Genomic DNA, 57,671 nt, shown 5'->3' on the forward strand with positions numbered 1-57,671 from the left:
CAATGGCACTGCCCGGTAGCTAAATGCGGAAGAGATAAGTGCTGAAAGCATCTAAGCACGAAACTTGCCCCGAGATGAGTTCTCCCTGAGACTTTAAGTCTCCTGAAGGAACGTTAAAGACTATGACGTTGATAGGTCGGGTGTGTAAGCGCAGCGATGCGTTGAGCTAACCGATACTAATGAACCGTGAGGCTTAACCTTACAACGCCGAAGGTGTTTTGGCGAAGAGACAGACAATCAAATTTCAGATTTGATACAGATTAACAGAATTTGCCTGGCGGCTGTAGCGCGGTGGTCCCACCTGACCCCATGCCGAACTCAGAAGTGAAACGCCGTAGCGCCGATGGTAGTGTGGGGTCTCCCCATGTGAGAGTAGGGAACTGCCAGGCATCAATTAAGAAGAACCCCGTACCGTAAGGTGCGGGGTTTTTTGCTTTGCACGTTCTGAAAAGTCGGGTGGTGGCCCAGCCTTACCCGCCCTACATGCTTTTCCTCCTTGAAACTTTCTCACCTTTCGCTTGCAGACTCGACATTAACCCCGTTTCTGGGTATCGTTAGCTGTCTGGATGTCTAAACGTTTATACGTATGCTGTGAGGATTTAAGGTTATGCCGATTCGGGTGCAGGACGAGCTACCAGCCGTCAATTTCTTGCGTGAAGAGAATGTCTTCGTAATGACAACTTCGCGTGCTTCTGGTCAGGAAATTCGCCCGCTGAAGGTGCTGATCCTTAATCTGATGCCAAAGAAGATAGAAACGGAGAACCAGTTCCTGCGTTTGCTCTCCAACTCTCCGCTTCAGGTTGATATCCAGCTGCTGCGCATTGACGCGCGTGAGTCACGCAACACGCCTGCTGAGCATCTGAATAACTTCTACTGTAATTTTGAAGATATTCGCGATGAGAATTTCGATGGACTGATCGTCACCGGCGCACCGCTGGGTCTGGTGGAATTTAATGACGTTGCCTACTGGCCACAGATTAGGCAGGTGCTGGAGTGGGCAAAAGATCACGTCACGTCCACCTTGTTTGTCTGTTGGGCGGTACAGGCCGCACTGAATATCCTCTATGGCATTCCCAAGCAAACCCGCAGCGACAAACTTTCTGGCGTATACGAACACCACATTCTTCACCCGCATGCGCTGCTGACGCGTGGTTTCGATGACACTTTCCTGGCCCCGCATTCTCGCTACGCCGATTTTCCGGCACAGCTGATCCGCGATTACACCGACCTGGAAATCCTGGCCGAAACGGAAGACGGCGATGCCTACCTGTTCGCCAGTAAAGACAAACGCATCGCGTTCGTTACCGGCCATCCTGAGTACGATCCGCATACCCTCGCGTCAGAGTATTTTCGTGACGTTGAAGCGGGTCTGAATCCGGATGTCCCGTACAACTATTTCCCGAAAAATGATCCGCAAAACACGCCTCGGGCAACCTGGCGTAGCCACGGAAATTTGCTGTTTACCAACTGGCTCAACTATTACGTCTACCAGATTACACCGTACGATCTGCGCCACATGAATCCGACGCTGGAGTAATCGTCTGCATTAAACGATCCTAAAGCGTTTCAGCTATTCAGATCAGGCACCTTCGGGTGCCTTTTTTATTTCCGAAATCCAACTCAACATCGAAGAAGACTTTAATTCCATATTAATCATGCAGTTGTGATTATATATAAATTAAAATGGAAATTGTTTTTGATTTTGGAAAAATTATAGATAGTCTTAATTCTGCTGAGCGAAAACTACACAACGATCTTTCGCTCGAGTCGGGGGCGTGATTTGGATCTTTGATGAGGAGCAGAACGATGACTCAACAGGCAACAACGGTCGATGAACTGACCTTTACCCAGCCGAATGGTGAACAAGAACAGCAAGTTTTGACGGCAGAAGCGGTAGAGTTTCTGACTGAACTGGTGACTCGCTTTACGCCACAGCGTAATAAACTGCTGGCGGCGCGCATTCATCAACAGCAGGAGATCGATAACGGCAAGTTGCCAGGGTTTATTTCGGAAACCGCTTCCATTCGTCATGGTGAATGGAAAATTCGCGGAATCCCTGAAGATTTACAGGATCGTCGCGTAGAGATCACCGGTCCGGTAGAGCGCAAAATGGTGATCAACGCCATGAATGCCAACGTCAAAGTATTTATGGCGGACTTCGAAGATTCCCTCGCGCCGGACTGGCAGAAAGTTATCGACGGGCAGATCAACCTGCGCGACGCCGTCAACGGCACCATCAGCTATACCAACGAAGCCGGTAAAATTTACCAGCTCAAACCGAATCCGGCGGTGCTGATCTGTCGCGTACGCGGTCTGCATTTGCCAGAAAAACACGTTACCTGGCGCGGAGAAGCGATTCCTGGCAGCCTGTTCGACTTTGCGCTGTACTTCTTCCACAACCATAAAAACCTGCTGGCGAAAGGCAGCGGCCCCTATTTCTATCTGCCGAAAACCCAGTCCTGGCAGGAAGCGGCGTGGTGGAGTGAAGTTTTCAGCTACGCAGAAGACCGCTTTGGCCTGCCGCGCGGCACCATTAAGGCCACGCTGCTGATTGAAACCCTGCCTGCCGTATTCCAGATGCATGAGATCCTCCATGCGCTGCGTGACCATATTGTGGGCCTGAACTGCGGACGCTGGGATTACATCTTCAGCTATATCAAGACGCTGAAAAACCATGCCGACAGGGTATTGCCGGATCGTCAGGTTGTCACCATGGATAAACCGTTCCTCAGCGCCTACTCGCGCCTGCTGATTAAGACCTGCCACAAACGCGGCGCCTTTGCGATGGGCGGTATGGCGGCGTTTATCCCGAGCAAAGATGCAGAGCGTAACAATCAGGTGCTCAACAAGGTGAAAGCCGATAAAGAGCTGGAAGCCCGTAATGGCCACGACGGGACGTGGATTGCCCATCCTGGTCTGGCCGATACGGCGATGGAAGTCTTTAACCGCGTACTCGCCGACAACAAAAACCAGCTGTTTGTCACCCGTGAAGACGATGCGCCAATCGCAGAAGAACAGTTGCTGGCGCCGTGTGCGGGCGAACGCACGGAAGAGGGGATGCGCGCCAACATTCGCGTCGCCGTGCAGTACATCGAGGCATGGATCTCAGGCAACGGCTGCGTGCCGATCTACGGCCTGATGGAAGATGCCGCCACGGCGGAAATTTCACGTACCTCCATCTGGCAGTGGATCCATCATCAAAAAACGCTCAGCAACGGCAAACCGGTAACCAAAGCCCTGTTCCGTCAGATGCTGGCCGAAGAGATGCGGGTCATCCAGGACGAACTGGGCGAGCACCGCTTCAGCAGTGGGCGTTTTGACGATGCCGCACGTCTGATGGAGCAAATCACCACCTCTGATGACTTAATCGACTTCCTGACCCTGCCGGGCTACCGCTTCCTGGCGTAATTCACCACATAACAATATGGAGCATCTGCACATGAAAACCCGTACCCAACAGATCGAAGAGTTACAAAAAGAGTGGACCCAACCGCGCTGGGAAGGCATTCGCCGTCCGTACAGCGCAGAGGAAGTGGTGAAGTTACGCGGCTCGGTTAACCCGGAATGTACGCTGGCGCAGAACGGCGCGGCGAAAATGTGGGATCTGCTGCATGGAGGAGCTAAAAAAGGCTATATCAACAGCCTCGGCGCACTGACTGGCGGTCAGGCATTGCAGCAGGCGAAGGCCGGCATTGAAGCTATCTATCTTTCCGGCTGGCAGGTCGCGGCGGATGCTAACCTGGCCGCCAGCATGTATCCGGATCAATCTCTTTATCCGGCGAACTCGGTGCCGTCAGTGGTGGATCGGATCAACAATACCTTCCGCCGTGCGGATCAGATCCAGTGGGCTGCGGGTATCGAACCTCACGATCCGCGCTTTATCGACTATTTCCTGCCGATCGTCGCCGATGCGGAAGCCGGTTTCGGCGGCGTGCTGAACGCCTTTGAGCTGATGAAATCCATGATTGAGGCCGGTGCAGCGGCCGTTCACTTTGAAGATCAGCTGGCGTCGGTCAAGAAGTGCGGGCATATGGGCGGGAAAGTGCTGGTGCCAACCCAGGAAGCGATCCAGAAGCTGGTTGCCGCGCGTCTGGCTGCTGACGTGCTCGGCGTGCCGACGCTGGTGATTGCCCGTACCGATGCAGACGCGGCTGACCTGATCACCTCTGACTGCGACCCGTACGACAGCGAATTCATTACCGGCGAACGTACCAGCGAAGGGTTCTATCGCACGCATGCCGGTATTGAACAGGCGATCAGCCGCGGCCTGGCGTATGCCCCTTACGCCGACCTGGTCTGGTGTGAAACCTCCACGCCGGATCTGGCGCTGGCGAAGCGCTTTGCCGATGCGATTCATGCGAAGTATCCGGGCAAGCTGCTGGCCTATAACTGTTCGCCGTCCTTCAACTGGCAAAAGAATCTGGACGATACGACCATCGCCAGCTTCCAGCAGCAATTGTCAGATATGGGCTACAAGTACCAGTTCATCACCCTGGCGGGTATCCACAGCATGTGGTTCAACATGTTCGACCTGGCGCACGCCTACGCGCAGGGCGAAGGCATGAAACACTATGTTGAGAAGGTGCAGCAGCCAGAATTTGCGGCGGGCAAAGAAGGATATACCTTCGTTTCGCACCAGCAGGAAGTGGGAACCGGCTACTTCGATAATGTGACCACGATTATTCAGGGCGGGGCCTCCTCCGTCACGGCATTAACGGGCTCGACGGAAGAAGCACAGTTCTAATCTTTTCCCCCTCTCCCCCCTCGGGGAGAGGGTTGGGGTGAGGGGGAATATATGTCGCGTGGTCTGGAATTACTGATTGCCCAAACTATTTTGCAGGGCTTCGATGCCCAGTATGGCCGCTTTCTGGAAGTCACCTCCGGCGCGCAACAGCGTTTTGAGCACGCCGACTGGCATGCGGTTCAGCAGGCCATGAAGCAGCGTATCCATCTTTATGATCACCACGTAGGTCTGGTGGTGGAGCAACTGCGCTGTATCACCGACGGTAAAAGCCCGGATGCGGAATTTTTACTGCGCGTGAAAGAGCATTACACCCATCTGTTACCCGACTACCCGCGCTTCGAGATTGCGGAGAGCTTTTTCAACTCCGTCTATTGCCGGTTATTTGACCACCGCTCATTATCTCCTGAGCGGTTATTTATCTTCAGCTCCCAGCCGGAGCGCCGCTTCCGTACCATTCCGCGTCCGCTGGCGAAAGATTTCTTTCCCGATCGCGGCTGGGAAAAGCTCCTGCACCGCGTCTTAACGGATTTGCCGCTGCGCCTGCCGTGGGAGAATAAACCCCGGGATATCGGCTATATCCACGCATATCTCAGTGAAACCTTCGGCGAGGAGGTGCTCAGCCGCAGCCATTTGCAGGTTGCCAACGAGCTTTTCTACCGGAATAAGGCCGCCTGGCTGGTGGGCAAACTGGTTACGCCGACAGCTATCGTGCCGTTTCTGCTACCCATTCACCGTACCGACGACGGCGAACTGTTTGTCGATACCTGCCTGACCACCGGCGCTGAGGCCAGTATCGTATTTGGCTTCGCCCGTTCCTATTTCATGGTCTATGCCCCACTGCCTGCCGCCCTGGTGGAGTGGCTGCGCGAGATCCTGCCGGGCAAAACCACCGCCGAGCTGTATATGGCGATTGGCTGTCAGAAGCATGCCAAAACGGAAAGTTATCGGGAATACCTGCGTTATGTCACCACGGCTGATGAGCAGTTTATCGAAGCGCCGGGGATCCGCGGCATGGTGATGCTGGTTTTCACACTGCCGGGCTTCGACCGCGTGTTTAAGGTGATTAAGGATAAATTCGCCCCGCAGAAAGAGATGACCGCCGCTCACGTCCGCGCCTGCTATCAGCTGGTTAAAGAGCACGATCGCGTCGGGCGAATGGCGGATACCCAGGAGTTTGAAAACTTTGTGCTGGATAAGCAGCAGATCGATCCGTCGCTGATGTCGCTGCTAATGCAGGAAGCGCCGACGAAAATTACCGATCTTGGCGATAAGATTGCGATTAGCCATCTCTACATCGAACGCCGGATGGTGCCGCTAAATATCTGGCTGGAGCAATCCGAAGGCCAGGCTTTACGAGACGCCATTGAAGAGTACGGCAATGCGATTCGCCAGCTCGCCGCCGCCAATATTTTCCCCGGCGACATGCTGTTTAAAAACTTCGGCGTCACCCGTCACGGGCGGGTGGTGTTCTACGATTACGATGAAATTTGCTACATGACCGAGGTGAAATTCCGCGATATCCCGCCGCCGCGCTACCCGGAAGATGAACTGTCCAGCGAGCCGTGGTACAGCGTATCGCCGGACGATGTGTTTCCGGAGGAGTTTCGCCACTGGCTGTGTGCCGACCCGCGCATCGGGCCGCTATTCGAAGAGATGCATGCCGATCTGTTCCGCGCCAGCTACTGGCGCGGGCTGCAAACGCGGATCAAAAATGGGCACGTGGAAGATGTCTACGCTTACCGCCGTAAGCAGCGGTTTTGCATCCGCTTTTCTCCCTCTCCCTGTGGGAGAGGGCCGGGGTGAGGGCATCAGGCGGCAATGCACGTTTAACGAATCCCACCATACGCCAGCGTCACCTCTTTCGCGGCCTTAATCACCATCGCGCCCAGCTCGGTGACGCGGTCGTCGGTCATGCGTGAAATCGGCCCGGAGATGGAGATAGCGGCAAACGGCTCGCGGTGCTCGTCAAAAATGCAGGACGCGAGGCAGCGCAGCCCGAGGGCATGTTCTTCGTCATCAAACGAATAGCCGCGCTTGCGGGTCAGAGCCAGATCTTCTTTCAGATGCACGGGCGACACCAGCGTGGCGTGGGTATAGGCGTGCAGTCCTTTACGGTGCAGCAGCCCCGTCACCTGCTCTTCGCTCAGTTGCGAGAGAAACGCTTTCCCTGCGCCAGAGGCGTGCATCGGCAGCTTGCCGCCAATCGGCGCGGACATACGCATCAGCTGCGTACACTGCACCTGGTCGATAATAATCGCCTGGTGGTCGCTCTGATCCAGCACGGCCAGGTTTACCGTCTCGCCGGACTCCTCCATCAGCTTGCGCAGAATCGGGTGGACAATCGCCAGCAGGTTGCGGCTTTGCAGGAAGCTGCTGCCGACAATAAATGCATGCGCCCCCACCGCCCAGTGTCCCAGCTCGCCCACCTGACGCACGAAGCCCAGCTGCTGCATGGTGGTCAGCAGACGGTGCGTGGTGGAGTTCGGCAGGCCAGCCTGCTGCGCCAGCTCCGTCAGGGCCACGCTACCATGCGATTCGGCTATCCATTCCAGCAGCTTCAGGCCGCGCGTCAGGGATTGAACCTGTCCGCCAGGTTGTGCAGCGGTGGTTGCAGCAGGTTTTCTGCCGCGTTTAGCGGGAACGGTCGTAACCATGACGAACTCCTTTTTCTGTATCGTGGAAATCATTTTCGTTTTATTTGGTGGTTTTGCAACCGCTTTCCTGACTGATCGGAGGAGTGATAGTGAACATGTCTCATGTTACCGCTGTGTGACTTTTCGACCCTGCGAGATTATGCCAGTATGGAACGCAGCCTTTTGGCCATGTTGAGCGTTGTCGGGAGCAAGTGTGAGCAGCAAAGTAGAGCAACTGCGTGCGCAGTTAAATGAACGAATTCTGGTGCTGGACGGCGGCATGGGCACCATGATCCAGGGCTATCGTCTGAGTGAAGACGATTTCCGCGGCGAGCGCTTTGCCGACTGGCCTTGTGACCTGAAAGGGAACAATGACCTGCTGGTGTTAAGCAAACCGTCTGTTATCAGGGATATCCACAACGCTTACTTCGAAGCGGGTGCGGATATTGTTGAAACCAACACCTTCAACTCGACAACCATCGCCATGGCGGATTACCAGATGGAATCCCTGTCGGCGGAGATCAACTTTGAAGCGGCGAAGCTGGCGCGCGCCTGCGCCGACGAATGGACGGCCCGTACGCCGGACAAGCCGCGCTACGTAGCCGGGGTGCTGGGTCCAACCAACCGCACCGCGTCGATTTCTCCGGACGTCAACGACCCGGCGTTTCGGAACATCACCTTTGACCAGCTGGTGGCCGCGTATCGTGAGTCCACTAAAGCGCTGGTGGAAGGCGGCTCCGACCTGATCCTGATTGAAACCGTATTCGACACCCTCAACGCTAAAGCCGCGATTTACGCGGTGAAAGAGGAGTTCGAGGCGCTGGGCGTCGACCTGCCGATCATGATTTCCGGCACCATCACCGACGCCTCGGGGCGCACACTTTCCGGCCAGACAACCGAAGCGTTTTATAACTCCCTGCGCCACGCCGAAGCGCTCTCCTTCGGCCTGAACTGCGCGCTGGGGCCGGACGAACTGCGCCAGTACGTGCAGGAGCTTTCGCGCATCGCAGAGTGCTACGTCACCGCCCACCCGAACGCCGGTCTGCCGAACGCGTTCGGTGAGTACGATCTGGATGCCGACACCATGGCGGCGCAAATCCGCGAATGGGCCGAATCTGGCTTCCTCAACATCGTCGGCGGCTGCTGCGGCACCACGCCGGAGCATATCGCCGCCATGAGCCGCGCCGTCGCCGGGCTTCCACCGCGCAAGCTACCCGAGCTTCCGGTAGCCTGTCGTCTGTCCGGCCTGGAGCCGTTGACCATCGGCGACGACAGCCTGTTTGTGAACGTGGGTGAACGTACTAACGTTACCGGTTCTGCGAAGTTCAAGCGCCTGATCAAAGAAGAGAAGTACAGCGAAGCGCTGGACGTTGCTCGCCAGCAGGTGGAAAGCGGCGCGCAGATTATCGATATCAACATGGACGAGGGGATGCTTGATGCCGAAGCGGCAATGGTGCGTTTCCTCAACCTGATTGCCGGTGAGCCGGATATCGCCCGCGTGCCGATCATGATTGACTCTTCCAAATGGGAAGTCATCGAAAAAGGGCTGAAGTGCATTCAGGGCAAAGGCATCGTTAACTCCATCTCGATGAAAGAGGGCGTCGATACCTTTATCCACCACGCGAAGCTGGTCCGTCGCTACGGAGCCGCCGTGGTGGTGATGGCCTTCGATGAAGTAGGCCAGGCCGATACCCGCGAGCGCAAGATTGAGATTTGCCGCCGCGCGTACAAAATTTTGACCGAAGAGGTGGGCTTCCCGCCGGAAGACATCATCTTCGACCCGAACATCTTCGCCGTCGCGACCGGCATCGAAGAGCACAACAACTACGCCCAGGACTTTATCGGCGCGTGTGAAGACATTAAACGCGAGCTACCGCATGCGCTGATCTCCGGCGGCGTGTCAAACGTGTCGTTCTCGTTCCGCGGCAACGACCCGGTGCGTGAGGCGATCCACGCCGTATTCCTCTACTACGCCATCCGCAACGGGATGGACATGGGGATCGTCAACGCCGGCCAGCTGGCAATTTACGACGATCTGCCAGCCGAGCTGCGCGACGCCGTAGAAGACGTGATCCTCAATCGTCGTGACGACGCCACCGAACGCATGCTGGATCTGGCGGAAAAATACCGCGGCAGTAAATCTGACGAATCAGCCAACGTTCAACAGGCCGAATGGCGCTCCTGGGATGTGAATAAGCGTCTGGAATACTCGCTGGTAAAAGGCATTACCGAGTTTATCGAGCAGGATACCGAGGAAGCGCGTCAGCAGGCCGCCCGTCCGATTGAAGTGATCGAAGGGCCGCTGATGGACGGTATGAACGTGGTCGGCGATCTGTTCGGCGAGGGCAAAATGTTCCTGCCGCAGGTGGTGAAATCCGCCCGCGTCATGAAGCAGGCGGTGGCGTATCTGGAACCCTTTATCGAAGCCAGCAAAGAGAAGGGCTCCAGTAACGGTAAGATGGTCATCGCCACCGTGAAGGGCGACGTACACGACATCGGCAAAAACATCGTTGGCGTGGTGTTGCAGTGTAATAACTACGAAATTATCGATCTTGGCGTGATGGTCCCGGCGGATAAAATCCTCAGGACCGCGCGCGAAGTGAATGCGGATCTGATTGGTCTTTCCGGGCTGATTACGCCTTCGCTTGACGAAATGGTCAACGTGGCAAAAGAGATGGAGCGCCAGGGCTTCACCATTCCACTGCTGATTGGCGGGGCAACCACCTCCAAAGCCCACACGGCGGTGAAAATCGAGCAGAACTACAGTGGGCCAACGGTGTATGTCCAAAACGCCTCGCGCACCGTGGGCGTGGTCTCCGCGCTGCTGTCCGACACCCAGCGCGATGACTTTGTCGCCCGCACCCGCAAAGAGTATGAAACCGTCCGCATTCAGCATGGACGTAAGAAACCGCGCACGCCGCCGGTTTCGCTTCAGGCGGCGCGCGATAACGATCTGGCGTTCGACTGGTCCAGCTATACGCCGCCGGTCGCACACCGTCTGGGCGTGCAGGACGTGACGGCCAGCATCGAAACGCTGCGTAACTACATCGACTGGACGCCGTTCTTCATGACCTGGTCGCTGGCGGGCAAATATCCGCGCATTCTTGAAGATGAGGTGGTGGGCGAAGAGGCGAAGCGCCTGTTTAAAGATGCTAACGACATGCTCGACAGGCTGAGCGCAGAGAAAGCCCTCAACCCGCGCGGCGTGGTGGGGCTGTTCCCGGCGAACCGCGTGGGCGACGACGTGGAAATCTACCGCGATGAAACCCGCACCCACGTGCTGGCCGTGAGCCACCACCTGCGCCAGCAAACCGAGAAAGTGGGCTTTGCCAACTACTGCCTGGCGGATTTCGTCGCACCGAAACTCTCCGGTAAAGCCGACTATATCGGCGCCTTTGCCGTAACCGGTGGTCTGGAAGAAGACGCGCTGGCGGATGCGTACGACGCGCAGCACGATGATTACAACAAAATCATGGTGAAAGCGATCGCCGACCGTCTGGCGGAAGCCTTCGCTGAATATCTGCATGAACGCGTACGTAAGGTGCACTGGGGCTACGCGGCGAATGAGAATCTCAGCAACGAGGAGCTGATCCGCGAAAATTACCGGGGCATTCGTCCGGCGCCGGGGTATCCGGCCTGCCCGGAACACACCGAGAAGGGCACTATCTGGAAGTTGCTGGACGTCGAAGCGCATACCGGCATGAAGCTCACCGAGTCGTTCGCCATGTGGCCGGGCGCGTCCGTTTCCGGCTGGTACTTCAGCCATCCGGACAGCAAGTACTTCGCCGTGGCACAGCTTCAGCGCGATCAGATTGAGGATTACGCCCTGCGTAAAGGCATGAGCGTGTCAGAGGTGGAACGCTGGCTGGCGCCGAATTTGGGCTACGACGCAGACTAACGTCACTTTTCCTTACAACAAACAGGGCACCGCTATGGTGCCTTGTCTCTTTCTTACGTTTAAACCCTTATACTGAACCTCAGGAAAACGAATAACGATAAGGAGGAATGCCTACCGTGTTGACGTTGTTACACCTGCTCTCCGCAGTCGCACTGCTGGTATGGGGCACCCATATCGTTCGTACCGGCGTGATGCGTGTGTTTGGCGCACGTTTACGTACCGTTCTCAGCGGCAGCGTTGAGAAGAAGCCGCTCGCCTTCTGCGCGGGTATTGGCGTCACGGCGCTGGTGCAAAGCAGCAACGCCACCACCATGCTCGTCACCTCGTTCGTGGCGCAGGATCTGGTGGCGCTCGCCCCGGCGCTGGTGATTGTCCTTGGCGCCGACGTCGGTACCGCGCTGATGGCGCGTATCCTGACATTCGATCTCTCCTGGCTGTCGCCACTACTGATTTTTATCGGCGTCATTTTTTTCCTCGGCCGTAAGCAAAGCCGTGCCGGGCAGCTTGGCCGCGTCGGTATTGGCCTCGGGCTGATCCTGCTGGCACTGGAGCTGATTGTGCAGGCTGTCACGCCGATCACCCAGGCCAACGGTGTGCAGGTTATCTTCGCCTCGTTAACCGGCGACATTATGCTGGATGCGCTGATCGGCGCGGTATTTGCCATCGTCAGCTACTCCAGCCTGGCAGCGGTCCTCCTGACGGCGACCTTAACCGCCGCAGGGGTAATTTCCTTCCCGGTGGCGCTGTGCCTGGTGATCGGTGCCAACCTCGGCTCTGGCCTGCTGGCGATGCTCAACAACAGCGCCGCCAACGCTGCCGCCCGCCGGGTGGCGCTGGGGAGTTTACTGTTTAAGCTGGTGGGTAGCCTGATCATTCTGCCGTTTGTGCACCCGCTGGCGAACCTGATGGATAATCTCTCTCTGCCGAAAGCGGAGCTGGTGATCTACTTCCACGTCTTCTACAACCTGGTGCGCTGTCTGGCGATGGTGCCGTTTGCCGCGCCGATGGCCCGCTTCTGCGAGCGGCTTATTCGTGATGAACCGGAGCTGGACGCGCGCCTTAAACCGAAGCATCTGGACACCTCGGTGCTGGATACTCCTGCGCTGGCAATCGCCAATGCCGCCCGCGAAACGCTGCGCATGGGCGACGCGATGGAAACCATGCTGGAAGGGCTGCAAAAGGTGATGCACGGCGAGCCGCGCGAAGAAAAAGAGCTGCGCAGGCTGGCGGACGATATCAACGTGCTGTATACCGCCATCAAGCTCTATCTGGCGCGGATCCCCCAGGACGAGCTGGCGGAAGAGGAGTCGCGCCGCTGGGCGGAAATCATCGAGATGTCGCTTAACCTGGAGCAGGCTTCGGATATTGTCGAGCGTATGGGCAGTGAAATCGCAGACAAATCCCTGGCCGCACGCCGGGCGTTTTCTGTTGAAGGGCTGAAAGAGCTGGAAGCGCTGCACGAACAGCTGGTCAGCAACCTGAAGCTGGCGATGTCGGTCTTCTTCTCCAGCGACGTGCCGAGCGCGCGCCGCCTGCGCCGCAATAAGCATCGTTTCCGCATCCTTAATCGCCGCTACTCACACGCCCACGTTGAGCGTCTGCACCAGCAGAACGTGCAGAGTATCGAGACCAGCTCCCTGCACCTGGGGCTGCTGGGGGATATGAAGCGTCTCAACTCGTTGTTCTGTGCGGTGGCCTATAGCGTGATGGAGCAGCCGGATGAAGACGACGAGCGGGATGAGTATTAATCCCCAGAGGGTTTGATTGTTAACCCAAGGCCCAATGCTTTCATGACCGCCAGCGTGGTTTTGAGCGTTGGGTTCCCCTTATCACTGAATGATCGATACAGTTGTTCTCGTGACAGGCCCGTTTGCTGGGAAATGGTCGACATCCCTTTCGCTCGGGCGATGACGCCCAGCGCTTCAGCAATGTACGCTGAGTCACCCGTCTCTAATGCATCAGCCATAAACACAGCGATTTCCTCGTCATCCACCAGTGCGTTGGCTGGATCGTAGGGTGTTAATTTATGCATGCTCATTCACTCCTGCCATTGGGATACATTGCTCAGCATTTTTGCCATAAGTATGTCTCTGGCCTGGCTGCTTTTGTCACCACCACATAACAGCACGATGATGCAATTGCCCTGGTCCTTAAAATAGACTCTGTAGCCCGGGCCAAAGTGGATCCTCAGTTCACTGATACCTTCCCCCACGGGTCTAATGTCGCCCGCTAAGCCATTTGCCAGCCTAAAGAGGCGGGAAGCGATAATCGTCTTTGCCCGCCTGTCCTTTAAATTTTGCTCCCAGCGTCGGAAGGATTCTGTCTGAACGATCTCCTTCATATTACTCCCTGTGATTTATAAACTACAAGCAATTGTCTCTGGAGAGTAAAGCTAAAAGGAGTTAGCTCAAGGATAAATAGCCTGACGCTAAATCCTGAAAGCGTCTCGCAAACTAAAAAAACCGTCTCAGTAACCGTCGGCTAATCTTTTTTTCCAGCCCAAACCTAAGGTATATTTCGCCCTTCACAGGAGAAACTATGCTGCCAACTCAATCAACCCGATTAAACAAATACATTAGCGAGAGCGGGATCTGCTCACGTCGCGAGGCTGACCGTTACATTGAACAGGGTAACGTGTTTCTTAACGGCAAACGCGCCACCATTGGCGATCAGGTAGTGCCTGGCGATGTGGTGAAAGTGAATGGTCAGGTCATCGAACCGCGTGATGCTGAAGACCTGGTGTTTATCGCGTTGAATAAACCGGTTGGGATTGTCAGCACCACGGAAGACGGTGAACGGGACAACATCGTTGATTTCGTGAACCACAGCAGCCGTATTTTCCCGATTGGTCGCCTGGATAAGGACTCTCAGGGGTTAATTTTCCTGACTAATCACGGCGATCTGGTGAATAAAATTCTGCGTGCCGGTAACGACCACGAGAAAGAGTACATTGTTACGGTGAACAAGCCGGTCACGGACGAGTTCATCCGGGGAATGGGCGCAGGCGTGCCGATTCTGGGCACCGTGACGAAGAAGTGTAAAGTCAGAAAAGAGGCGCCGTTTGCGTTTCGTATCACGCTGGTGCAGGGCCTGAACCGCCAGATCCGCCGCATGTGCGAGTACTTCGGTTATGAAGTGACGAAGCTGGAACGCACGCGCATCATGAACGTCAGCCTGTCCGGGATCCCGCTGGGCGAGTGGCGTGACTTAACGGATGACGAGCTGATCGAGCTGTTCAAACTTATCGAGAACTCCTCGTCCGAAGCGAAGCCGAAAGCTAAAGCCAAACCGAAAACGCAGGCGATTAAGCGTCCGGTGGTGAAGGCGCCGCAGGCGGAAGAGAAAGGGCGAGGCAAGCCGGGCAACGGAAAACGCTTTACCCAGCCGGGGCGCAAAAAGAAAGGGCGCTGATTAGCGCCTTCCACGGGTTGATGTGCTGGCGGACCAAGAGAAGGTTGCCTCTGCATCAGGTTTATAAGCCTGCTCTTTTTTCAGCTTGCGGGCTTTTTTCGCCGCAGCATCACGTTGCGCCATCAGTTTATCGATGTACTCTTTTTTAACCTGATTGGTTTCGGCGTTCGTCAGCGTGCGGCCATGCGTGATGCGGGCGCGGTCGAGAAGCGTTTTCAGTTCGCGCTGCTCGGCTTCGGTCATGTCTTTCTGGGTCAAACGTGGTGTAGCCATTGCTGAAGCCTCCTGATGGGGAGGCTTCAGTGTAAAGCAAGCCGGGTCAATTAACCCTGTTTCACCGCATCTTTTTTCGGTTGGTCATCAATCGGCTTACCGGACCAGTATCCAGCTAACAGCGAACCGGACAGGTTGTGCCAGACAGAGAACAGCGCCCCCGGTAGCGCTGCCAGCGGTGAGAAGTAAATTTTACCCAGCGCCGCTGCCAGGCCGGAGTTCTGCATCCCCACTTCGATCGCCAGCGTGCGGCAGGTGGATTCGTCAAAGCCAAACAGCTTTCCGCCCCAGTAACCGCCCAGCAGACCAATAGTGTTATGCAGCACAACCGCGACGATCACCACAAAGCCCACCGAAGCAATGTGCGATGCGGAACCGGCTACCACGGCGCTGATAATGGCCAGAATGCAGACCATCGAAAACGCGGGCAGATACGGCTCAACCGCTTTCACCACCCGCGGGAAGAGATGGTGGATCACCAGCCCCAGCGCAATCGGGATCACCACGATTTGCAGGATGCTGAGCAGCATGCCCATCACGTCCACCTGGATATGCGCGTCCACATACAGGCGGGTTAACAGCGGCGTGGCAATCACGCCCACCAGCGTGGAAACCGACGAGATGGTGACGGAGAGCGCCACGTCGCCTTTCGCCAGATAGATCATGACGTTAGATGCCGTACCGCTGGCGACGCTCCCCACCAGCACCATCCCGGCGGAAAGGTCGGGCGGCATCTTAAAGGCCATCGCCAGCAGCCATGCCGCGAGCGGCATCACCAGGTAGTGCAGGAAAATCCCTGCGGCAACCGGTGCCGGGCGAGACAGCACGCGTTTGAAATCGTCAATTTTCAGATGCACGCCCATGCCGAACATAATCAGCATCAGCAGCGTGGTGACCCACGGACCAATGCCCGTGAACGTGGCAGGAGTGTAATACGCGAGTACAGAGAGCAGCAGCGCCCATAACGGGAACAGCCGGGTGATAGCGGAGAGCATAGTGAATTCCTTGCAGTATTGTCGTGTTGTTTTGTTATAAAAAAGCCGGGTCTGTGCCCGGCTTATTGATATTGTTTATCGTGCTAACGAATTTTATTCAAACAAATTCTGATGAAGTTTCTGCACGACCTGCTCGGCCTGATCGGCAGGGACCAGGAAGCAGAGGTTGTAGCTGGACGCGCCGTAGCAAATCATGCGGATATTGAACGGGTCGAGCACGCCGAACACCTCTTTGCCCACGCCGCACGCGCGCGACAGCTTATTACCGATGATGGCCACCAGCGCCAGATCTTCTTCCACCTCCACGCGGCACAACTCGGAAAGCTCAATCAGCAGCGACTGCGTCAGCAGGGTGTCGCCGGTAGAGGTGGAGCCGGTGGTGTCGAGCGTCAGCGCGATGCTGACTTCTGACGTGGTGATCAGGTCCACGGAGATATTGTGGCGCGCCAGGATGCCAAACACTTCCGCCAGAAATCCACGGGAGTGCAGCATATTATGGCTGTGCAGGGTAACCAGCGTCTGCTTACGACGCAGGGCCAGCGCGCGGAACAGCGGTGGGTTCTCGGTTTTCTTGCAGACCAGCGTCCCGCCCGCCTTTGGATCTTTACTGGAGCCAACGAAGACCGGAATGTCGCTGCGCACGGCGGGCAGCAGGGTGGCCGGGTGCAGCACTTTCGCGCCGAAAGTCGCCATTTCAGCCGCTTCTTCAAAGGCGATCACGTCAATACGTTTTGCCGCAGAGACCACGCGCGGGTCGGTGGTGTAGATACCCGGCACGTCCGTCCAGATATCCACGCGGGTGGCGTGCAGGGCTTCACCCAGCAGGGCGGCGGTGTAGTCGCTACCGCCACGGCCCAGCGTGGTTGTGCGCCCTTTGGCTTCGCTGCCGATAAAGCCCTGGGTGATCACTATGCCTTCATCCAGGCGCGGGACAAGCTGCTGGTTAGTCAGCTCAGCCAGGGCTTCCACGTCCGGCTCGGCGCGGCCAAAGCGGTCGCTGGTGCGCATCACTTTACGCACGTCGAACCACTGCGCCTGAATATTGCGCTCGCGCATGATCTCAACGAACAGCAGTGTGGACATCAGTTCGCCGTGGCTGACCAGTTCATCGGTCAGTGCGCTGGAGGTGGCCAGCGACGCGGCTTCTGCCAGGGTGGTGATATTTTCCAGCAGGCGTTCCACTTCCTCACGAATGACGTTCGGGTTTTGCAGACGCTCGAGAATGTCGAACTGAATTTTGCGCAGTGCATCCAGCTTCACGAAACGCTCGGTCGCTTCCAGTCCTTCAGACAGGGAAACCAGCAGGTTCGTTACGCCGGCTGAGGCGGAAAGCACCACCAGGCGGGTATTCGGATCGGCCAGCACCACATCGGCGCTGCGGTTCATGGCATCGTAGTCTGCCACACTGGTGCCGCCAAACTTGGCGACCACAAAACTCGTCATAACAACCTCGTGTCAGGGAATGAATAGAGCGACCTTGGCACAAGAATGAAGCGAGAACAGGTGCAGGCGCAAAATACGGCCCTATAAATAAAATGCGGGGGAGGTCCTGTCAATGCTGGGATTATGCGGATTTTTCATGGGGGGGTACCCCTCAGAAACAGGACTTATAACAGGCCCATATTTTATGCTCCTTTTTCCCTCTTTTTGACCAACATTTCGCCACGCCGGAAGGGCGCGACAGCAGCTATACTTTTCGGGTCTTTTCACCTGCGTTTGATGCAGACCAGGGCAATGGCATAAAAACCATCACAATTTTTATTTGCAGGCGCTACAATCGACCGCAGTCACAATTCTCAAATCAGAAGAGTATTGCTATGAAAAACATCAACCCAACGCAGACCGCTGCATGGCAGGCACTACAGAAACATTTTGATGAAATGAAAGACGTCACCATCGCGGAACTGTTCGCGAAAGATGCCGATCGTTTCAGCAAGTTTTCCGCCACCTTCGATGACCTGATGCTGGTGGATTTCTCCAAGAACCGTATCACCGAAGAGACGCTGGCGAAGCTGCAAGATCTGGCGAAAGAGACTGAGCTGGCAGATGCCATCAAAGCCATGTTCTCTGGTGAGAAAATCAACCGCACCGAAGACCGTGCCGTCCTGCACGTGGCCCTGCGTAACCGTAGCAATACGCCAATTATCGTTGACGGCAAAGATGTGATGCCGGAAGTGAACGCGGTGCTGGAAAAGATGAAAACCTTCTCTGAAGCGATCATCTCAGGTAGCTGGAAAGGCTACACCGGCAAAGCGATCACCGACGTCGTAAACATCGGTATCGGCGGCTCTGACCTCGGCCCGTTCATGGTGACCGAGGCGCTGCGCCCGTACAAAAACCACCTCAACATGCACTTCGTGTCCAACGTCGATGGGACTCACATCGCTGAAGTGCTGAAAAAGGTGAACCCGGAAACCACGCTGTTCCTGGTGGCGTCTAAAACCTTCACCACTCAGGAAACCATGACCAACGCCCACAGCGCGCGCGACTGGTTCCTGAAAACCGCGGGCGACGAAAAGCACGTGGCGAAACACTTTGCGGCGCTGTCCACCAACGGTAAAGCGGTGGGTGAGTTCGGTATTGATACCGCGAACATGTTTGAGTTCTGGGACTGGGTTGGCGGCCGCTACTCACTGTGGTCTGCGATCGGTCTGTCCATCATCCTGTCCGTGGGCTTCGACAACTTCGTTGAACTGCTCTCCGGCGCGCACGCGATGGACAAACACTTCTCCACCACCGCGCCTGAGAAAAACCTGCCGGTACTGCTGGCGCTGATCGGGATCTGGTACAACAACTTCTTCGGCGCTGAAACCGAAGCGATTCTGCCGTACGACCAGTACATGCACCGCTTTGCGGCCTACTTCCAGCAGGGCAACATGGAATCCAACGGCAAGTACGTTGACCGTAACGGCAACGCGGTGGATTACCAGACTGGCCCAATCATCTGGGGCGAGCCGGGCACCAACGGCCAGCACGCGTTCTACCAGCTGATCCACCAGGGCACCAAAATGGTACCGTGCGATTTCATCGCCCCGGCGATTACGCACAACCCACTGTCCGACCACCATCCGAAGCTGCTGTCTAACTTCTTCGCCCAGACCGAAGCGCTGGCGTTCGGTAAATCCCGCGAGGTGGTTGAGCAGGAATACCGTGACCAGGGTAAAGATCCGGCTACGCTGGAGCACGTTGTGCCGTTTAAAGTGTTCGAAGGCAACCGTCCAACTAACTCCATTCTGCTGCGCGAAATCACGCCGTTCAGCCTGGGTGCGCTGATTGCCCTCTACGAGCACAAAATCTTCACTCAGGGCGCTATTCTGAACATCTTTACCTTTGACCAGTGGGGCGTTGAGCTGGGCAAACAGCTGGCAAACCGCATTCTGCCAGAGCTGGGTGACGATAAAGCGATCGACAGCCACGACAGCTCCACCAATGGTCTGATTAACCGTTATAAAGCCTGGCGTGCGTAATAAATATGTCATGAACAATGCCGGCGATATGCCGGCATTTTTTTATCGGATAATTCCTGATGTCTGTTAGTTATCTCAAATTCTGAATCTGAGTTTAATCCGAAAAAGACGGTAACCCCGTTAATTGCTGAGGTTTATTTTAAGAAAATACGGAGTGATATTTTAATGTTCTTATATTATAAATTGTTGATTTATAGTGATTATATATTTCCTTGATTCTTTTTTCCTTCCATTTTTAACCATTAGTCTGAAAACCTCATCCCTATTTACCCCCACGGTAAACCCACTGCTTTAGTTGTGTATACTCGAATCCGCCTGAATTTCTTTTCGGGCAAATCTCCATTCATTCATTGAAGGGAAATTGTTATGAAGAAAGTACTGTATGGCATTTTTGCCATATCTGCGCTTGCGGCGACGTCTGTCTATGCAGCTCCGGTCCAGGTCGGGGAAGCAGCAGGGTCGGCAGCGACGTCTGCGTCTGCGGGGAGTTCTACCGCAGCCAGCACCAGCGCCGTAAGTTCAGCCGTGGGTGTCGCGCTGGCGGCAACCGGTGGCGGTGATGGCTCCAATACCGGAACCACGACCACTACGACGACCAGCACCCAGTAATAACGGGTGTTTTAATCATAACCACACTTCGGTGTGGTTATTTCGCCCCTTCGGAGAAGAGTCGTGAAGCGACCTGCAATCATCCTGATTTGCCTGCTGTTGCAGGCGTGCTCAGCTACCACCAAAGGGCTGGGCCACTCACTGTGGGACAGCATGTTCGGCACGCCGGGCGTGCATCTGACCGATGACGAACTTCAGAACATGCCGTATGCCAGCCAGTACATGCAGCTAAACGATGGTCCGCAACTGTTTGTGGTGCTCGCTTTCGATGAAAACGGGCAGCAGAAATGGGTGACGCAGGATCAGGCCACCATCGTGACGCAGCATTCCCGCATCGTGAAAACGTTGCTCGGCGGCGACAACCTGCTTGAGGTGAACAACCTGGCTGAAGATCCGCTCATCAAGCCGAATCAGATCGTCGATGGCGCAAGCTGGACGCGCACGATGGGCTGGACCGAGCATAAACAGGTGCGCTACGCCACGGCCCGCTCCACCTTCCGCTGGGACGGTACGGACAGTGTCAAAGTGGGCAGCGACGAAACGCAGGTGCGCGTGCTGGATGAAGAAGTGACAACCGATCAGGCCACCTGGCATAACCGCTTCTGGGTGGACGAAGAGGGGCAAATCCGCCAGTCCTTACAGTATCTCGGTGCCGGTTTCTTCCCGGTGAAGGCCACCCTGATCAAGGCGGCGAAATCATGAAAATGTTCATCCACATTGCGCTTCTCGCCAGCCTGACCTCGCCGCTGGCGTGGTCTGCGGGAACGGTACAGGTCTACACCCCGGACAGCGAAAAACCTAAAACCTTAACCAATGCCGGGCATCTGCTCGATCTGGTGGGGCAGCCGAGGCTGGCGAAAAGCTGGTGGACCGGGGCGGTGATCAGCGAGCGTCAGGCGACGATCGTAGCGGAACAAAAACATCAGGCGCTGCTCGCCCGACTGAGCGGGCTGGCACAACAGGAAGATACCGACGATGCCGCGGCCATTACTAGCCTGCGTCAACAGCTTCAGGCGGTTAAGGTGACGGGGCGCCAGAAGGTGAATTTGGATCCGGATGAGGTGCGCGTTGCGGAAAACGGCAATCCGTCGCTGGAAGGGGACTATACCCTGTGGCTTCCGGCTCAACCTTCCACCGTCACCGTGATGGGGCTTCTCAGCAGCCCTGGCAAAAAGCCGTTTACGCCGGGCCGGGACGTGGCGAGCTATCTCGACGAGCAAAGTCTGCTCAGCGGAGCGGATAACAGCTATGCCTGGGTGGTCTATCCGGACGGGCATACGCAGAAAACGCCGGTGGCTTACTGGAATAAACGCCATATCGAACCTATGCCAGGCAGCATCATTTTTGTCGGTTTTGCCGACCATTTCTGGACTAAAGCGTATGACGGGCTTAATGCCGATATCCTTCGCTCCCTGATACAGCGGATACCGGAATAATGAAAAAAACCTATCTCTACAGCATGCTTGCACTGTGCGTGAGTGCCGCCTGTCATGCAGAAACGTATCCGGCACCCATCGGCCCGTCGCAGTCCGATTTTGGCGGCGTGGGCTTACTGCAAACCCCAACCGCGCGTATGGCCCGCGAGGGGGAAATCAGCCTTAACTATCGCGATAACGATCAGTACCGTTACTACTCTGCGTCCGTGCAGCTGTTCCCCTGGCTGGAGACCACGCTGCGCTACACCGACGTGCGTACAAAACAGTACAGCAGCGTGGATGCCTTCTCCGGCGACCAGACTTATAAAGACAAAGCTTTCGACGTGAAGCTGCGCCTGTGGGAAGAGAGCTACTGGATGCCGCAGGTCTCCGTTGGCGCGAAGGATATCGGCGGGACCGGCCTGTTTGACGCGGAATACATCGTGGCCAGCAAAGCCTGGGGACCGTTTGATTTCTCACTCGGTCTGGGATGGGGCTATCTCGGCACCAGCGGCAACGTCAAAAATCCGTTCTGTACCTACAGCGATAAATACTGCTACCGCGATAACAGCTACCAGAAAGCGGGCTCCATCAACGGGGACCAGATGTTCCACGGCCCGGCCTCGCTGTTTGGCGGCGTGGAGTATCAAACACCGTGGCAGCCGTTACGTCTGAAGCTGGAGTACGAAGGAAACGACTACTCGCAGGACTTCGCCGGGAAAATTGAGCAAAAGAGCAAGTTTAACGTCGGCGCCATTTACCGCGTCACCGACTGGGCCGACGTTAACCTCAGCTATGAGCGCGGTAATACCCTGATGTTTGGCTTTACCCTGCGCACTAACTTTAACGACATGCGGCCGCACTACAATGACAACCCGCGGCCAAAATATCAGCCGGAGCCGCAGGATGCGATCATTCAGCACTCCGTGGTAGCGAATCAGCTGACGCTGCTGAAATATAACGCGGGCCTGGCGGATCCAAAGATCCAGACCAAAGGCGATACGCTGTACGTCACCGGCGAGCAGGTAAAATACCGCGACTCCCGCGAAGGGATCGAGCGCGCCAACCGGATCGTCATGAACGATCTGCCGGAGGGGATCCGCACGATCCGCGTGACGGAGAACCGCCTCAACCTGCCGCAGGTCACAACCGAAACCGATGTTGCCAGCCTTAAGTGTCATCTTGAAGGCGAACCGCTGGGACATGAAACCGAGCTGGTACAAAAACGCGTTGAGCCGGTGGTGCCAGAGAGCACCGAGCAGGGCTGGTATATCGATAAATCCCGCTTCGATTTCCATATCGATCCGGTGCTGAACCAGTCCGTGGGTGGGCCGGAAAACTTCTACATGTATCAGCTGGGGGCGATGGCGACGGCGGATCTGTGGGTGACCGACCACCTGTTGACCACCGGTAGTCTGTTCGGCAACATTGCTAACAACTACGACAAATTTAACTACACCAACCCGCCGAACGATTCAAAACTGCCGCGCGTGCGTACCCGCGTTCGCGAATATGTGCAGAACGATATCTACGTGAATAACCTCCAGGCCAACTACTTCCAGTACTTCGGCAATGGCTTCTACGGCCAGGTTTACGGTGGCTATCTGGAAACCATGTTCGGCGGCGCCGGGGCAGAAGTGCTTTATCGTCCTGTCGACAGCAACTGGGCGTTTGGGGTTGATGCCAACTACGTGAAACAGCGTGACTGGCGCAGCGCGCAGGACATGATGAAGTTCACCGACTACAGCGTCAAAACCGGCCACCTGACCGCCTACTGGACGCCGTCGTTCGCGCAGGACGTGCTGGTGAAAGCCAGCGTCGGCCAGTATCTGGCGGGTGATAAGGGCGGCACGCTGGATATCTCCAAACACTTCGACAGCGGCGTGGTGGTGGGCGGCTATGCCACCATCACCAACGTTTCGCCAGACGAGTACGGGGAAGGGGACTTCACCAAAGGGGTGTACGTGTCGATTCCGCTGGATCTGTTCTCATCAGGCCCAACCCGCAGCCGTGCGGCAGTGGGCTGGACGCCGCTGACGCGCGACGGCGGTCAGCAGCTTGGACGTAAATTCCAGCTGTATGATATGACCAGCGATAAGAACATTAACTTCCGCTGATGCTTATTTGCCCGGTGGCGCTGCGCTTACCGGGCCTACGAGAGTGTTTTTGTAGGCCGGGCAAATGCAGTGCCGCCCGGCAAGAATGTTCATCTGGACAAAACATAAACAAAAAATATAGATCCCCGTCACATTTTTGCGTTATACAGGAACCTCGCCCTGGAGAATGAGGTGCTGTATGACATCCCTGACGCGTCCGCGCGTTGAGTTTATCTCAACGATACTCCAGACCGTGCTGAACCTCGGTCTGCTGAGCCTTGGCCTGATCCTGGTCGTTTTTCTGGGTAAAGAGACGGTGCATCTGGCGGATGTGCTGTTCGCCCCTGAGCAAACCAGCAAATACGCGCTGGTGGAAGGCCTGGTGGTCTACTTTCTCTACTTTGAATTTATCGCCCTGATTGTGAAGTACTTTCAGTCCGGCTTTCACTTCCCGCTGCGCTATTTTGTCTACATTGGCATCACCGCCATTGTGCGGCTGATCATCGTCGATCATAAATCCCCGCTCGACGTGCTGATCTACTCGGCGGCGATCCTGCTGCTGGTGATCACCCTCTGGCTGTGCAACTCGAAGCGGCTGAAACGCGAATAAAAAAAAATGGCGGCCCGGAGGCCGCCGAATAACAGTCACAAGTTGGTTCAATACAATACGTCTAAAGTTGAGGGTTGCAGTGGCATAACAAATGAAACTTAACCTTTCACACCGCCCGCCGTCAGGCCGTTGACCAGCCAGCGCTGGGCCAGCAGGAACACCACGGTAATCGGGATGGCAGAGAGGACGGCCGCCGCGGCAAAGTCGCCCCACAGGTAGTTTTGCGGGTTGAGGTACTGCTGCATACCGACGGCAAGGGTGTAGCTGTTCACATCGCGCAGTAGCAGTGAGGCGACCGGGACTTCGGTGATGGCGGCGATAAACGACAGGATAAACACCACCGCCAGAATCGGCACCGACAGCGGCAGCAGCACCAGACGGAACGCCTGCCACGGTGTCGCCCCATCCAGCGCCGCCGCTTCTTCCAGCGAACCGTCGATGGTTTCGAAATAGCCTTTGATGGTCCACACGTGCAGGGCGATGCCGCCAAGATAGGCGAAGATCACGCCGCCGTGAGTGTTCAGGCCGATGAACGGCACGTACTGGCCCAGGCGGTCAAACAGGGCATACAACGCCACCAGCGACAGTACGGCCGGGAACATCTGGAAAATCAGCATCCCTTTCAGCAGCGTCGCTTTGCCCGGGAAGCGCATGCGGGCGAATGCGTAAGCGCAGGTGGTGGAGAGCGTCACGATGCCGATCGCAGTGATGGTCGCCACCTTCACCGAGTTCCACAGCCAGAGCAGCACCGGGAACGGCGGCGGCGTGACGCGGCCATCCGCATGTTCCACGCTGAAGCCCAGCGCGAGCTTCCAGTGCTCCCAGGAGATTTCGTCCGGGATCAGGCTCCCGGTGGCGAAGTTCCCCGAACGCAGGGAGATGGCGATAACCATCAGCAGCGGGAACATGATCGCCGCGATGAAAATCAGCAGGCCTAAGTGCGTCGCGAGGAGGCGCAGTTTCTGAGATTTGGGTTGTACCATTGCCATGTTCAGTGCCCTCCTTAGTCAAATTTCATACGTGTGGCTTTCAGGTTCACAATCGCCAGGGCGCCCACCAGCAGGAAGATCAGGGTGGCAATCGCCGCCGCCAGGCCGAAGTCCTGACCGCCGCCGCCCTCGAAGGCGATGCGGTAGGTGTAGCTCACGAGCAGGTCGGTATAGCCTGCCGGCGTGGTGGTGCCGAGACGGTCCGGGCCACCGTTGGTCAACAGCTGAATCAGCACAAAGTTGTTAAAGTTAAAGGCGAAGCTGGCGATCATCAGCGGCGTCAGCGGCTTAATGAGCAGCGGCAGGGTAATTTTGAAGAAGTTCTGGAACGGACCCGCGCCGTCCATCGCCGAGGCTTCGTACAGATCGTCCGGGATAGCCTTCAGCAGCCCCATGCACAGGATCATCATGTACGGATAACCGAGCCAGGTGTTCACGATGATAATCATCGAGCGAGCGGTGGTTGGGTCGCTGAACCAGGCCGGTTTGATACCGAACAGCGCGCTCAGCATCATGTTGATTTCACCGAAGCTCTGGTTAAATAGCCCTTTGAAAATCAGAATCGAGATAAACGACGGCACGGCGTAGGGCAGAATCAGCAGCACGCGGTAAATCGCTTTGCCTTTCAGGGACTCCCACTGCACGAGGCAGGCCAGCACCATGCCCACGGCCACGGTCAGGATCACGGTTAGCACCGAGAAGACCACCGTCCAGACGAAGATGGCGAAGAACGGTTTCTGGATGCCTTCGTCGGTAAATACGCGGGTGAAGTTGTCCCAGCCGATGGTGACGGTATAGCCCGGGCTGAGTTTGTCGTCGCCCCAGCTGCCGTCGGCATTCACCGACTGATAGAAACCGATATCGTTGTTCGGACGGTACTTCACGCCGCTCTGGTTGTTGGTCAGCGTGCCGTCATCCGCCAGAGTATAAAGCGGCTGCGTGCCGGAGAACTGGCGCAGCGAGCTCATGGTTACTTTGCTGTCATCGGGCAGCACGGCGGTGAGCTGGGTCAGCGCCTGACGATTCTGGGTAATGATACGCAGGTTCGCACGTTCACCTTCCGGCAGGGCCGCAGCCTCTTTTAAGGCCAGCTTCTGCTCGCCGCCAAATTTGAACGCGTCGGAAAGATAGGTTTTGCCGCTCTCACCGTCAGTGAGCGCTAACTTCCACTCGTCACCCGTGGGATACAGGCCGAAGTTAAAGGTTTTACCCGCCTGGTAAGAACGATCCAGAAGCACCTGGGTGGCACGCTCCTGCGCGAGCTGGTTGGTGCTGCTGTAGTTGGTAAAGGCAATCGCGATGGTGCAGATCAGCGGAAAGAGGACAAACAGCCCCATCCCGGCAACGCCCGGGTAGACATAGCGCCAGGCGTACGCTTTACGGTTGGCGAAAATATACAGGCCAACCGAGCTTAAAATCAGCGTCATGATGGCAAACAGGTATTCCCCTTGCACGTACATTAAAACAACAAGGTAACCCACCAGCAGACACAGCAGACCTATCACTGACCACTTCAGTGCGTCGCTTTGCCACCAGTGTTTCTTTTTAATGACATCCATGGGGTTCTTCCTCTACAACGGTGGAAACTTATCGTCAGGTGGCGCTGCGCTTACCTGACCTACGGATCGTGCCGTAGTCGTAGGGCGGGTAAGCGCACGCGCCACCCGCCGTTTTTCAGACTTACTTAGTAATACGGCCCTGAGCATCTTTCAGTGCGGCATCGACAGTCTGGCGACCGCTTGCAGCGTTGATGACCGCGGTACGGGTGGCGTACCAGAACGCAGCCATCTGTGGGATGTTCGGCATGATTTCGCCTTTCTGGGCGTTATCCATGGTGGCCGCAATACGCGGATCTTTCGCCAGCTGATCCTGGAAGGATTTCAGCGCAACGGCGCCCAGCGGCTTGTCCTTGTTCACTTCATCCAGACCCTGATCGGTCAGCAGGTAGTTTTCGAGGAACTCTTTCGCCAGCTCTTTGTTCGGGCTGGCGGCGTTGATGCCTGCGCTCAGCACGCCCACGAACGGTTTAGACGGCTTGCCGTTGAAGGTTGGCAGCAGGGTCACGCCGTAGTTGATTTTGCTCTTGTCGATGTTGGTCCAGGCCCACGGACCATTGATGGTCATCGCGGTTTCGCCTTTGTTGAACGCCGCTTCCGCGATGGAGTAGTCGGTATCCGCATTCATGTGTTTGTTCTTGATGAGGTCAACCAGGAAGGTCAGACCCGCTTTCGCACCTGCGTTGTCCACGCCCACGTCTTTCACGTCATATTTGCCGTTTTCAAACTTGAACGCGTAACCGCCGTCGGCAGCAATCAGCGGCCAGGTGAAGTACGGCTCTTGCAGGTTGAACATCAGGGCGGATTTACCTTTCGCCTTCAGCTCTTTATCCAGAGCAGGGATCTCTTCCCAGGTCTTCGGCGGGTTTGGCACCAGGTCTTTGTTGTAAATCAGAGACAGCGCTTCAACCGCGATTGGGTAAGCGATCAGCTTGCCGTTATAGCGAACGGCGTCCCAGGTGAACGGGAACAGTTTGTCCTGGAAGGCTTTGTCTGGCGTAACTTCTGCCAGCAGGCCAGACTGCGCGTAGCCCCCGAAACGGTCATGCGCCCAGAAGATAATGTCCGGACCATCGCCAGTTGCCGCAACCTGCGGGAACTTCTCTTCCAGTTTGTCCGGGTGTTCTACGGTGACTTTGATACCGGTGTCTTTCTCGAATTTTTTGCCCACTTCGGCCAGACCGTTATAGCCCTTGTCGCCGTTAATCCAGATAACCAGCTTACCTTCTTCAATTTTGGCGAGAGCCGGTGCGGAAATCATCATTGCTGCGAGGGCGGACAATGCGAAAACGCGTGCGCCAGTCTTGATCTTCATATCTGCCATCCTTTATTGGTGATGTGCTCGTGGATACATAAGGTGGTTCAACGTGACTCAGTCTCCTTATTTGACATCCTCTTTCCATCCTCCCAGTCCCTACGCCCCACCCCCTGTTTGTGTGATCCCTGTAACATAAATTTAAGTTATGAGTGCTGGCGCACATAAAAACCCACTGAATTTTGCAGGCCGCTTCACGATTTTCGCCTCAGCCCCTCTGCTGCGGTCGCAGAGCCTGCTCTCTCATCCTCCCGCCTCCTCCCCCATAAAAAAGCCGGGGGGTGGAGGATTCACGAAAGTAATGGAACACGCATAGTGAACTTATCTTGAATGTTTCTGTCGGTGACAGGTTGTAACGAAGGGAGAAGGGCATGGCGAGCGTACAGCTGCGTAATGTAACGAAAGCCTGGGGCGACGTAGTGGTGTCAAAAGACATCAATCTGGACATCCACGAAGGTGAGTTTGTGGTGTTCGTGGGTCCATCAGGCTGTGGTAAATCGACTCTGCTGCGTATGATTGCCGGTCTTGAAACCATCACCAGTGGCGATTTATTTATTGGTGATACCCGAATGAACGACATCCCGCCAGCTGAACGCGGCGTGGGCATGGTGTTCCAGTCTTATGCCCTTTATCCGCATCTTTCCGTTGCCGAGAACATGTCCTTTGGCCTGAAGCTGGCCGGCGCGAAAAAAGAGACCATTAACCAGCGCGTCACCCAGGTGGCGGAAGTGCTCCAGCTGGCACATCTGCTGGAGCGTAAACCGAAGGCGCTCTCCGGTGGTCAGCGTCAGCGTGTGGCCATTGGCCGTACGCTGGTGGCCGAGCCGCGCGTGTTCCTGCTCGATGAACCGCTTTCTAACCTGGATGCCGCCCTGCGCGTCCAGATGCGTATCGAAATCTCCCGTCTGCACAAACGCCTTGGACGCACGATGATTTACGTCACCCACGATCAGGTCGAAGCAATGACGCTGGCCGACAAAATCGTGGTGCTGGACGCCGGTCGCGTGGCGCAGGTGGGCAAACCGCTGGAGCTGTATCACTACCCGGCAGACCGCTTTGTTGCGGGCTTCATTGGCTCGCCAAAGATGAACTTCCTGCCCGTAAAAGTGACCGCGACGGCAATCGAACAGGTACAGGTGGAGCTGCCAAACCGTCAGCAAGTCTGGCTGCCGGTCGACAGCGCCAACGTACAGGTGGGGGCCAATATGTCCCTCGGTATCCGCCCTGAGCATTTACTGCCGAGCCACATCGCTGATGTGACGCTGGAAGGTGAAGTTCAGGTCGTCGAACAGCTTGGTCACGAAACACAGATTCATATCCAGATCCCCGCCATCCGTCAGAACCTGGTCTACCGCCAGAATGACGTGGTGTTGGTAGAAGAGGGTGCCACATTCGCTATCGGTTTGCCGCCAGAGCGCTGCCATCTGTTCCGTGAGGATGGCACTGCATGTCGTCGGTTGCACAAAGAGCCAGGCGTTTAAGCATTCCAATTACAAAGAAAAGCAATGATCTCAGGAGATAGAATAATGATTACTCTGCGCAAAGTCCCTCTGGCTGTCGCCATTGCGGCAGGCATCCTGTCTGCCCAGGCGGGCGCCGTAGACTTTAAAGGTTATGCTCGTTCCGGCATTGGCTGGACCGGAAGTGGCGGTGAACAACAATGTTTCCAGGCAACAGGCGCACAAAGTAAATACCGTCTCGGTAACGAATGTGAAACCTACGCCGAACTGAAACTGGGCCAGGAAGTGTGGAAAGAAGGCGACAAGAGCTTCTATTTCGACACCAACGTAGCGTACTCCGTTTCTCAACAGAATGACTGGGAATCCACCAGCCCGGCCTTCCGTGAAGCTAACGTGCAGGGTAAAAACCTGATTGAATGGCTGCCAGGCTCTACCATCTGGGCCGGTAAACGCTTCTATCAGCGTCATGACGTACACATGATCGACTTCTACTACTGGGATATCTCTGGTCCTGGTGCCGGTATTGAAAACATCGATCTGGGCTTTGGTAAACTCTCTCTTGCAGCGACCCGTTCTTCTGAGTCCGGCGGTTCTGCGACCTTCGCCGATCGTGATGCGAACGGTGACCGTATTTATGACAACGTAGTACCAAACGACGTCTTCGACGTGCGTTTAGCCGGTCTGGAAACCAACCCGGGCGGTACGCTGGAGCTGGGCGTTGACTATGGTCATACCAACATTCCTGACGACTACTATCTGCAACCTGGCGCCTCTAAAGATGGCTGGCTGTTCACCGCTGAACACACCCAGAGCATGATGAAAGGCTTCAACAAGTTCGTGCTGCAATACGGTACGGACTCCATGACCTCTAACGGTAAAGGTATTCCACAGGGCGGCAGCATCGATAACGACGGCTCTATGTGGCGCGTGCTGGATCACGGTGCAATCACCCTGGCAGACCGTTGGGACCTGATGTACGTCGGTATGTACCAGAACATCGATCGTGACAACAACAACGGTACCGAGTGGTGGACCGTGGGTGTTCGTCCAATGTTCAAATGGACGCCGATCATGAGCACCTTGCTGGAAGTGGGCTACGACAACGTCAAATCTCAGAAAACTGACGACAAAAACAGCCAGTACAAAATCACCCTGGCACAGCAATGGCAGGCAGGCGACAGCATCTGGTCCCGTCCGGCTATCCGCGTCTTCGCAACCTACGCGAAGTGGGATGAGAAATGGGGCTACGCGAACAATGACTCAGGTAATGGCTACACCTCTGGCGTAGCGTATAGCGACACCTCCGCGAAAACCTTCAGCCGTGGCGACAACGATGAGTGGACCTTCGGCGCCCAGATGGAAATCTGGTGGTAATTCGTCAAGCCTGACGTAATGACCTGAAAAGAGGGGCGCAAGCCCCTCTCTCCTTAGGGTGCTGCGCGCTATTGCCTGGCCACCGCAGTGCTCACGCTATCAGAGGTAATAACAATGAAAATGAAGAAAAGTCTCGTCGCGCTGTGCCTCTCTGCGGGGCTGTTGGCCTGTGCGCCTGCGGTCACCTTTGCAGATGTGAATTTTGTTCCTCAAAATACCAGCGCTGCGCCAGCTATTCCGGCTGTGGCACTACAGCAACTGGTGTGGACGCCAGTTGATCAATCGAAAACACAAACTACCCAGCTTTCAGCGGGGGGCCAGTCACTGAACGTGCCGGGTATCAGCGGTCCGGTCGCGGCTTTCAGCGTGCCGGCGAATATCGGCGAGCTGACCCTGACGTTGACCAGTGAAGTCAATAAACAGACCAGCGTCTTCGCGCCTAACGTGCTGATCCTCGATCAGAACATGACGCCATCCGCGTTCTTCCCAAGTGACTATTTCAGCTATCAGGAGCCTGGCGTCATGAGTGCCGATCGGCTGGAAGGCGTTATGCGCCTGACGCCAGCCCTGGGTCAGCAGAAGATTTATGTCCTGGTGTTCACGACTGAAAAAGATCTGCAACAGACAACGAAGCTTGTTGACCCGGCAAAAGCCTATGCGAAAGGCACGGGGAACTCAGTCCCGGATATTCCGGACCCGCTTGCCCGTCATACCACCGATGGTCTGATCAAGCTGAAAGTCTCCACCAACAGCGCCTCCAGCGTACTCGTAGGCCCGCTGTTTGGCTCATCTGGCCCGGGTCCGGTAACGGTGGGTAATACTGCCGCGCCTGTGTACGCCGCGCCAGCCGCAGCACCGGCCGCAGCCCCGGCCCCGGCGAAAAAAGCCGAGCCCGTGCTTAACGATACTGAAACTTACTTTAACAACGCCATCAAGCAGGCGGTTAAAAACGGCGATGTCGATAAAGCGCTGAAACTGCTTGATGAAGCCGAGCGTTTAGGTTCAACCACTGCCCGTTCCACCTTTATCAGCAGTGTAAAAGGCAAGGGGTAACCGTCTCCCCACAGTGCTGATTTTGTTAGTCGTTTAGTGCGCCTTCACGGGCGCACTTTTTTTGGCTAAGTTGCGCCATTGTTGCGATAGTGATCGCTAAATTTGGTTTGTCCGTCCTCATTTTGCCAATCTGCGATACAATGCCTTTACGTTATGTATCGGAGAGTCTGGCATGTCACACCCCGCGCTAACGCAGCTGCGTGCGCTACGCTATTTCGACCAAATACCCGCGCTTGACCCGGAGCAACTGGACTGGCTGCTGCTGGAAGATTCCATGACAAAACGTTTTGAGCAACAGGGTAAAACGGTCACGGTGACGATGATTCAGGAAGGGTTTGTCTCGCCTGCGGAGATTGCCAGCGAGCTGCCGCTGCTGCCGCAAGAAGAACGCTACTGGCTGCGTGAAATTTTACTGTGTGCAGATGGCGAGCCGTGGCTTGCCGGGCGGACGGTGGTTCCTGAGTCTACACTTTCCGGGCCGGAGCTGGCATTGCAACGCCTCGGCAAAACGCCCCTGGGGCGCTATCTGTTCACCTCGTCTGAACTGACCCGTGATTTTATTGAAATTGGTTGCGATGCCGATTTGTGGGGGCGCCGTTCCCGCCTTCGTTTGAGTGGCAAGCCGTTAATACTGACGGAACTTTTTTTGCCTGCATCGCCGTTGTACTAAGAGGGAGAAAAAATGGAGTGGAGTCTGACGCAGAATAAGCTGCTGGCCTATCACCGCCTGATGCGTACTGATAAACCCATTGGCGCGCTGCTGCTGCTGTGGCCGACCTTATGGGCGCTGTGGGTTGCCACGCCGGGCGTGCCGCCGCTGTGGATCCTGGCGGTGTTTGTGGCGGGCGTCTGGCTGATGCGCGCTGCGGGCTGTGTGGTTAACGACTATGCTGACCGGAAATTTGATGGACATGTTAAGCGCACCGCGAATCGTCCTCTGCCGAGCGGTCAGGTGACCGGGAAAGAGGCGCGCATTCTGTTCGTGGTGCTGGTGCTGCTCTCATTCATGCTGGTGTTAACCCTTAACACCATGACCATTCTGCTGTCAGTTGCTGCTCTGGCGCTGGCCTGGGTTTACCCGTTCATGAAGCGATACACCCATCTGCCGCAGGTGGTATTGGGTGCGGCATTTGGCTGGTCGATTCCCATGGCGTTTGCCGCGGTCAGCGAGTCCGTTCCGCTCAGTTGCTGGCTGATGTTCCTGGCGAATATTCTCTGGGCCGTTGCGTACGATACCCAATACGCGATGGTCGATCGCGATGACGATCTCAAGATTGGCATCAAATCGACGGCGATCCTGTTTGGTCGTCACGACAAACTTATCATCGGCATATTGCAGGTGGCGGTGCTGGCGCTGATGGTGGCGATTGGTCGCCTGAACGGCCTGAACTGGGAGTTTTACTGGTCCGTACTGGTGGCGGGGCTGCTGTTTGCGTATCAGCAGAAGCTGATCGCGAAACGCGAGCGTGAAGCCTGCTTTAAAGCGTTTCTGAATAATAACTACGTCGGGCTGGTGCTGTTTCTGGGCCTGGCGATGAGTTACTGGTGATAAAAAAGCCGGGTGGCGGCTTCGCCTTACCCGGCCTACGATTTAGCGGAACATGTAGGCCGGGTAAGCGTTAGCGCCACCCGGCTTTAGCATCACTCGCCCTGCGTCGAACTCTCAATCGTCAAACGCACATCCGCGGTAATCAGCTCTGCCAACATCTGGTAAACCTTCATCGTCTCTTCCGGCTCGGCATCGCCCGTATCGCTAATGTACCCTTCGTCGCGCAGCGTCAGCACCAGGGAGCTGAATACCGCTTTGTCGAAGAATTCCGGGGCGTTAATGCCATGCAGAACGGAAAGGCGCTGGGCCAGCGTCCGGCTCTCTTTTTCCAGCGTACCGCGGTTGATGGACGGATTTGCACTCAGCAACCAGAAGGTAATGGCGTAGCGCTGCAACGTCTCACGCGCACCGGAAGCCAGAAGCTGCAAGGTACGAGAACGTGACGGATTGATATGCAGTTCATCATCACTGATGGTAATCAGCCCCTGCCGATGCATCTCTGCCGTCATTTTATCGAGCTCTGCCGCCAGTTCATCCTTACTCCAGCGCAGGAACAGCTCCGCTTTAAGCATTGGGTAGATGGCCTGAATATGGCGCAGCAGCTCCTGACGCGAAATACGGCGGTGCTGGGTAATAATGGCCGCCATCAGCGACGGCAGCATCAGCATGTGCGTGATGTTATTGCGGTAGTAGGTCATCAGCACGGCCTGCTCGCGCGGCAGAATGATGATGTCACCAATCGTATCTTTCTCGACTTCGAATTTGTTCATCTGCAACGCGTGATCGATCAGCTCGCTGGCGGTGGCAGACGGCACGGTCGAATCAACGGAATACGGCACGTTGCGCATGATATCCAGGTAGCAGTCAATCTGCTCGGTCAGCTGCTCACGGGTCAGTGAACGCTGGCGGGAGGCCAGAAGCGCAGTACAACACAGGTTCATGGCGTTTGCCGCACCAGCATTGTTGATGCGTACCATCAGCTCGGATGCAATGCCGTTGACCGTTGGCGTCAGCCAGGCCGGACGTACCGCTTCGATAGGATCGATAGACTCGCGCCACTCCGGAACATGATGGTTCAGATATGTCATCAGCGGCAGGGGCTCGCCAAAGTTCACGTAGCCCTGGCCGAGGTTGCGCAGTTTACTCAGCCCACGCAGCATCTGCGGCAGACTCTCTTTCTCTTTGGTTGCACCGCGCAGCTCTTTCGCGTAGGTGCCCACCTCCATCACGTGTTCATAACCGATGTAAATAGGCACCAGCGTGATAGGACGCGTACCGCCACGCAGCATGGCCTGAATGGTCATCGACAGCGTGCCGGTCTTCGGATCGAGCAGACGACCGGTACGCGAGCGACCGCCTTCAACAAAGTACTCCACGGAATAACCGCGGCTGAACAGCTCGCCCAGATACTCCCTGAAGACGGTGGAGTAAAGCTTGTTACCCTTAAAGGTACGACGAATAAAGAACGCACCCAGACGGCGGAAAATCGGGCCTGCTGGCCAGAAGTTCAGGTTGATACCGGCAGCAATATGCGGCGGCACCAGACCCTGGTGATAGAGCACGTAAGAGAGCAACAGGTAGTCCATGTGGCTGCGGTGGCAGGGCACATAGACAATCTCGTGGCCGTCGTGCGCTAACTGACGTACGCGCTCGGCGTTGTGGACGTTAATCCCCTGATAGAGGCGGTTCCACGTGAAGCCAAGGATACGGTCAGAGAGGCGAATCATCTCGTAGGAGAAATTCGCGGCGATCTCTTCCATCAGCGCTATCGCGTTCTGCTGCGCTTTCTCGTGCGAAATTTTCTTGCTGCGCGCTTCGTCTTCTACGGCACGGGCAATCGCTTTGGAAGCCAGCAGCTTGTTGAACAGATCCTGACGTGCCGGGAGACGTGGTCCAACGGCCGCCAGACGCTGACGTGCAAAGTGCATACGCGCAACGCGCGCCAGCTTTTGCGCAATGATTTTGTCAGTGCCGTGTTCATCCGCCATGCGGCGCAGTGAAACGGAAGGTGAGAAGCGGACAAAGCTGTCGCGTCCTAGCCAGGAGACGGCGAAGAACTTCTGAATGCCGTTGAGCATACGCAGCGGCGGGTTCTCTTCCCCTTTTTCGCGCCCCGGACGACGGCCAAACATCACCGACACCGGCACCATCTGCACGTCCAGATCGGGGTTGCTGCGGTGCAGATCGAGGTAATCATGGAACAGCTTAATGGACTCTTCTTTCGGCGTGTAATAGGTGAACACGCGCGGCCCGCCATGGATGAACACGTAGCGCGGCAGCAGCGTACCGTCGACTTCCAGCGGTTCAAGCGGGTCAGGTAAATCGTGCGCCAGACATTGAGCGCGAAGCGTCAGCAGGTCTGCCTTCGAGTTATAAGGCAAAACGTACATAATAGGGCGCGACGTATCGAGCCCTAATTCCAGCGCAGGTTCTGCTGGGATAGACTTACTTTTTACCAGGACGCTTAATGGTAAATTAAGTAATTTGTAGTAAATTCGTGGCCAGCCGGACATAAACGATGTAAAGCCTCTGGTTAATAATGCAATTGCGGCGCAAGGATAACAGAAAGCGCGCAAAATTTCTGTTGTTACCCGTCATACTTCAGGTTGCAGCAAAACGCGCTGCGGCTTTAGTTACAGACGCTATTTATCATAAAAGGTTCTTTTAATGGCCAATAATACCACTGGGTTAACTCGAATCATTAAAGCTGCCGGTTATTCATGGAAAGGTTTCCGCGCGGCATGGGTTAATGAAGCCGCTTTCCGCCAGGAAGCGGTTGCCGCAATCGTTGCCGTTGTCATCGCCTGCTTCCTTGATGTTGATGCTATCACCCGCGTACTGCTCATCGGATCTGTCCTTCTGGTGATGATAGTGGAAATTCTGAATAGCGCTATTGAGGCCGTTGTTGACCGAATCGGGTCGGAATTCCATGAACTGTCTGGCCGGGCGAAAGACATGGGTTCCGCTGCCGTACTGCTGGCGATTATCACTGCGGCGATCACCTGGGTCACGCTGCTTTGGTCGCATTTCCGATGAGCCTCGAGGAATAATTAAGTCCCTGGTTTTTTGTGCAGTTTTTGGTTCCAAAATCGCCTTTGACTGTATATACTCACAGCATAACTGTATATACACCCAGGGGGCGGTATGAAAGCGTTAACGACCAGGCAGCAAGAGGTGTTTGATCTCATTCGGGATCATATCGGCCAGACGGGTATGCCACCCACGCGTGCAGAAATTGCGCAGCGTCTGGGCTTCCGTTCTCCTAATGCTGCCGAAGAGCACCTTAAAGCGCTGGCGCGTAAGGGCGTGATTGAGATTGTTTCCGGCGCCTCACGCGGCATTCGTCTGCTTGTGGAAGAAGAGAGCGGTATTCCACTGGTGGGCCGCGTTGCCGCAGGTGAACCTCTGCTGGCGCAGCAGCACATCGAAGGGCACTATCAGGTTGACCCAGGCATGTTCAAGCCGAGCGCCGATTTCCTGCTGCGCGTTAGCGGAATGTCCATGAAAGATATCGGTATTCTGGATGGCGATCTGCTGGCGGTACACAAAACGCAGGATGTGCGTAACGGGCAAGTCGTGGTGGCGCGCATTGATGATGAAGTGACGGTTAAGCGCCTGAAAAAACAAGGCAATACCGTGCAGCTTCTGCCTGAAAACAATGAATTCTCCCCGATTGTGGTAGATCTCCGCGAGCAGAGCTTCTCTATTGAAGGGCTGGCGGTCGGCGTTATCCGCAACGGTGAATGGCTGTAATCTCTTCCTGACAGGCTGTAGTTCCTCTACAGCCTGGCCTGTTTTCTGATTCCGGTAATTTCCATGGCATTGCTAACTTCTGCCGATAAGGCGTTGTGGCGTCTTGCGCTACCGATGATTTTTTCCAATATTACCGTTCCTCTGCTGGGGCTGGTGGATACGGCGGTTATCGGGCATCTCGATTCGCCGATTTATCTTGGCGGCGTCGCGATCGGCGCAACGGCGACCAGCTTCCTCTTTATGCTGCTGCTTTTTCTGCGCATGAGTACGACAGGCCTGACGGCCCAGGCGTATGGTGCAAAAGATCCCCTGCGTCTGGCGCGTGCGCTGGTTCAGCCGCTCATTCTGGCATTCGGTGCCGGCGCGTTAATCGTTCTGTTGCGTACGCCGCTGATTGATCTTGCGCTCCATATTGTAGGCGGCAGCGATGCCGTACTGGAACAGGCCCGGCGGTTCCTCGAAATTCGCTGGCTCAGCGCGCCCGCTTCACTGGCAAACCTGGTCCTGCTGGGCTGGCTGCTGGGCGTGCAGTACGCCCGCGCGCCGGTGATCCTGCTGGTGGTGGGCAACCTGCTTAACATTGTGCTCGATCTCTGGCTGGTGATGGGGCTGCACATGAACGTCCGGGGCGCGGCGCTGGCCACGGCGATTGCCGAGTACGGTACGCTGCTGATCGGTTTGGGGATGGTCTGGCGCGTGCTGGCGATGCGCGGTATCACCCTGGATCTGCTGAAATCGGCCTGGCGCGGCAACATTCGAAAGCTGCTGGCGCTTAATCGCGACATCATGCTCCGTTCGCTTCTGCTGCAACTCTGCTTTGGTGCATTAACCGTTTTTGGTGCGCGTCTTGGGCCTGAGATCGTTGCCGTCAACGCAGTGCTTATGACATTACTGACCTTTACCGCTTACGCGCTGGATGGTTTTGCTTACGCCGTGGAGGCGCATTCAGGGCAGGCCTATGGCGCGCGTGAAAGCGGCCAGTTACGTGAAGTCTGGCGTGCTGCCTGTCGTCAGGCGGGCCTGGTGGCGCTGGTCTTTGCTCTGGTATACGCCTGTTTTGGTGGGCATATTGTCGCGTTACTCACCTCGTTGCCCGCGCTACGTGAGCTGGCAGATCGCTACATCCTCTGGCAGGTAGTATTACCGGTGGTGGGCGTGTGGTGCTATTTGCTGGACGGCATGTTTATTGGTGCGACGCGAGGGGCGGAGATGCGCAACAGCATGGCCGTCGCGGCGGCGGGGTTCGGCCTGACGCTGCTAACCCTGCCGTATCTCGGCAATCATGGCCTGTGGCTGGCGCTGGCGGTGTTTCTCTCACTGCGTGGCCTTTCGCTGGCCGTTATCTGGCATCGTCACTGGCGAAACAATACCTGGTTTCCAGCCCCGCACGATATATCGTAACGGTTAAAGATTCCGAATATAAAAACAACTGCCGAATCCTTAACTACAATAATAATCACGTCCAGCAGAAAAGAACGAAGCGGACGATACTCATAGACGCTTAACACGAGGACACGATTATGAATAAAGACGAAATCGGCGGCAACTGGAAGCAATTCAAAGGTAAAGCGAAAGAACAGTGGGGTAAGCTGACAGATGACGATATGACCGTCATTGAAGGTAAGCGCGATCAGCTGGTAGGCAAAATCCAGGAGCGCTACGGTTACGAAAAAGATCAGGCGGAAAATGAAGTCAAAGACTGGGAAACCCGTAACGACTACCGCTGGTAACCGGCACTATCCCCAAGGGCGGCCCTGAGCCGCCTTTTTCTTTGGCTTTAACGCGGCTTTTTCTTCACCAGGATAGAGTGATCGTGCTGACAGGCATCCTGATGGCTGCATGACTCCACCTCCACGCAGGCAGAACATAAGCCGTGGGCTTCAATCACGTTATGGCGCAGCGCAAAGCCCATTCTGGCTGCCAGCGTATGCATAATATCTTCCACACCTTCCGCACACTCTTCCTTCACCACACCACAGCGATCGCAGATAAACATGGCGGACGTGTGAGTTGGCTGGTCAAAAAGATGGCACAGCACATAGCTGTTTGTTGATTCCACTTTATGCACAAACCCTTGCTCCAGCAGAAAATCCAGCGCCCGATAAACGGTCGGCGGTTTTGCCTGCGGCTCGCTTTCACGCAGCAGATCGAGCAGATCGTAGGCGCTGATGGCGCCCTGTTGCAGGCTCATCAGACGCAGTACCTCAAGGCGCTGCGGGGTCAGGCGCACATTGCGTTGCGCGCACAGCTTTTCAGCTTGCGCTAACAGCTCTTTTGTGGACTTGTCCATCGGGCACCTCGGATATGGTAAGGGGTGAAAACATTCACTTTATCATGTTCTGCTAAAAACACCGAGATCCGCCAGGCTGTGCTATACCTGACGCATCGCAAATCAGGAGATCGCAAAATGAAAAGACCTGACTGTATTCGGCACTGGCGGGACGTGGAAGGCGCCGATGACGCAACGTATCCTGACAGTAACGAACGTTTTTCTGTTGGCGCGCCGCTGGCCCGCAGGCTGGGTCTCGGCCGCATTGGTATTCACCATGAACGGCTGCCACCCGGACGCCGTACGTCTTATCCGCATGCGGAAAGCGACGAAGAGGAGTTTGTTTACGTTCTGGAGGGTTACCCTGAGGCCTGGATCAATGGCTATTTATGGAAGCTCAAACCCGGAGACAGCGTGGGATTTCCAGCCGGGACGGGCGTGTGTCATACCTTTATCAACAATACCGATGAAGAGGTGCGCTTACTGGTGGTGGGTGAGGCCAATAAAAAACATAACCGCATCTACTATCCGCTCAATCCGGTGTATGCCGCGACGCGCGAAGACCGCTGGGTCGACCATCCGCCTCAGTTTTTTGGGCCGCACGATGGAAAACCTGGGCGAAAATAATTTCCTCTTCTATAAATATTGATGGTCGTCACATATTACAACAGGCCGGGATGGAATTTAACTTAAGGAAATAGCGGGTCTTTTTGCACTTATTCACAGCAATAGTTCGTTCCTGTTTGGGTGATAACAGACAGGGTTAACTAATAACAAACTATTTACGAGCACACTGTGAAAAAACATTTTAAATTTTCGATGGTTAGCATCGCTGTCTCCTTTTTTATGGCAAATCAGGCGGGAGCAGCCAATACCTGGACGGAAGCGCGTAGCGACGCAATGGGCGGAACGGGTGTCGCGGCAGGGAGCTATGGCAGCGGGGCGTTAATCAACCCCGCGTTACTGGCAAAATCTAAGCCCGAGGATGATGTGACGGTTATTTTGCCGTCCGTTGGCGTGCAGGTGACCGATGAAGACAATCTTCAGGACGAGATTGATACCATTAACGACAAAATCAATCATTACAAGGATGTGGTTGATAGTCTGACCCCCATTGAAGTTATCACCAATCCATTAGGTTCGATCAATCAGTTCCAGGGCGCAGCGAAAGATCTCGCTGATGAACTGGACTACCTGAAAGGCAAGACCGCACACGCCACCGCAGGGGCGGGGATTGCCGTCAGTATCCCTAACGATATTCTTTCCGTGGCCTTTATGGCAAAAGGCTATGCCCATGGCCGGGTCAGCTCTTCAATCGATCAGCAGGACATTGATTATCTGCGCGGTATACAACGAAGCGATGCGGTGGCTGCCGGTGTGGCGCTGGATGCCGCGCTAAACGGTACCGATCAGATCACCAAAAACCTTAACTCTACGGCGTCTGGTCGGGCGGCGATTGTGTCCGACTACGGTATTGCGGTGGCCCGTCAGTTCGATCTTGGCGGCGTTCCGGTTTCCGTTGGCGTCACGCCGAAGTTGCAAAAAACCTGGCTCTATAACTACACCACCTCAATCTACGATTACGACAGTAATAAGTGGAACGACAGCCGCTACCGTACCGACGACACTGGCTTCAACGTCGATGCCGGTATTGCTGCTGATTTCGGTGAAAACTGGACGGTCGGCGTGAGCGGGCAAAACCTGATGTCGCGCGATATCGATACCAAAGATATCCGCATTCGCAACGGGCGTACGGGAGAGGTGGTGAGTTATAAAGACACTTATCAGATCCGTCCGCTGGTCACTGCCGGGGCCGCCTGGCACAACGATCTGGTCACGCTGACCGCAGACGGCGATCTGACCGAAACCAAGGGCTTTAAAAGCGAAGACGCCTCCCAGTACGTTGGCGTTGGTGCCGAAGTCACGCCACTGAGCTGGCTGGCAGTACGCGCCGGTTATCGTGCGGATATGAAAGGGAACGACAGCAACGTCTTTACCGGCGGTGTCGGTTTCGCGCCGTTCAACTCCGTCCACGTTGACCTGATGGGGCTTTATGGCGAAGACGAGACCTGGGGCGCAGGGGCACAGTTGAGCATGACGTTCTAAAGTACACCGGAGGCGCTGCGCCTCCGGCTTTTCTTTGTGCTATAGTAGCGCCCCTTTTCCACCAGATGCTTAAAACTTCGCCATGTCGTCAGAATTCCAGACCGCTTTCCCTGCACACCGTTTCTCCATTGCGCCAATGCTCGACTGGACGGACAGACACTGCCGCTATTTCCTGCGCCAGCTCTCCCGCCATACGCTGCTGTACACCGAAATGGTCACTACCGGCGCAATTATTCACGGCAAGGGCGATTATCTGGCGTACAGCGAAGAGGAGCATCCGGTTGCGCTGCAACTGGGTGGCAGCGATCCGGCTGCGCTGGCGCAGTGCGCGAAGATGGCTGAAGAACGCGGCTATGACGAGATTAACCTCAACGTCGGTTGCCCGTCCGACCGTGTGCAAAACGGTATGTTCGGCGCGTGTCTGATGGGTAATGCACATCTGGTGGCGGACTGTATCAAAGCGATGCGCGACGTCGTCTCTATCCCGGTCACGGTCAAAACTCGTATCGGCATAGACGACCAGGACAGCTACGAGTTCCTGTGTGATTTCATCAACACCGTATCAGGGAAGGGTGAATGCGAGATGTTTATCATCCACGCCCGTAAAGCCTGGCTCTCTGGCCTCAGCCCGAAAGAAAACCGCGAGATCCCGCCGCTGGACTACCCGCGCGTGTACCAGCTAAAACGCGACTTCCCGCACCTGACCATGTCGATCAACGGCGGTATTACGTCGCTGGACGAGGCCAAAGCGCATCTCGAACATATGGATGGCGTGATGGTCGGACGCGAGGCGTATCAGAATCCGGGCATTCTGGCGACGGTTGACCGGGAAATCTTTGGCGTTGACGGTGCTGACACCGATCCCGTGGCAGTAGTGCGCGCCATGTATCCGTACATTGAGCGCGAGCTGAGTCATGGTACGTATCTGGGCCACATTACCCGCCATATGCTTGGCCTGTTCCAGGGCATTCCTGGCGCGCGCCAGTGGCGTCGTTATCTCAGCGAGAACGCGCATAAGGCCGGTGCGGATATTGAGGTCCTGGAACACGCGCTGCGTCTGGTTGCGGATAAACGTTAAATTTCGCTAAAAGATGGTCAAATACGCCACGCCCTGCAACACATTGCGGGGCGTTTTGCTTTCAGAACAAAGACTTATTTTTGGCATGTTTCTTGTAACGATCGCAGCATCATTCGGGAACTCGTGGGAGAGCACCATGCTGGAACTACTTTTTGTGATTGGCTTCTTTATCATGCTGATGGTCACGGGCGTATCGCTGCTCGGTATCCTGGCCGCGCTCGTCGTGGCCACGGTGGTGATGTTTGTTGGCGGTTTATTTGCCCTGACGATTAAACTCTTGCCGTGGTTACTTCTGGCGATTGCGGTGGTATGGGCGATACGGGCGATTAAATCACCAAAACTGCCCACTTATCAGCGTAATAACCGCTTCCGTTACTAAGGTATTGAGGTGTACGTCACATACCTGCAACTTTTCCGGCAGCAATCCTTAGAACAGAATAGGATTTACTTATCGAATCTGTCACTATGGCTGCCGCTAAAGAATTCATCGAGCTGTACCCTACATACAGCCGAACTAAAAAAAGAAAGGGCTTCCCACGGGAAGCCCAATTTCTTTTTATGGCTCAGGGAATTAACAGACTTGATCCCTGCGTTGCCCGGCTCTCCAGCACCTCATGCGCGCGCTGCGCATCGGTCAGCGGATATTTCTGCGCCTCTGCCACATCCACTTTAATTACCCCACTGGCGATCAGCGAGAACAGCTCGTTGCTGGCTTCCTCAAGTTCTTCCCGGTTGGTGATGTAACCTTGCAGGGAAGGGCGAGTGACATATAGCGACCCTTTCTGATTCAGAATGCCCAGGTTGACGCCGGTGACTGCCCCGGAGGCGTTTCCGAAGCTCACCATCAGCCCGCGACGTTGCAGGCAGTCCAGCGAAGATTCCCAGGTGTCTTTCCCCACCGAGTCATACACCACGCGGACCTTTTTGCCGCCAGTGATCTCTTTCAGCCGCTCAACGATGCTCTCTTCCCGGTAGTTGATCACCTGCCATGCGCCCGCGTCCAGCGCGCGCTGCGCTTTTTGCGCGCTGCCTGTGGTGCCGATCAGCTTCGCGCCCAGGGCTTTCGCCCACTGGCAGGCAATCAGCCCCACGCCACCTGCGGCTGCGTGAAACAGGAATTGCTCGTCAGGCTTAATTTCGTAGGTTTTGCGCAGCAGATAATAGACCGTCAGCCCTTTCAGGAATGAGGCGGCAGCCTGCTCGAAGCTGATCGCATTTGGCAGAAGCGCCGCTTTCTCGGCCGGAACGTTATGGATGGAGCTGTAAGCGCCCAGCGCCGACTGCGCGTACACCACGCGATCGCCTTCCTTAATGTGCTTCACCGCGCTGCCCACTTTGCTGACGATACCGGCCGCCTCGGTGCCCAGTCCGCTCGGCATCGACGGAGGCGGATAGAGGCCGCCGCGAATATAGGTATCGATGTAGTTAATGCCGATCGCTTTGTTTTCCACCTGGATTTCGTTCTCGCCAGGCGCAGCGGGGGTAAATTCCACCGCTTTGAGTACGTCAGGGCCACCATGCTTGTGAAATTCAATACGTGTTGCCATGCTTCCTCCAGAATGTGGTAATCTTTCGACCCACTCTTTATCTCGGTAACTCCATTCACTATGGCAGGAAACAAACCCTTCAACAAACAGACTGAACCTCGTGAGCGTGATTATCAGGTCGCCGGGTTAAAAGTCCCGCCGCACTCGATTGAAGCGGAACAGTCGGTGTTGGGCGGTTTAATGCTGGATAACGAACGCTGGGACGACGTCGCCGAGCGCGTTGTCGCGGAAGACTTCTATACCCGCCCGCACCGCCACATCTTTACGGAAATGGCGCGTTTGCAGGAGTCGGGCAGCCCTATCGACCTGATTACGCTCGCAGAATCGCTGGAGCGTCTGGGACAGCTCGACAGCGTCGGCGGATTTGCCTATCTGGCAGAACTGTCAAAAAACACGCCAAGTGCCGCGAACATCAGCGCTTACGCTGATATCGTTCGTGAACGTGCCGTTGTCCGCGAGATGATCTCGGTGGCGAATGAGATCGCCGAGGCCGGTTTCGATCCCCAGGGGCGCACCAGCGAAGATCTGCTCGACCTGGCGGAATCCCGCGTCTTTAAAATCGCCGAAAGCCGTGCGAACAAAGACGAAGGCCCAAAAAATATCGCCGACGTGCTCGACGCCACGGTTGCGCGTATTGAGCAGCTTTTCCAGCAGCCGCACGATGGCGTGACGGGGGTGAACACCGGTTATGACGATCTCAACAAGAAAACGGCAGGTCTTCAGCCATCGGATTTGATTATCGTCGCGGCGCGTCCGTCGATGGGTAAAACGACATTTGCGATGAACCTCGTCGAAAACGCGGCGATGTTGCAGGATAAGCCGGTGCTTATCTTCAGTCTTGAGATGCCCTCTGAACAGATCATGATGCGTTCTCTGGCGTCCCTGTCGCGCGTGGATCAGACCCGCATCCGTACCGGCCAGCTGGACGATGAGGACTGGGCGCGCATCTCGGGCACCATGGGGATTTTGCTGGAAAAACGGAACATCTATATCGATGACTCCTCCGGCCTGACGCCGACGGAAGTGCGCTCCCGCGCGCGCCGTATCGCCCGTGAACACGGTGGTATCGGCCTCATCATGATCGACTACCTTCAGCTGATGCGCGTTCCGTCGCTTTCCGACAACCGTACGCTGGAGATTGCCGAGATTTCCCGCTCGCTCAAGGCGTTAGCCAAAGAGCTGCACGTGCCGGTGGTGGCGCTATCGCAGCTTAACCGCTCTCTGGAACAACGTGCAGACAAGCGCCCGGTCAACTCCGACCTGCGTGAATCCGGCTCCATCGAGCAGGATGCCGACTTAATCATGTTCATCTACCGTGATGAGGTTTATCACGAGAACAGCGATCTGAAAGGGATCGCCGAAATTATTATTGGTAAGCAACGTAACGGCCCCATCGGTACGGTACGTCTGACCTTTAACGGCCAGTGGTCGCGTTTCGACAACTATGCCGGTCCTCAATATGATGATGAGTAATTTCTAAGGAATTCAAATGCAAGCGGCAACTGTTGTTATTAACCGCCGCGCTCTGCGACACAACCTGCAACGTCTGCGAGAACTGGCGCCCGCCAGTAAGCTCGTTGCAGTCGTGAAAGCGAACGCTTACGGACACGGTCTTCTTGAGACCGCGCGAACGCTCCCCGATGCCGACGCTTTTGGCGTCGCCCGTCTCGAAGAAGCTCTCCGCCTGCGCGCAGGTGGAATTACGCAACCGATACTGCTCCTGGAAGGCTTTTTTGAAGCCTCGGACCTGCCGACCATTGCCGATCAGCACCTGCACACGGCGGTGCATAACGAAGAACAGCTGGCCGCGCTGGAAACGGCTGAACTGAGCGAGCCGGTCACCGTCTGGATGAAGCTCGACACGGGCATGCACCGTCTGGGCGTGCGGCCGGAAAGCGCGGAGGCGTTTTATCAGCGTCTGAGTCAGTGCAAAAATGTGCGTCAGCCAGTGAATATCGTCAGCCACTTTGCCCGCGCCGATGAGCCTGAATGCGGCGCAACGGAACAGCAGCTTGATATCTTCAACACCTTCTGCGAAGGCAAACCGGGGATGCGCTCCATTGCGGCGTCCGGCGGGATCCTGCTATGGCCGCAGTCGCACTTCGACTGGGCGCGTCCGGGCATCATTCTTTATGGCGTGTCGCCGCTGGAGAACAAACCCTGGGGGCCGGACTTTGGCTTTAAGCCGGTGATGTCGCTGGTTTCAAAGCTGATTGCCGTGCGTGAGCACAAAGCGGGAGAGCCGGTAGGTTACGGCGGCACCTGGATCAGCGAGCGCGATACGCGTCTTGGCGTGGTGGCGATGGGCTACGGTGACGGCTATCCCCGCGCCGCACCAACGGGCACGCCGGTGCTGGTCAACGGTCGCGAAGTAAAGATTGTCGGCCGCGTGGCGATGGACATGATTTGTGTTGATCTGGGGCCCGACGCGCAGGATAAAGCGGGGGACGATGCGGTAATGTGGGGCGAAGGCCTGCCGGTAGAACGTATTGCTGAAATAACAAAAGTGAGTGCTTACGAACTTATCACGCGCCTTACCTCAAGGGTCGCGATGAAATACGTCGACTAAGCATGAGCGGGATGCGATGCATCCCGCTTCTGTTAACATCCCCTCGATCTTCTTCCGCTTCCGGTTTATTGTTGAATTCCCTGCCTCATAATAATCCGGAGAACATCGCGTGTTTCAGAAAGTAGACGCCTACGCCGGCGACCCTATCCTCTCCTTGATGGAGCGTTTCAAAGAAGATCCTCGCAGCGACAAAGTGAACCTCAGCATTGGTCTTTACTACAACGAAGACGGCATCATTCCTCAGTTGAAAGCCGTTGCCGAAGCTGAAGCGCGTCTGAACGCAACCCCGCACGGTGCTTCGCTTTATCTGCCGATGGAAGGATTAAACACCTACCGCAACACTATCGCGCCGCTGCTGTTTGGTGCGGACCACGCGGTGCTCGCGCAAAAGCGCGTGGCGACTATCCAGACGCTGGGTGGCTCGGGTGCGCTGAAGGTAGGCGCAGATTTCCTGAAAAAGTACTTCCCGGATTCCGGCGTGTGGGTCAGCGACCCGACGTGGGAAAACCACGTTGCGATCTTCGAGGGCGCGGGCTTTAAGGTGGCGACCTATCCGTGGTTCGACAGCGAAACCAACGGCGTGCGCGTTGATGCGCTGCTGGAAAAACTGAACACCCTGCCGGAGCGCAGTATCGTATTGCTGCATCCGTGCTGCCATAATCCGACCGGTGCGGACCTCACCAATGCCCAGTGGGATGCGGTGATCGAGATACTGAAGGCGCGTAACCTGATCCCGTTCCTCGACATCGCCTATCAGGGCTTTGGCGCGGGCATGGAGGAAGACGCCTATGCCATTCGCGCGATTGCCAGCGCGGGGCTTCCCGCTCTGGTCAGCAACTCGTTCTCAAAAATCTTCTCCCTGTACGGCGAGCGCGTTGGCGGCCTGTCCGTGGTGTGTGAAGACGCCGAAGCCGCGGGACGCGTACTCGGTCAGCTGAAAGCGACGGTCCGCCGGATCTACTCCAGCCCGCCGAACTTTGGTGCGCAGGTGGTGGCGACAGTTCTCGGTGACGAAACGCTGAAAGCGTCCTGGCTTGCGGAAGTGGAAGCGATGCGTAAGCGCATCCTGTCGATGCGTCAGGAGCTGGTTAACGTCCTGAAAGAGGCCGTGCCTGGGCATAACTTTGATTATCTTCTCAAGCAACGCGGGATGTTCAGCTACACCGGACTGAGCGCAGCGCAGGTCGATCGCCTGCGCGAAGAGTTCGGTGTCTACCTGATCGCCAGCGGCCGTATGTGCGTGGCGGGTCTGAATGCCAGCAATGTCCAGCGCGTGGCGCAGGCGTTTGCATCCGTAATGTAAGCATTCACTTACTTGCATACTGTATGTAGGCCGGGTAAGGCGTAGCCGCCACCCGGCTTTTTTGTTCGCGTCGGTGCCAGTCATTGCCCGGTGGCGCTTCGCTTACCGGACCTACACGTTTCTTCTGCGCTTTGTGATCGTCTTCTTTTTATTCAGCCCCATAAGTAAAAACTCCTTTCCTTCCCCTACCGCTGGGGTTATGGTCGGATAGTTTTTTGACCATCCGCTCAAAATAAAAAGATAACAAACTGAATATTCAGGGGAAAATATGCGCAAGATCACACTGGCGCTCAGCGCCGCCTGCTTATTGTTCTCGCTTAATAGCGCCGTTGTTGCACGGGCTTCTGCACCCACGCCGCTTTACACCGGCACTACCGCCGCCATTCTTGCCGAACAGGCCCCCATTCACTGGGTTTCAGTGGCACAAATCGAAAATAGCCTGACGGGTCGCCCGCCGATAGCCGTGGGCTTCGATATTGACGATACCGTTCTCTTCTCCAGCCCCGGTTTCTGGCGCGGCAAAAAAACGTACTCCCCGGACAGCGAAGCCTATCTGAAAAACCCGGAATTCTGGGAAAAGATGAACAACGGCTGGGATGAGTTCAGTATCCCGAAAGAGGTTGCCCGCGCGCTGATCGCCATGCACGTAAAGCGCGGCGACAGCATTTACTTCGTGACCGGACGTAGCCAGACCAAAACCGAAACCGTCTCGAAAACGCTACAGGATGATTTCCTGATCCCGGCGGCCAGCATGAACCCGGTCATTTTTGCCGGGGACCACGAAGGGCAAAACACCAAAACCCAGTGGCTGGAAAAGAAAAATATCAAAGTGTTCTACGGGGATTCAGATAACGACATCACCGCGGCGCAAGACGTGGGAGCCAGAGGCATCAGGGTGTTACGCGCCTCGAACTCCACCTACCGACCGCTGCCGATGGCCGGAAAATTTGGTGAAGAGGTGATCGTTAACTCTGAATACTGACGCATTAACGGCGGGGTGAATGCTTTTTTAAGCAAATCTCGCTGCGCGGGTTTTACCTTTCGCTTTCTTGCTGCACACTTAGAAAGATTCACCTTTCATAATGGAGCAGCACATGTGGTACCAACAGACCCTGACCTTAAGCGCTAAACCACGCGGATTTCACCTTGTGACGGACGAAGTCATCGGGCAAATCCGCGACCTGTCGCGCGTCAAAACGGGTTTACTGCATCTGCTGCTTCAGCACACGTCCGCCTCTCTCACGCTCAATGAAAATTGCGATCCCACCGTCCGGTCCGACATGGAGCACCATTTTCTGAAGAGCGTCCCGGATAACGCCCCGTATGAGCATGATTACGAGGGGGCGGACGATATGCCTTCGCACATCAAATCCTCTTTGCTGGGCGTCTCGCTGATGCTGCCGGTCCACAACGGACGGCTACAGCTGGGAACGTGGCAGGGGATCTGGCTGGGAGAACATCGCATTCACGGTGGTTCGCGTAAAATTATCGCAACGCTACAAGGGGAATAAAGATGACAATTTCGGAGATACTTCAGTACTGCATGAGCAAGCCGGGTGCGGAACAAAGCGTTCACAGCGACTGGAAAGCCACGCAGATCAAAGTGGGTGATGTGCTGTTCGCGATGGTGAAAGAGGTGGATGCGCGGCCTGCGGCATCACTGAAAACCAGTCCGGAACTGGCCGACTTACTGCGCCAGCAGCACGATGATGTCAGGCCAAGTAAGCATCTGAATAAAGCGCACTGGAGTACGGTGTTTCTCGACGGCTCGCTGCCAGATTCGCAAATTTACTACCTGGTGGATGCGTCGTATATACAGGCGGTTGAACTGCTGCCGGAAACGATCCGACAGCAGCTCTCCGTGTGACGATTACAGCAACGGTTTGAGGAAGCGCGCGGTGTGCGAGGCTTCGCACTCTGCAACGGTCTCTGGCGTACCGGAGACGAGGATTTCACCGCCGCCGCTGCCGCCTTCCGGGCCGAGATCGACAATCCAGTCAGCGGTTTTAATCACGTCCAGGTTGTGCTCAATCACCACGATGGTGTTGCCCTGATCGCGCAGCTGGTGCAGCACGTCCAGCAGCTGCTGGATATCCGCAAAGTGCAGGCCGGTGGTCGGCTCATCCAGAATATACAGCGTCTGACCGGTACCGCGTTTGGACAGCTCACGCGCCAGCTTCACGCGCTGCGCTTCACCGCCGGACAGCGTTGTCGCTGACTGCCCCAGACGAATATAGGTCAGACCCACATCCATCAGGGTTTGCAGCTTACGCGCCAGCGCAGGGACGGCGTCAAAGAACTCGCGCGCCTCTTCGATGGTCATATCCAGCACTTCGTGGATGGTCTTGCCTTTGTACTTAATCTCCAGCGTTTCACGGTTATAACGCTTACCTTTGCACTGGTCGCACGGCACGTAGATATCCGGCAGGAAGTGCATCTCAACCTTGATTACGCCGTCGCCCTGGCACGCTTCACAGCGGCCGCCGCGCACGTTAAAGCTGAAACGGCCTGGCGTATAGCCGCGTGAACGCGCTTCCGGCACGCCGGCAAAGAGTTCACGTACGGGCGTAAAGACGCCGGTATAGGTCGCCGGGTTGGAACGCGGCGTACGGCCAATCGGGCTCTGATCGATGTCGATAACCTTGTCGAAATGCTCCAGCCCCTGAATGTCGCGGTACGGCGCAGGCTCGGCCAGCGTCGCGCCGTTCAGCGCCGTCTGCGCAATCGGGAACAGCGTATCGTTGATCAGCGTCGATTTACCGGAACCGGACACGCCGGTGATGCAGGTAAACAGCCCGACAGGCAGTGTCAGGGTCACGTCCTTCAGGTTGTTGCCGCGCGCGCCGGTCAGCTTCAGCACTTTTTCCGGGTTCGCCGCCACGCGCTGTTTCGGCACTTCAATTTTGCGCTTGCCGCTCATGTACTGGCCGGTCAGCGATTCAGGCACCGCCATGATGTCTTTCAGCGTCCCTTCCGCGACCACCTGGCCGCCGTGTACGCCTGCGCCCGGGCCGATGTCGATCACGTGGTCCGCGGCGCGGATCGCATCTTCGTCGTGCTCGACCACGATTACCGTGTTGCCGAGGTTACGCAGGTGAACCAGCGTGCCGAGCAGGCGTTCGTTGTCGCGCTGGTGCAGGCCGATAGACGGCTCATCCAGCACGTACATCACGCCGACTAAGCCCGCGCCAATCTGGCTCGCCAGGCGGATACGCTGGGCTTCACCGCCGGACAGCGTTTCAGCCGAGCGGGAAAGCGTCAGGTAGTTCAGACCGACGTTCACGAGGAACTTGAGGCGATCGCCGATCTCTTTCAGCACTTTTTCAGCGATTTTCGCGCGCTGACCGGAGAGCTTCAGGTTGTTGAAGAAGTCCATCGCGTGGCCGATGCTCATGTCTGAGATGGTCGGCAGTGCCGTGTTTTCGACAAACACGTGACGCGCTTCGCGACGCAGACGTGTACCCTCGCAGGTGGCGCAGGAGCGGTTGCTGATGAACTTCGCCAGCTCCTCACGCACCGCGCTGGATTCGGTCTCTTTGTAGCGGCGCTCCATGTTGTGCAACACCCCTTCGAACGGGTGGCGACGCACGGAAGTGTCACCGCGATCGTTCATGTACTTGAACTCAATATTCTCTTTGCCGGAACCGAACAGGATCACTTTATGTACGTTCGCGCTCAGGCTGGCCCACGGGGCTTCAACGTCGAACTTATAGTGCTCAGCCAGCGATTTCAGCATCTGGAAGTAGTAAAAATTACGCTTATCCCAGCCGCGAATAGCGCCACCCGCCAGCGACAGTTCCGGGTTTTGGATCACACGGTCCGGGTCGAAATACTGCTGAACGCCCAGGCCGTCACAGGTCGGGCACGCGCCCGCCGGGTTGTTGAACGAGAACAGGCGCGGTTCCAGCTCGCGCATGCTGTAGCCGCAAATCGGGCAGGCAAAGTTGGCGGAGAAGAGCAGCTCTTCCGCTTTCGGGTCGTCCATATCGGAGACCACGGCCGTGCCGCCAGAGAGTTCCAGCGCCGTTTCAAAGGACTCCGCCAGACGCGTTGCCAGATCTTCACGTACCTTAAAGCGGTCAATCACCACTTCGATGGTGTGTTTCTTTTGCAGCTCCAGCTTTGGCGGATCGGACAGGTCACACACTTCGCCGTCGATACGGGCGCGGATATAGCCCTGGCTTGCCAGGTTCTCCAGCGTTTTGGTGTGCTCGCCCTTACGCTCTTTAATGATCGGCGCCAGCAGCATCAGGCGTTTGCCTTCCGGCTGCGACAGTACGTTATCCACCATCTGGCTGACGGTCTGGGCCGCCAGCGGGACGTCGTGGTCCGGGCAGCGCGGCTCGCCCACGCGCGCATACAGCAGACGCAGGTAGTCATGGATTTCGGTAATGGTACCGACCGTGGAGCGCGGGTTATGCGATGTGGATTTCTGCTCAATGGAGATAGCAGGGGACAACCCTTCAATGTGGTCGACATCCGGTTTTTCCATCAGCGACAGGAACTGACGCGCGTACGCCGAGAGCGATTCAACGTAACGACGCTGTCCTTCGGCATACAAAGTGTCGAAAGCCAGTGAGGATTTGCCAGACCCCGAAAGCCCGGTCACGACGATGAGTTTGTCGCGAGGGATTATGAGGTTGATATTCTTGAGATTATGGGTGCGGGCGCCCCGAACTTCGATCTTATCCATTCACCTTTCCCGGTTGGAACACGGATTGCCTGATTTGTTTGAAGGACAAACGGCTGTCAGAAACGGCTAATTATGACACAAAATGACCTGTTTGAATATACAGTATTGGAATGCATTTTCTGATTCACTGTGTAACAATGTCGAGTTCGCGGGAGAACTCTGGAACGTGCTACGCAACTATCAAAGTGCAGCATGGAAATGGTACACTCGCGCGTTTACACTATTAAGAAACGTATTCAGGAGACACGAACATGGCCAGCAGAGGCGTAAACAAGGTGATTCTCGTCGGTAATCTGGGCCAGGACCCGGAAGTACGCTACATGCCGAGTGGTGGCGCAGTTGCCAACATTACGCTGGCTACTTCCGAATCCTGGCGTGATAAAGCGACCGGAGAAATGAAAGAGCAGACCGAATGGCACCGCGTTGTGCTGTTTGGCAAACTGGCTGAAGTGGCCGGTGAGTATCTGCGTAAAGGTTCTCAGGTCTATATCGAAGGCCAGCTGCGTACCCGCAAATGGACCGACCAATCCGGCGCTGAGAAGTACACCACGGAAGTGGTGGTGAACGTGGGCGGCACCATGCAAATGCTGGGTGGCCGTCAGGGCGGTGGCGCACCGGCAGGTGGCGGTCAGAATCAGCAGCAGGGTGGTTGGGGTCAGCCTCAGCAGCCTCAGGGCGGCAACCAGTTCAGCGGCGGCGCGCAGTCCCGTCCGCAGCAGCAGTCTGCTCCGGCACCGTCTAACGAACCGCCAATGGATTTCGACGACGATATCCCGTTCTGATATCCAGACGCGTGAAAAACAAAAAACCCAGACAATGTCTGGGTTTTTTTATAACAGGCTATCAGGTAATCACCATCGGCCAGTCTGGCGGAGTGTGGCTCATGGCTTCAACCATCACCACTTTAATGTTTTCCCAGACGGCGGCAATGTCTACCAGCGTAATGCCAAGCAAACCTGTCGCGAACCAGCATGCGGCGCCCAACCCTAACAGGGTGCTAATCACAGCAAGACCTGCGTAGTCGGACTTTCGAAACTGAATGTTTAACGTGCTGGCCAGGAACATCAAAACCGCGCTCAACAACGGCCAGCGCAGGAGCACCATGCTGGTGGTAATGGTTGCCATAAAACCCATCCTCGACAAAACAGACGAACTGGAATGAAACAATGTTTCTCGTTACATAAGATGTGTGAACTATATCACATTTGCTGTTTTATTCGCCAGTATCCGCGTGAGGTAAAAGTGGGATTATTGCCGGGGAAAATATATCGTCGTCGCTCAGAGCGACGTCTGGTCGGAATTTTTATTTTTATTTCATCCAGATAGTAAAACCTTTGCAAAACGCCATCGGCTGTATAGCGTTTACAGCAGTATATCTATGGATTATGCTTGTGTGGAACAATAAATGTACCCGCAAAAATAATTCATCGCATTGAATTAATTGACTTTTTTTGGATTTTGTATTCTTTGTTTTACACTCAGCATGCTCTTTGATTTCGTGGTCTTATTCTTTTATTCAGATATGAATTATTGCGGTTGCTCTCTCGATTAATGACCTGCGAAAAGATAATGAAAGAAAAAAGACGCGAGATTATTAACGACAGCATGCAGGCGCTGCATGCCCTGGCGAAGCTGATGCCGCAACTCAACGCGCAGTGTTCGCCAGTTGAAATGCTGGAAATTATCAACAGCGCACTGGGGGCAAATCTCTCATGGGTCAGTGTCGAATCCGCAGACGGGCCGCGCGTGGTTTGTGCCGGCGACGTGACGTGTCACGCCTTTAACGTGGCGGATTTTCTTGCCAGCACCCTGTTGCAGCGGCATCAGCGCGCCTGGCGGGTGATCTACTGGAAAGAGCATATTGGCCGGGCGGTATTTTCCCCTCAGCACCCAGGCTATGCGCGGCTGCAAAGCGGCGTGCTGTGTAAATTCTCAGCGCATGGCAGACAGTGCAGTGGTTATTTCTTTTTGGCTTTTAATGAAAAACTGACCTCGTTGCCGATATTGAAAAATATCGTGGTGGTATTGGTTGAGAAGCTAAAAGATTATTTTGATGACATCATCGTGCGGGAAAAAACGGCGCAGGAAATGCAGCGCGTCGTCACGCAATATAAAACCTTATTTGAGCGTGCTCCGGTATTAATGAACGCCTTTGACAGGCATAACCGGTGTGTATTGTGGAATGCCGAATGCGAAAAAGTCTTTGGCTGGAGTATGACTGAAATCGGCGAGCATCCCGATCCGCTGGCCCTGTTTTACCCGGATCCTGAGGAGCGACAGCGCGTGCAGGAGTCGGTTCGTTTCGCACCACTTAAGGATATGTACGAATGGCACCCGGTGCGTAAAGACGGGACGCAGTTAACCATTCTCTGGTCAAACATCCTTTTGCCGGATAACTCCATTCTCAACATTGGCCTGGATATCACCGAACGTAAAAAAGCAGAACAGCAGCTGACCGTCAAAGCCACCACGGACGATCTGACGGGCTGTCTGAATCGCTCGACAATCTTACAGCGTCTCAAAATAGCGCTGGCAGCCAGTTCGCCGCAGGATGTCAGTAGCCACTTCTGTCTCCTGATGTTCGATCTCGATCATTTCAAGCAGATCAACGATCGGTGGGGACATCAGGTTGGCGATGCGGCATTGATCCACTTTTGCGACCGTATTCGCGAGGTGAGCCCGGCCGGGTCGGCGCTGGGACGGGTGGGGGGCGAAGAGTTTGTTCTTCTGCTGGCGCACACGGATGGTATGGCCGCTACGTTGCTCTCTTCCCGGCTGCGTGCCGCGCTGATCTCAAAACCGCTGCGTGTGGGCGATAAAACGCTGGTACTCTCTTTCAGCGCCGGGGTGGTTGAAGTCTGTCAGGGGCAACGGGATACTTCTGCCATACTGATGCGTGCCGATAAGGCATTATATGACGCCAAGCGTACGGGAAGAGGAAAAACGGTCCTGGCGTCTGATTATTTATAAATCAGCATAAGAACAAAGAGCAGGCTATTTCAGCCAGCGAATTTTCCACACCTGTCGCGGGTAATTATTTTCCTTATCAGAAACGAAATGAATACTTTTAGTTTGGCTTACGGGAAAATATTATCGGCATCACGAATTTTAGGATTTTTAATACCAAAAGTCAGTTGCTAACTTCCCATGATTCATGCAACGTAATCACCTGTTTATCAAAGCAGCCGGTCTTCATTGCTACAGGCGTACAACATGCAGGGATACAGAGCGGGAAATGAATCGTAGCGCGCTGCGCAACATGCTCAAAGTGGTCGGGATTATCATGGTAGTTATGCTGCCGGTGATGCTTGCGCTATGGTTTGCCCAGCTTAGAGCCGTGTCGGAAATCAGCGCCCAGCTGCGCACGTTTGCTGAACTTGCTTTAAACAAAACTGAACGGGTTATTCAACAGGTTGATCTGGCCCGGGAAGACGCGGAAAAATATCAGGGAAAAGTGTGTACGCCGGAGCATCGTCAATATATGTTGAACGTTTCCCGCGGTCGTCTTTTTGTTGCCGATTTAATTTATGCTGAAGGCCAGTCGTTTCTCTGCTCGACCCTTTTTACGCCGGATCATCCTTACACCATTCCCGCTGCCAATTACACACGTAAACCCGACGTTGCTATCTATTATTTTCGCGATACGCCATTTTTTGATGGTTATAAAATGATATATATGCAGCGCGGAAATTATGTCGCAGTGGTCAACCCGCTTTCGTACAGTGAGGTGATGTCAGACGATCGTTCCCTGTCGTGGGGGGTGTATGACACCGTCAGCAATGCATTCTTTTCTGTAAGCCAGAAAGCCAATATTTCTTTATTGCATTCGATGCTTCGACATCAGGAAACGACTTTTCAGAAAGGTGACCGTTTTTATACGATCGTGAAATCCGGGCAGCGGCCGATTGCGGCCATCGTTTCAACCTCCAGCGCCCGTTTTTATAAAACGCTTTATCATCAGGCCACCCTGACGCTACCGCTGGGGATAATTTGCAGCATTATTATTCTGCTGGTGTGGTCGCGTACACACCGTGAATTCAATTCGCCTGGCCGACTTCTGCACCGGGCGCTGAATAAACGCCAGCTGTGCGTCCATTATCAGCCCATTATTGATATTAAAAATAACCAGTGCGTGGGGGCAGAGGCGTTGTTGCGCTGGCCTGGATTCAACGGTCAGGTTATGAGCCCGGCGGAATTTATTCCCCTGGCAGAAAAAGAGGGGATGATTGAGCGCATTACGGATTACGTCGTGGAGGAGGTGTTCAGCGATCTGGGCCATTTTCTTGCCGCTCATCCCGGTCTGTATGTCTCGATTAACCTGTCGGCGTCGGATTTTCACTCTTCGCGTCTTATCGCCCTGATCTCCGACAAAGCCCGCTTTTACTCGGTTCGCGCGCAGCAAATCAAAATTGAGGTGACGGAGCGGGGGTTTATTGACGTGCCAAAAACCACGCCGGTCATTCAGGCGTTTCGCCAGGCGGGGTATGAAGTGGCGATTGATGATTTCGGAACCGGCTACTCTAACCTGCATAACCTCTATTCGCTGAACGTCGATATCCTGAAAATCGACAAATCCTTTATCGATACCTTAACCACCAACAGCACCAGCCACCTGATTGCCGAGCACATCATTGAGATGGCGCAAAGCCTGCGGCTGAAAACCATTGCGGAAGGGGTCGAGACGGGGGAGCAGGTGAGCTGGTTGCTGAAGCGTGGCGTGCAGTATTGTCAGGGATGGCACTTCGCGAAAGCGATGCCGCCCCAGGCATTTATGGCCTGGCAGCAGCAACCCTTGCGTTAACACGCATTAATTGAGCTGATGGCGGTAGTCGCTCGGCGTACGGTCAAACTCGCGGCGGAAGACGCGGGAAAAGGTCTGCTGCGACACATAGCCCAGATCCATTGC

General features: G+C 55.6%; 50 protein-coding genes and 2 rRNA genes (1 of these 52 running past the window's edge). 37 read left to right on the forward strand and 15 right to left on the reverse strand.

The window, feature by feature from the left end:
* The 6 genes from ACJTMZ_RS20965 to aceK all read left to right on the forward strand — a co-directional run.
* Positions 1–201 (forward strand): 23S ribosomal RNA (locus ACJTMZ_RS20965); the annotation flags it as partial.
* A gap of 72 nt (positions 202–273) precedes the next feature.
* Positions 274–389: ribosomal RNA gene (gene rrf / locus ACJTMZ_RS20970) — 5S ribosomal RNA — on the forward strand.
* Between the two features lie 218 nt (positions 390–607).
* A complete protein-coding gene (gene metA, locus ACJTMZ_RS20975; RefSeq protein WP_017382604.1) occupies positions 608–1,537 on the forward strand; it encodes a homoserine O-succinyltransferase in 930 nt (309 codons plus the stop codon).
* A gap of 269 nt (positions 1,538–1,806) precedes the next feature.
* The gene (gene aceB, locus ACJTMZ_RS20980; protein WP_252011166.1) at positions 1,807–3,408 is read left to right on the forward strand and encodes a malate synthase A; all 1,602 of its coding nucleotides are present in this window, start codon (positions 1,807–1,809) and stop codon (positions 3,406–3,408) included.
* A 31-nt stretch (positions 3,409–3,439) separates the two neighbouring features.
* Positions 3,440–4,744, forward strand: a complete 1,305-nt coding sequence (gene aceA, locus ACJTMZ_RS20985) for an isocitrate lyase (protein WP_252011165.1) — start codon at positions 3,440–3,442, stop codon at positions 4,742–4,744.
* 51 nt (positions 4,745–4,795) lie between these two features.
* Positions 4,796–6,547 carry a bifunctional isocitrate dehydrogenase kinase/phosphatase gene (gene aceK, locus ACJTMZ_RS20990; RefSeq protein ID WP_252011164.1) on the forward strand — a complete coding sequence of 584 codons (1,752 nt, stop codon included), beginning with the start codon at positions 4,796–4,798 and terminating at the stop codon, positions 6,545–6,547.
* 23 nt (positions 6,548–6,570) lie between these two features.
* Here the strand turns inward: aceK and iclR are convergent, their stop codons facing one another.
* Positions 6,571–7,398 (reverse strand): glyoxylate bypass operon transcriptional repressor IclR, encoded by an 828-nt coding sequence (iclR, locus tag ACJTMZ_RS20995; RefSeq protein ID WP_003860353.1) that lies wholly within the window; start codon positions 7,396–7,398, stop codon positions 6,571–6,573.
* A gap of 193 nt (positions 7,399–7,591) precedes the next feature.
* On the opposite strand from iclR, the gene metH reads away from it, so the two are divergent.
* Positions 7,592–11,275 carry a methionine synthase gene (metH, locus tag ACJTMZ_RS21000; RefSeq protein WP_063660143.1) on the forward strand — a complete coding sequence of 1,228 codons (3,684 nt, stop codon included), beginning with the start codon at positions 7,592–7,594 and terminating at the stop codon, positions 11,273–11,275.
* Positions 11,276–11,391: 116 nt separating this feature from the next.
* Positions 11,392–13,023 (forward strand): Na/Pi cotransporter family protein, encoded by a 1,632-nt coding sequence (locus tag ACJTMZ_RS21005; protein WP_003860350.1) that lies wholly within the window; start codon positions 11,392–11,394, stop codon positions 13,021–13,023.
* Here ACJTMZ_RS21005 and ACJTMZ_RS21010 read toward each other — a convergent pair.
* Both ACJTMZ_RS21010 and ACJTMZ_RS21015 read right to left on the reverse strand, forming a co-directional pair.
* Complete coding sequence (locus ACJTMZ_RS21010) at positions 13,020–13,307, reverse strand: addiction module antidote protein (protein ID WP_032672198.1); 288 nt, start codon at positions 13,305–13,307, stop codon at positions 13,020–13,022. The genes ACJTMZ_RS21005 and ACJTMZ_RS21010 overlap by 4 nt on opposite strands.
* Positions 13,308–13,313: 6 nt before the next feature.
* Positions 13,314–13,616: a type II toxin-antitoxin system RelE/ParE family toxin gene (locus ACJTMZ_RS21015; RefSeq protein ID WP_023315213.1), complete on the reverse strand. Its 303-nt coding sequence runs from the start codon at positions 13,614–13,616 to the stop codon at positions 13,314–13,316.
* A gap of 197 nt (positions 13,617–13,813) precedes the next feature.
* Between ACJTMZ_RS21015 and rluF the strand changes: the two genes are divergently transcribed.
* Positions 13,814–14,686 (forward strand): 23S rRNA pseudouridine(2604) synthase RluF, encoded by an 873-nt coding sequence (rluF, locus tag ACJTMZ_RS21020; protein ID WP_003860347.1) that lies wholly within the window; start codon positions 13,814–13,816, stop codon positions 14,684–14,686.
* Here the strand turns inward: rluF and ACJTMZ_RS21025 are convergent, their stop codons facing one another.
* The 3 genes from ACJTMZ_RS21025 to lysC form a co-directional block, all read right to left on the reverse strand.
* Positions 14,687–14,959, reverse strand: a complete 273-nt coding sequence (locus ACJTMZ_RS21025) for a DUF3811 domain-containing protein (RefSeq protein ID WP_032668823.1) — start codon at positions 14,957–14,959, stop codon at positions 14,687–14,689.
* 50 nt (positions 14,960–15,009) lie between these two features.
* Positions 15,010–15,954, reverse strand: coding sequence for a ketopantoate/pantoate/pantothenate transporter PanS (gene panS / locus ACJTMZ_RS21030; RefSeq protein WP_015570166.1), 945 nt, complete (start codon positions 15,952–15,954; stop codon positions 15,010–15,012).
* A gap of 93 nt (positions 15,955–16,047) precedes the next feature.
* Positions 16,048–17,397 (reverse strand): lysine-sensitive aspartokinase 3, encoded by a 1,350-nt coding sequence (lysC, locus tag ACJTMZ_RS21035; RefSeq protein WP_040117084.1) that lies wholly within the window; start codon positions 17,395–17,397, stop codon positions 16,048–16,050.
* A gap of 374 nt (positions 17,398–17,771) precedes the next feature.
* Here lysC and pgi point away from each other — a divergent pair, with 374 nt between their 5' ends.
* From pgi to psiE, 6 genes are all read left to right on the forward strand, one after another.
* The gene (pgi, locus tag ACJTMZ_RS21040) at positions 17,772–19,421 is read left to right on the forward strand and encodes a glucose-6-phosphate isomerase (protein WP_032103668.1); all 1,650 of its coding nucleotides are present in this window, start codon (positions 17,772–17,774) and stop codon (positions 19,419–19,421) included.
* A 366-nt stretch (positions 19,422–19,787) separates the two neighbouring features.
* A complete protein-coding gene (yjbE, locus tag ACJTMZ_RS21045; protein WP_003860341.1) occupies positions 19,788–20,030 on the forward strand; it encodes an exopolysaccharide production protein YjbE in 243 nt (80 codons plus the stop codon).
* Between the two features lie 63 nt (positions 20,031–20,093).
* Positions 20,094–20,732 carry a YjbF family lipoprotein gene (locus tag ACJTMZ_RS21050; RefSeq protein WP_017382614.1) on the forward strand — a complete coding sequence of 213 codons (639 nt, stop codon included), beginning with the start codon at positions 20,094–20,096 and terminating at the stop codon, positions 20,730–20,732.
* The gene (locus ACJTMZ_RS21055) at positions 20,729–21,466 is read left to right on the forward strand and encodes a capsule biosynthesis GfcC D2 domain-containing protein (protein ID WP_252011163.1); all 738 of its coding nucleotides are present in this window, start codon (positions 20,729–20,731) and stop codon (positions 21,464–21,466) included. Before ACJTMZ_RS21050 ends, ACJTMZ_RS21055 begins: the two co-directional genes overlap by 4 nt.
* Positions 21,466–23,562, forward strand: coding sequence for a YjbH domain-containing protein (locus tag ACJTMZ_RS21060; protein ID WP_252011161.1), 2,097 nt, complete (start codon positions 21,466–21,468; stop codon positions 23,560–23,562). Before ACJTMZ_RS21055 ends, ACJTMZ_RS21060 begins: the two co-directional genes overlap by 1 nt.
* Positions 23,563–23,740: 178 nt before the next feature.
* Positions 23,741–24,151, forward strand: coding sequence for a phosphate-starvation-inducible protein PsiE (gene psiE, locus ACJTMZ_RS21065; protein ID WP_000202963.1), 411 nt, complete (start codon positions 23,741–23,743; stop codon positions 24,149–24,151).
* Positions 24,152–24,249: 98 nt separating this feature from the next.
* On the opposite strand, the gene malG is transcribed toward psiE, so the two are convergent.
* The 3 genes from malG to malE form a co-directional block, all read right to left on the reverse strand.
* On the reverse strand, positions 24,250–25,140 hold the full coding sequence (gene malG, locus ACJTMZ_RS21070) for a maltose ABC transporter permease MalG (RefSeq protein WP_003860332.1): 891 nt from the start codon (positions 25,138–25,140) through the stop codon (positions 24,250–24,252).
* A gap of 14 nt (positions 25,141–25,154) precedes the next feature.
* A complete protein-coding gene (malF, locus tag ACJTMZ_RS21075) occupies positions 25,155–26,699 on the reverse strand; it encodes a maltose ABC transporter permease MalF (protein ID WP_015570169.1) in 1,545 nt (514 codons plus the stop codon).
* A gap of 121 nt (positions 26,700–26,820) precedes the next feature.
* On the reverse strand, positions 26,821–28,011 hold the full coding sequence (gene malE, locus ACJTMZ_RS21080) for a maltose/maltodextrin ABC transporter substrate-binding protein MalE (protein WP_017382618.1): 1,191 nt from the start codon (positions 28,009–28,011) through the stop codon (positions 26,821–26,823).
* Positions 28,012–28,382: 371 nt separating this feature from the next.
* Between malE and malK the strand changes: the two genes are divergently transcribed.
* From malK to ubiA, 5 genes are all read left to right on the forward strand, one after another.
* Positions 28,383–29,492, forward strand: coding sequence for a maltose/maltodextrin ABC transporter ATP-binding protein MalK (malK, locus tag ACJTMZ_RS21085; protein ID WP_003860329.1), 1,110 nt, complete (start codon positions 28,383–28,385; stop codon positions 29,490–29,492).
* Positions 29,493–29,534: 42 nt separating this feature from the next.
* The gene (locus ACJTMZ_RS21090; protein ID WP_032670732.1) at positions 29,535–30,845 is read left to right on the forward strand and encodes a maltoporin; all 1,311 of its coding nucleotides are present in this window, start codon (positions 29,535–29,537) and stop codon (positions 30,843–30,845) included.
* 114 nt (positions 30,846–30,959) lie between these two features.
* Positions 30,960–31,898 (forward strand): maltose operon protein MalM, encoded by a 939-nt coding sequence (gene malM / locus ACJTMZ_RS21095; RefSeq protein ID WP_032668819.1) that lies wholly within the window; start codon positions 30,960–30,962, stop codon positions 31,896–31,898.
* 172 nt (positions 31,899–32,070) lie between these two features.
* Positions 32,071–32,568 (forward strand): chorismate lyase, encoded by a 498-nt coding sequence (gene ubiC, locus ACJTMZ_RS21100; protein ID WP_015570175.1) that lies wholly within the window; start codon positions 32,071–32,073, stop codon positions 32,566–32,568.
* A 12-nt stretch (positions 32,569–32,580) separates the two neighbouring features.
* Positions 32,581–33,447: a 4-hydroxybenzoate octaprenyltransferase gene (gene ubiA / locus ACJTMZ_RS21105; RefSeq protein WP_015570176.1), complete on the forward strand. Its 867-nt coding sequence runs from the start codon at positions 32,581–32,583 to the stop codon at positions 33,445–33,447.
* A gap of 92 nt (positions 33,448–33,539) precedes the next feature.
* Here the strand turns inward: ubiA and plsB are convergent, their stop codons facing one another.
* Positions 33,540–35,960 carry a glycerol-3-phosphate 1-O-acyltransferase PlsB gene (plsB, locus tag ACJTMZ_RS21110; RefSeq protein ID WP_003860322.1) on the reverse strand — a complete coding sequence of 807 codons (2,421 nt, stop codon included), beginning with the start codon at positions 35,958–35,960 and terminating at the stop codon, positions 33,540–33,542.
* A gap of 154 nt (positions 35,961–36,114) precedes the next feature.
* Between plsB and ACJTMZ_RS21115 the strand changes: the two genes are divergently transcribed.
* The 4 genes from ACJTMZ_RS21115 (at position 36,115) to ACJTMZ_RS21130 (ending at position 38,930) form a co-directional block, all read left to right on the forward strand.
* A complete protein-coding gene (locus ACJTMZ_RS21115) occupies positions 36,115–36,483 on the forward strand; it encodes a diacylglycerol kinase (RefSeq protein ID WP_017382619.1) in 369 nt (122 codons plus the stop codon).
* Positions 36,484–36,591: 108 nt separating this feature from the next.
* Positions 36,592–37,200 carry a transcriptional repressor LexA gene (lexA, locus tag ACJTMZ_RS21120; protein WP_003860318.1) on the forward strand — a complete coding sequence of 203 codons (609 nt, stop codon included), beginning with the start codon at positions 36,592–36,594 and terminating at the stop codon, positions 37,198–37,200.
* A 63-nt stretch (positions 37,201–37,263) separates the two neighbouring features.
* Positions 37,264–38,601, forward strand: coding sequence for an MATE family efflux transporter DinF (gene dinF / locus ACJTMZ_RS21125; protein ID WP_023302925.1), 1,338 nt, complete (start codon positions 37,264–37,266; stop codon positions 38,599–38,601).
* A gap of 119 nt (positions 38,602–38,720) precedes the next feature.
* Positions 38,721–38,930 (forward strand): CsbD family protein, encoded by a 210-nt coding sequence (locus tag ACJTMZ_RS21130; protein WP_003860314.1) that lies wholly within the window; start codon positions 38,721–38,723, stop codon positions 38,928–38,930.
* A 47-nt stretch (positions 38,931–38,977) separates the two neighbouring features.
* Here the strand turns inward: ACJTMZ_RS21130 and zur are convergent, their stop codons facing one another.
* Positions 38,978–39,490: a zinc uptake transcriptional repressor Zur gene (gene zur / locus ACJTMZ_RS21135; RefSeq protein WP_032103677.1), complete on the reverse strand. Its 513-nt coding sequence runs from the start codon at positions 39,488–39,490 to the stop codon at positions 38,978–38,980.
* A 117-nt stretch (positions 39,491–39,607) separates the two neighbouring features.
* Between zur and ACJTMZ_RS21140 the strand changes: the two genes are divergently transcribed.
* The 4 genes from ACJTMZ_RS21140 (at position 39,608) to pspG (ending at position 43,032) form a co-directional block, all read left to right on the forward strand.
* A complete protein-coding gene (locus ACJTMZ_RS21140) occupies positions 39,608–40,096 on the forward strand; it encodes a cupin domain-containing protein (RefSeq protein WP_032103679.1) in 489 nt (162 codons plus the stop codon).
* A gap of 192 nt (positions 40,097–40,288) precedes the next feature.
* A complete protein-coding gene (gene traF / locus ACJTMZ_RS21145; protein ID WP_198923550.1) occupies positions 40,289–41,575 on the forward strand; it encodes a conjugal transfer protein TraF in 1,287 nt (428 codons plus the stop codon).
* 82 nt (positions 41,576–41,657) lie between these two features.
* Entirely contained in the window at positions 41,658–42,653 is a 996-nt protein-coding gene (gene dusA / locus ACJTMZ_RS21150) for a tRNA dihydrouridine(20/20a) synthase DusA (RefSeq protein ID WP_032103683.1), read from the forward strand.
* 136 nt (positions 42,654–42,789) lie between these two features.
* Positions 42,790–43,032, forward strand: coding sequence for an envelope stress response protein PspG (pspG, locus tag ACJTMZ_RS21155; protein WP_017382623.1), 243 nt, complete (start codon positions 42,790–42,792; stop codon positions 43,030–43,032).
* Between the two features lie 184 nt (positions 43,033–43,216).
* On the opposite strand, the gene ACJTMZ_RS21160 is transcribed toward pspG, so the two are convergent.
* Complete coding sequence (locus ACJTMZ_RS21160; RefSeq protein WP_015570182.1) at positions 43,217–44,200, reverse strand: quinone oxidoreductase; 984 nt, start codon at positions 44,198–44,200, stop codon at positions 43,217–43,219.
* 60 nt (positions 44,201–44,260) lie between these two features.
* Here ACJTMZ_RS21160 and dnaB point away from each other — a divergent pair, with 60 nt between their 5' ends.
* From dnaB to ACJTMZ_RS21190, 6 genes are all read left to right on the forward strand, one after another.
* A complete protein-coding gene (gene dnaB, locus ACJTMZ_RS21165) occupies positions 44,261–45,673 on the forward strand; it encodes a replicative DNA helicase (RefSeq protein ID WP_003860298.1) in 1,413 nt (470 codons plus the stop codon).
* Between the two features lie 16 nt (positions 45,674–45,689).
* Entirely contained in the window at positions 45,690–46,769 is a 1,080-nt protein-coding gene (gene alr, locus ACJTMZ_RS21170; protein ID WP_048219196.1) for an alanine racemase, read from the forward strand.
* Between the two features lie 109 nt (positions 46,770–46,878).
* Positions 46,879–48,072 carry an aromatic amino acid transaminase gene (gene tyrB / locus ACJTMZ_RS21175; protein WP_017382625.1) on the forward strand — a complete coding sequence of 398 codons (1,194 nt, stop codon included), beginning with the start codon at positions 46,879–46,881 and terminating at the stop codon, positions 48,070–48,072.
* Positions 48,073–48,340: 268 nt separating this feature from the next.
* On the forward strand, positions 48,341–49,054 hold the full coding sequence (aphA, locus tag ACJTMZ_RS21180) for an acid phosphatase AphA (RefSeq protein WP_015570184.1): 714 nt from the start codon (positions 48,341–48,343) through the stop codon (positions 49,052–49,054).
* Positions 49,055–49,166: 112 nt separating this feature from the next.
* Positions 49,167–49,583 (forward strand): secondary thiamine-phosphate synthase enzyme YjbQ, encoded by a 417-nt coding sequence (locus ACJTMZ_RS21185; RefSeq protein ID WP_017382627.1) that lies wholly within the window; start codon positions 49,167–49,169, stop codon positions 49,581–49,583.
* Between the two features lie 2 nt (positions 49,584–49,585).
* Positions 49,586–49,939 carry an MmcQ/YjbR family DNA-binding protein gene (locus ACJTMZ_RS21190; protein WP_032620552.1) on the forward strand — a complete coding sequence of 118 codons (354 nt, stop codon included), beginning with the start codon at positions 49,586–49,588 and terminating at the stop codon, positions 49,937–49,939.
* 3 nt (positions 49,940–49,942) lie between these two features.
* On the opposite strand, the gene uvrA is transcribed toward ACJTMZ_RS21190, so the two are convergent.
* A complete protein-coding gene (uvrA, locus tag ACJTMZ_RS21195; protein ID WP_015570187.1) occupies positions 49,943–52,765 on the reverse strand; it encodes an excinuclease ABC subunit UvrA in 2,823 nt (940 codons plus the stop codon).
* Positions 52,766–53,016: 251 nt separating this feature from the next.
* Between uvrA and ssb1 the strand changes: the two genes are divergently transcribed.
* Positions 53,017–53,547, forward strand: coding sequence for a single-stranded DNA-binding protein SSB1 (ssb1, locus tag ACJTMZ_RS21200; RefSeq protein ID WP_006177466.1), 531 nt, complete (start codon positions 53,017–53,019; stop codon positions 53,545–53,547).
* A 61-nt stretch (positions 53,548–53,608) separates the two neighbouring features.
* Here ssb1 and ACJTMZ_RS21205 read toward each other — a convergent pair whose 3' ends face one another.
* On the reverse strand, positions 53,609–53,890 hold the full coding sequence (locus tag ACJTMZ_RS21205; RefSeq protein WP_003860282.1) for a YjcB family protein: 282 nt from the start codon (positions 53,888–53,890) through the stop codon (positions 53,609–53,611).
* Positions 53,891–54,334: 444 nt separating this feature from the next.
* Between ACJTMZ_RS21205 and ACJTMZ_RS21210 the strand changes: the two genes are divergently transcribed.
* Entirely contained in the window at positions 54,335–55,735 is a 1,401-nt protein-coding gene (locus ACJTMZ_RS21210) for a diguanylate cyclase (protein ID WP_252011159.1), read from the forward strand.
* Between the two features lie 265 nt (positions 55,736–56,000).
* Complete coding sequence (locus ACJTMZ_RS21215) at positions 56,001–57,566, forward strand: EAL domain-containing protein (protein WP_039272016.1); 1,566 nt, start codon at positions 56,001–56,003, stop codon at positions 57,564–57,566.
* 6 nt (positions 57,567–57,572) lie between these two features.
* Here the strand turns inward: ACJTMZ_RS21215 and soxS are convergent, their stop codons facing one another.
* On the reverse strand, positions 57,573–57,671 hold the 3' portion of the coding sequence (soxS, locus tag ACJTMZ_RS21220) for a superoxide response transcriptional regulator SoxS (RefSeq protein ID WP_003860277.1). Its footprint extends 228 nt past the window's final position; the window shows 99 of its 327 coding nt (coding positions 229–327); its start codon lies beyond the right edge, outside the window — the gene reads right to left on this strand; it ends in the stop codon at positions 57,573–57,575.

This window comes from Enterobacter sp. DN (assembly GCF_046054285.1).
Taxonomy (GTDB): Bacteria; Pseudomonadota; Gammaproteobacteria; order Enterobacterales; family Enterobacteriaceae; genus Enterobacter; species Enterobacter hormaechei_C.

What these genes read in the sequence shown, in the direction of transcription:
- metA (WP_017382604.1), top strand. Translation starts at nt 608, where the DNA reads ATGCCGATTCGGGTGCAGGACGAGCTACCAGCCGTCAATTTCTTGCGT.
- aceB (WP_252011166.1), top strand. Translation starts at nt 1,807, where the DNA reads ATGACTCAACAGGCAACAACGGTCGATGAACTGACCTTTACCCAGCCG.
- aceA (WP_252011165.1), top strand. Translation starts at nt 3,440, where the DNA reads ATGAAAACCCGTACCCAACAGATCGAAGAGTTACAAAAAGAGTGGACC.
- aceK (WP_252011164.1), top strand. Translation starts at nt 4,796, where the DNA reads ATGTCGCGTGGTCTGGAATTACTGATTGCCCAAACTATTTTGCAGGGC.
- iclR (WP_003860353.1), bottom strand. Translation starts at nt 7,398, where the DNA reads ATGGTTACGACCGTTCCCGCTAAACGCGGCAGAAAACCTGCTGCAACC.
- ACJTMZ_RS21010 (WP_032672198.1), bottom strand. Translation starts at nt 13,307, where the DNA reads ATGCATAAATTAACACCCTACGATCCAGCCAACGCACTGGTGGATGAC.
- ACJTMZ_RS21015 (WP_023315213.1), bottom strand. Translation starts at nt 13,616, where the DNA reads ATGAAGGAGATCGTTCAGACAGAATCCTTCCGACGCTGGGAGCAAAAT.
- rluF (WP_003860347.1), top strand. Translation starts at nt 13,814, where the DNA reads ATGCTGCCAACTCAATCAACCCGATTAAACAAATACATTAGCGAGAGC.
- ACJTMZ_RS21025 (WP_032668823.1), bottom strand. Translation starts at nt 14,959, where the DNA reads ATGGCTACACCACGTTTGACCCAGAAAGACATGACCGAAGCCGAGCAG.
- panS (WP_015570166.1), bottom strand. Translation starts at nt 15,954, where the DNA reads ATGCTCTCCGCTATCACCCGGCTGTTCCCGTTATGGGCGCTGCTGCTC.
- lysC (WP_040117084.1), bottom strand. Translation starts at nt 17,397, where the DNA reads ATGACGAGTTTTGTGGTCGCCAAGTTTGGCGGCACCAGTGTGGCAGAC.
- pgi (WP_032103668.1), top strand. Translation starts at nt 17,772, where the DNA reads ATGAAAAACATCAACCCAACGCAGACCGCTGCATGGCAGGCACTACAG.
- yjbE (WP_003860341.1), top strand. Translation starts at nt 19,788, where the DNA reads ATGAAGAAAGTACTGTATGGCATTTTTGCCATATCTGCGCTTGCGGCG.
- ACJTMZ_RS21055 (WP_252011163.1), top strand. Translation starts at nt 20,729, where the DNA reads ATGAAAATGTTCATCCACATTGCGCTTCTCGCCAGCCTGACCTCGCCG.
- ACJTMZ_RS21060 (WP_252011161.1), top strand. Translation starts at nt 21,466, where the DNA reads ATGAAAAAAACCTATCTCTACAGCATGCTTGCACTGTGCGTGAGTGCC.
- psiE (WP_000202963.1), top strand. Translation starts at nt 23,741, where the DNA reads ATGACATCCCTGACGCGTCCGCGCGTTGAGTTTATCTCAACGATACTC.
- malG (WP_003860332.1), bottom strand. Translation starts at nt 25,140, where the DNA reads ATGGCAATGGTACAACCCAAATCTCAGAAACTGCGCCTCCTCGCGACG.
- malF (WP_015570169.1), bottom strand. Translation starts at nt 26,699, where the DNA reads ATGGATGTCATTAAAAAGAAACACTGGTGGCAAAGCGACGCACTGAAG.
- malE (WP_017382618.1), bottom strand. Translation starts at nt 28,011, where the DNA reads ATGAAGATCAAGACTGGCGCACGCGTTTTCGCATTGTCCGCCCTCGCA.
- malK (WP_003860329.1), top strand. Translation starts at nt 28,383, where the DNA reads ATGGCGAGCGTACAGCTGCGTAATGTAACGAAAGCCTGGGGCGACGTA.
- malM (WP_032668819.1), top strand. Translation starts at nt 30,960, where the DNA reads ATGAAAATGAAGAAAAGTCTCGTCGCGCTGTGCCTCTCTGCGGGGCTG.
- ubiC (WP_015570175.1), top strand. Translation starts at nt 32,071, where the DNA reads ATGTCACACCCCGCGCTAACGCAGCTGCGTGCGCTACGCTATTTCGAC.
- ubiA (WP_015570176.1), top strand. Translation starts at nt 32,581, where the DNA reads ATGGAGTGGAGTCTGACGCAGAATAAGCTGCTGGCCTATCACCGCCTG.
- plsB (WP_003860322.1), bottom strand. Translation starts at nt 35,960, where the DNA reads ATGTCCGGCTGGCCACGAATTTACTACAAATTACTTAATTTACCATTA.
- ACJTMZ_RS21115 (WP_017382619.1), top strand. Translation starts at nt 36,115, where the DNA reads ATGGCCAATAATACCACTGGGTTAACTCGAATCATTAAAGCTGCCGGT.
- lexA (WP_003860318.1), top strand. Translation starts at nt 36,592, where the DNA reads ATGAAAGCGTTAACGACCAGGCAGCAAGAGGTGTTTGATCTCATTCGG.
- dinF (WP_023302925.1), top strand. Translation starts at nt 37,264, where the DNA reads ATGGCATTGCTAACTTCTGCCGATAAGGCGTTGTGGCGTCTTGCGCTA.
- ACJTMZ_RS21130 (WP_003860314.1), top strand. Translation starts at nt 38,721, where the DNA reads ATGAATAAAGACGAAATCGGCGGCAACTGGAAGCAATTCAAAGGTAAA.
- zur (WP_032103677.1), bottom strand. Translation starts at nt 39,490, where the DNA reads ATGGACAAGTCCACAAAAGAGCTGTTAGCGCAAGCTGAAAAGCTGTGC.
- ACJTMZ_RS21140 (WP_032103679.1), top strand. Translation starts at nt 39,608, where the DNA reads ATGAAAAGACCTGACTGTATTCGGCACTGGCGGGACGTGGAAGGCGCC.
- traF (WP_198923550.1), top strand. Translation starts at nt 40,289, where the DNA reads ATGGTTAGCATCGCTGTCTCCTTTTTTATGGCAAATCAGGCGGGAGCA.
- dusA (WP_032103683.1), top strand. Translation starts at nt 41,658, where the DNA reads ATGTCGTCAGAATTCCAGACCGCTTTCCCTGCACACCGTTTCTCCATT.
- pspG (WP_017382623.1), top strand. Translation starts at nt 42,790, where the DNA reads ATGCTGGAACTACTTTTTGTGATTGGCTTCTTTATCATGCTGATGGTC.
- ACJTMZ_RS21160 (WP_015570182.1), bottom strand. Translation starts at nt 44,200, where the DNA reads ATGGCAACACGTATTGAATTTCACAAGCATGGTGGCCCTGACGTACTC.
- dnaB (WP_003860298.1), top strand. Translation starts at nt 44,261, where the DNA reads ATGGCAGGAAACAAACCCTTCAACAAACAGACTGAACCTCGTGAGCGT.
- alr (WP_048219196.1), top strand. Translation starts at nt 45,690, where the DNA reads ATGCAAGCGGCAACTGTTGTTATTAACCGCCGCGCTCTGCGACACAAC.
- aphA (WP_015570184.1), top strand. Translation starts at nt 48,341, where the DNA reads ATGCGCAAGATCACACTGGCGCTCAGCGCCGCCTGCTTATTGTTCTCG.
- ACJTMZ_RS21185 (WP_017382627.1), top strand. Translation starts at nt 49,167, where the DNA reads ATGTGGTACCAACAGACCCTGACCTTAAGCGCTAAACCACGCGGATTT.
- ACJTMZ_RS21190 (WP_032620552.1), top strand. Translation starts at nt 49,586, where the DNA reads ATGACAATTTCGGAGATACTTCAGTACTGCATGAGCAAGCCGGGTGCG.
- uvrA (WP_015570187.1), bottom strand. Translation starts at nt 52,765, where the DNA reads ATGGATAAGATCGAAGTTCGGGGCGCCCGCACCCATAATCTCAAGAAT.
- ssb1 (WP_006177466.1), top strand. Translation starts at nt 53,017, where the DNA reads ATGGCCAGCAGAGGCGTAAACAAGGTGATTCTCGTCGGTAATCTGGGC.
- ACJTMZ_RS21205 (WP_003860282.1), bottom strand. Translation starts at nt 53,890, where the DNA reads ATGGCAACCATTACCACCAGCATGGTGCTCCTGCGCTGGCCGTTGTTG.
- ACJTMZ_RS21210 (WP_252011159.1), top strand. Translation starts at nt 54,335, where the DNA reads ATGAAAGAAAAAAGACGCGAGATTATTAACGACAGCATGCAGGCGCTG.
- ACJTMZ_RS21215 (WP_039272016.1), top strand. Translation starts at nt 56,001, where the DNA reads ATGAATCGTAGCGCGCTGCGCAACATGCTCAAAGTGGTCGGGATTATC.